At 46.5% G+C, this 57,671-nt stretch carries 58 protein-coding genes (1 of these 58 running past the window's edge); 57 read left to right on the forward strand and 1 reads right to left on the reverse strand.

What is annotated here, in order from left to right; translation table 11 throughout:
• The 21 genes from FYJ39_RS17100 to aguB form a co-directional block, all read left to right on the forward strand.
• On the forward strand, nucleotides 1–1,229 hold a 1,229-nt coding region (locus FYJ39_RS17100), incomplete at its 5' end, for a DUF7601 domain-containing protein (RefSeq protein ID WP_268890685.1).
• A gap of 95 nt (nucleotides 1,230–1,324) precedes the next feature.
• Nucleotides 1,325–1,612 (forward strand): HU family DNA-binding protein, encoded by a 288-nt coding sequence (locus FYJ39_RS17105; protein ID WP_235919875.1) that lies wholly within the window; start codon nucleotides 1,325–1,327, stop codon nucleotides 1,610–1,612.
• A complete protein-coding gene (locus FYJ39_RS17110; RefSeq protein WP_154473636.1) occupies nucleotides 1,596–2,429 on the forward strand; it encodes a class B sortase in 834 nt (277 codons plus the stop codon). Before FYJ39_RS17105 ends, FYJ39_RS17110 begins: the two co-directional genes overlap by 17 nt.
• A gap of 511 nt (nucleotides 2,430–2,940) precedes the next feature.
• Nucleotides 2,941–3,372 (forward strand): sigma-70 family RNA polymerase sigma factor, encoded by a 432-nt coding sequence (locus FYJ39_RS17115; protein ID WP_195840470.1) that lies wholly within the window; start codon nucleotides 2,941–2,943, stop codon nucleotides 3,370–3,372.
• A gap of 5 nt (nucleotides 3,373–3,377) precedes the next feature.
• Nucleotides 3,378–3,611 carry a helix-turn-helix domain-containing protein gene (locus FYJ39_RS17120; protein ID WP_154473638.1) on the forward strand — a complete coding sequence of 78 codons (234 nt, stop codon included), beginning with the start codon at nucleotides 3,378–3,380 and terminating at the stop codon, nucleotides 3,609–3,611.
• Nucleotides 3,612–4,024: 413 nt separating this feature from the next.
• A complete protein-coding gene (locus FYJ39_RS17125; RefSeq protein WP_154473639.1) occupies nucleotides 4,025–4,228 on the forward strand; it encodes an excisionase in 204 nt (67 codons plus the stop codon).
• Between the two features lie 79 nt (nucleotides 4,229–4,307).
• Nucleotides 4,308–5,585, forward strand: coding sequence for a site-specific integrase (locus FYJ39_RS17130; protein ID WP_154473640.1), 1,278 nt, complete (start codon nucleotides 4,308–4,310; stop codon nucleotides 5,583–5,585).
• A gap of 485 nt (nucleotides 5,586–6,070) precedes the next feature.
• Nucleotides 6,071–6,667 carry a hypothetical protein gene (locus FYJ39_RS17135; RefSeq protein WP_154473641.1) on the forward strand — a complete coding sequence of 199 codons (597 nt, stop codon included), beginning with the start codon at nucleotides 6,071–6,073 and terminating at the stop codon, nucleotides 6,665–6,667.
• Nucleotides 6,664–8,073 carry a phage baseplate assembly protein V gene (locus tag FYJ39_RS17140; RefSeq protein ID WP_154473642.1) on the forward strand — a complete coding sequence of 470 codons (1,410 nt, stop codon included), beginning with the start codon at nucleotides 6,664–6,666 and terminating at the stop codon, nucleotides 8,071–8,073. The genes FYJ39_RS17135 and FYJ39_RS17140 overlap by 4 nt, the downstream gene beginning before the upstream one ends.
• A gap of 13 nt (nucleotides 8,074–8,086) precedes the next feature.
• Entirely contained in the window at nucleotides 8,087–9,223 is a 1,137-nt protein-coding gene (locus tag FYJ39_RS17145) for a pentapeptide repeat-containing protein (RefSeq protein ID WP_154473643.1), read from the forward strand.
• A 10-nt stretch (nucleotides 9,224–9,233) separates the two neighbouring features.
• A complete protein-coding gene (locus tag FYJ39_RS17150; RefSeq protein WP_154473644.1) occupies nucleotides 9,234–9,791 on the forward strand; it encodes a hypothetical protein in 558 nt (185 codons plus the stop codon).
• A gap of 110 nt (nucleotides 9,792–9,901) precedes the next feature.
• Nucleotides 9,902–10,762 carry a hypothetical protein gene (locus FYJ39_RS17155; protein WP_154473645.1) on the forward strand — a complete coding sequence of 287 codons (861 nt, stop codon included), beginning with the start codon at nucleotides 9,902–9,904 and terminating at the stop codon, nucleotides 10,760–10,762.
• A gap of 185 nt (nucleotides 10,763–10,947) precedes the next feature.
• Nucleotides 10,948–11,739 carry a hypothetical protein gene (locus FYJ39_RS17160; RefSeq protein WP_154473646.1) on the forward strand — a complete coding sequence of 264 codons (792 nt, stop codon included), beginning with the start codon at nucleotides 10,948–10,950 and terminating at the stop codon, nucleotides 11,737–11,739.
• A gap of 123 nt (nucleotides 11,740–11,862) precedes the next feature.
• The gene (locus FYJ39_RS17165) at nucleotides 11,863–13,575 is read left to right on the forward strand and encodes an Mbeg1-like protein (protein WP_195840468.1); all 1,713 of its coding nucleotides are present in this window, start codon (nucleotides 11,863–11,865) and stop codon (nucleotides 13,573–13,575) included.
• Between the two features lie 57 nt (nucleotides 13,576–13,632).
• On the forward strand, nucleotides 13,633–15,264 hold the full coding sequence (locus FYJ39_RS17170; protein ID WP_195840469.1) for a contractile injection system protein, VgrG/Pvc8 family: 1,632 nt from the start codon (nucleotides 13,633–13,635) through the stop codon (nucleotides 15,262–15,264).
• A gap of 424 nt (nucleotides 15,265–15,688) precedes the next feature.
• Nucleotides 15,689–17,167: an aminotransferase class I/II-fold pyridoxal phosphate-dependent enzyme gene (locus FYJ39_RS17175; RefSeq protein ID WP_154473649.1), complete on the forward strand. Its 1,479-nt coding sequence runs from the start codon at nucleotides 15,689–15,691 to the stop codon at nucleotides 17,165–17,167.
• Nucleotides 17,148–18,008 (forward strand): polyamine aminopropyltransferase, encoded by an 861-nt coding sequence (speE, locus tag FYJ39_RS17180; RefSeq protein ID WP_154473650.1) that lies wholly within the window; start codon nucleotides 17,148–17,150, stop codon nucleotides 18,006–18,008. Before FYJ39_RS17175 ends, speE begins: the two co-directional genes overlap by 20 nt.
• Nucleotides 18,005–19,285, forward strand: coding sequence for a saccharopine dehydrogenase family protein (locus tag FYJ39_RS17185; protein WP_154473651.1), 1,281 nt, complete (start codon nucleotides 18,005–18,007; stop codon nucleotides 19,283–19,285). Before speE ends, FYJ39_RS17185 begins: the two co-directional genes overlap by 4 nt.
• Nucleotides 19,275–20,414, forward strand: a complete 1,140-nt coding sequence (gene nspC, locus FYJ39_RS17190) for a carboxynorspermidine decarboxylase (RefSeq protein ID WP_154473652.1) — start codon at nucleotides 19,275–19,277, stop codon at nucleotides 20,412–20,414. Before FYJ39_RS17185 ends, nspC begins: the two co-directional genes overlap by 11 nt.
• 27 nt (nucleotides 20,415–20,441) lie before the next feature.
• Entirely contained in the window at nucleotides 20,442–21,560 is a 1,119-nt protein-coding gene (gene aguA / locus FYJ39_RS17195; protein WP_154473653.1) for an agmatine deiminase, read from the forward strand.
• Nucleotides 21,557–22,435, forward strand: a complete 879-nt coding sequence (gene aguB, locus FYJ39_RS17200) for an N-carbamoylputrescine amidase (RefSeq protein ID WP_154473654.1) — start codon at nucleotides 21,557–21,559, stop codon at nucleotides 22,433–22,435. Before aguA ends, aguB begins: the two co-directional genes overlap by 4 nt.
• On the opposite strand, the gene FYJ39_RS17205 is transcribed toward aguB, so the two are convergent.
• Nucleotides 22,424–22,660 (reverse strand): hypothetical protein, encoded by a 237-nt coding sequence (locus FYJ39_RS17205; protein WP_154473655.1) that lies wholly within the window; start codon nucleotides 22,658–22,660, stop codon nucleotides 22,424–22,426. The two genes, aguB and FYJ39_RS17205, sit on opposite strands and share 12 nt — an antisense overlap.
• Nucleotides 22,661–22,867: 207 nt before the next feature.
• Between FYJ39_RS17205 and FYJ39_RS17210 the strand changes: the two genes are divergently transcribed.
• The 36 genes from FYJ39_RS17210 to FYJ39_RS17385 all read left to right on the forward strand — a co-directional run.
• Nucleotides 22,868–23,725, forward strand: coding sequence for a DUF368 domain-containing protein (locus FYJ39_RS17210; RefSeq protein WP_154473688.1), 858 nt, complete (start codon nucleotides 22,868–22,870; stop codon nucleotides 23,723–23,725).
• A 102-nt stretch (nucleotides 23,726–23,827) separates the two neighbouring features.
• Complete coding sequence (locus tag FYJ39_RS17215) at nucleotides 23,828–25,297, forward strand: D-alanyl-D-alanine carboxypeptidase family protein (RefSeq protein WP_154473656.1); 1,470 nt, start codon at nucleotides 23,828–23,830, stop codon at nucleotides 25,295–25,297.
• Between the two features lie 67 nt (nucleotides 25,298–25,364).
• Complete coding sequence (locus tag FYJ39_RS17220; RefSeq protein ID WP_154473657.1) at nucleotides 25,365–26,015, forward strand: precorrin-2 dehydrogenase/sirohydrochlorin ferrochelatase family protein; 651 nt, start codon at nucleotides 25,365–25,367, stop codon at nucleotides 26,013–26,015.
• Complete coding sequence (gene hemC / locus FYJ39_RS17225; RefSeq protein ID WP_154473658.1) at nucleotides 26,008–26,997, forward strand: hydroxymethylbilane synthase; 990 nt, start codon at nucleotides 26,008–26,010, stop codon at nucleotides 26,995–26,997. Before FYJ39_RS17220 ends, hemC begins: the two co-directional genes overlap by 8 nt.
• A gap of 45 nt (nucleotides 26,998–27,042) precedes the next feature.
• Nucleotides 27,043–28,605 (forward strand): uroporphyrinogen-III C-methyltransferase, encoded by a 1,563-nt coding sequence (cobA, locus tag FYJ39_RS17230; RefSeq protein ID WP_154473659.1) that lies wholly within the window; start codon nucleotides 27,043–27,045, stop codon nucleotides 28,603–28,605.
• Between the two features lie 21 nt (nucleotides 28,606–28,626).
• Nucleotides 28,627–29,397, forward strand: coding sequence for a GNAT family N-acetyltransferase (locus FYJ39_RS17235; protein WP_154473660.1), 771 nt, complete (start codon nucleotides 28,627–28,629; stop codon nucleotides 29,395–29,397).
• A 129-nt stretch (nucleotides 29,398–29,526) separates the two neighbouring features.
• Nucleotides 29,527–29,871, forward strand: coding sequence for a YlxM family DNA-binding protein (ylxM, locus tag FYJ39_RS17240; protein ID WP_154473661.1), 345 nt, complete (start codon nucleotides 29,527–29,529; stop codon nucleotides 29,869–29,871).
• 30 nt (nucleotides 29,872–29,901) lie between these two features.
• The gene (ffh, locus tag FYJ39_RS17245; protein WP_154473662.1) at nucleotides 29,902–31,278 is read left to right on the forward strand and encodes a signal recognition particle protein; all 1,377 of its coding nucleotides are present in this window, start codon (nucleotides 29,902–29,904) and stop codon (nucleotides 31,276–31,278) included.
• 67 nt (nucleotides 31,279–31,345) lie between these two features.
• Nucleotides 31,346–31,588, forward strand: a complete 243-nt coding sequence (gene rpsP / locus FYJ39_RS17250) for a 30S ribosomal protein S16 (RefSeq protein ID WP_154473663.1) — start codon at nucleotides 31,346–31,348, stop codon at nucleotides 31,586–31,588.
• A 22-nt stretch (nucleotides 31,589–31,610) separates the two neighbouring features.
• On the forward strand, nucleotides 31,611–31,838 hold the full coding sequence (locus tag FYJ39_RS17255; protein ID WP_154473664.1) for a KH domain-containing protein: 228 nt from the start codon (nucleotides 31,611–31,613) through the stop codon (nucleotides 31,836–31,838).
• A 69-nt stretch (nucleotides 31,839–31,907) separates the two neighbouring features.
• Entirely contained in the window at nucleotides 31,908–32,420 is a 513-nt protein-coding gene (gene rimM / locus FYJ39_RS17260) for a ribosome maturation factor RimM (protein ID WP_154473689.1), read from the forward strand.
• A 68-nt stretch (nucleotides 32,421–32,488) separates the two neighbouring features.
• Nucleotides 32,489–34,543 (forward strand): DNA mismatch repair endonuclease MutL, encoded by a 2,055-nt coding sequence (gene mutL, locus FYJ39_RS17265; RefSeq protein WP_154473665.1) that lies wholly within the window; start codon nucleotides 32,489–32,491, stop codon nucleotides 34,541–34,543.
• Nucleotides 34,544–34,583: 40 nt separating this feature from the next.
• Nucleotides 34,584–35,543, forward strand: coding sequence for a tRNA (adenosine(37)-N6)-dimethylallyltransferase MiaA (gene miaA / locus FYJ39_RS17270; protein WP_154473666.1), 960 nt, complete (start codon nucleotides 34,584–34,586; stop codon nucleotides 35,541–35,543).
• 57 nt (nucleotides 35,544–35,600) lie between these two features.
• Nucleotides 35,601–36,911, forward strand: coding sequence for a methionine gamma-lyase family protein (locus FYJ39_RS17275; RefSeq protein WP_235919876.1), 1,311 nt, complete (start codon nucleotides 35,601–35,603; stop codon nucleotides 36,909–36,911).
• Nucleotides 36,912–37,090: 179 nt separating this feature from the next.
• Nucleotides 37,091–37,342 (forward strand): DUF4321 domain-containing protein, encoded by a 252-nt coding sequence (locus tag FYJ39_RS17280; RefSeq protein WP_154473667.1) that lies wholly within the window; start codon nucleotides 37,091–37,093, stop codon nucleotides 37,340–37,342.
• Between the two features lie 57 nt (nucleotides 37,343–37,399).
• Nucleotides 37,400–38,095, forward strand: a complete 696-nt coding sequence (radC, locus tag FYJ39_RS17285) for a RadC family protein (RefSeq protein ID WP_154473668.1) — start codon at nucleotides 37,400–37,402, stop codon at nucleotides 38,093–38,095.
• A gap of 163 nt (nucleotides 38,096–38,258) precedes the next feature.
• Nucleotides 38,259–39,104, forward strand: coding sequence for a rod shape-determining protein MreC (mreC, locus tag FYJ39_RS17290; protein WP_154473669.1), 846 nt, complete (start codon nucleotides 38,259–38,261; stop codon nucleotides 39,102–39,104).
• Nucleotides 39,101–39,634 (forward strand): rod shape-determining protein MreD, encoded by a 534-nt coding sequence (mreD, locus tag FYJ39_RS17295; protein ID WP_154473670.1) that lies wholly within the window; start codon nucleotides 39,101–39,103, stop codon nucleotides 39,632–39,634. The genes mreC and mreD overlap by 4 nt, the downstream gene beginning before the upstream one ends.
• Nucleotides 39,627–42,551, forward strand: coding sequence for a penicillin-binding transpeptidase domain-containing protein (locus FYJ39_RS17300; protein ID WP_154473671.1), 2,925 nt, complete (start codon nucleotides 39,627–39,629; stop codon nucleotides 42,549–42,551). Before mreD ends, FYJ39_RS17300 begins: the two co-directional genes overlap by 8 nt.
• A 21-nt stretch (nucleotides 42,552–42,572) precedes the next feature.
• Nucleotides 42,573–43,241 carry a septum site-determining protein MinC gene (locus tag FYJ39_RS17305; RefSeq protein WP_154473672.1) on the forward strand — a complete coding sequence of 223 codons (669 nt, stop codon included), beginning with the start codon at nucleotides 42,573–42,575 and terminating at the stop codon, nucleotides 43,239–43,241.
• 75 nt (nucleotides 43,242–43,316) lie between these two features.
• Entirely contained in the window at nucleotides 43,317–44,108 is a 792-nt protein-coding gene (gene minD / locus FYJ39_RS17310) for a septum site-determining protein MinD (protein ID WP_154473673.1), read from the forward strand.
• A 16-nt stretch (nucleotides 44,109–44,124) separates the two neighbouring features.
• The gene (minE, locus tag FYJ39_RS17315) at nucleotides 44,125–44,406 is read left to right on the forward strand and encodes a cell division topological specificity factor MinE (protein ID WP_178258739.1); all 282 of its coding nucleotides are present in this window, start codon (nucleotides 44,125–44,127) and stop codon (nucleotides 44,404–44,406) included.
• 1 nt (nucleotide 44,407) lies between these two features.
• On the forward strand, nucleotides 44,408–45,529 hold the full coding sequence (locus FYJ39_RS17320; protein ID WP_154473674.1) for an FtsW/RodA/SpoVE family cell cycle protein: 1,122 nt from the start codon (nucleotides 44,408–44,410) through the stop codon (nucleotides 45,527–45,529).
• A 20-nt stretch (nucleotides 45,530–45,549) separates the two neighbouring features.
• Nucleotides 45,550–45,945, forward strand: a complete 396-nt coding sequence (locus FYJ39_RS17325; RefSeq protein WP_154473675.1) for a methylglyoxal synthase — start codon at nucleotides 45,550–45,552, stop codon at nucleotides 45,943–45,945.
• A complete protein-coding gene (locus FYJ39_RS17330; RefSeq protein WP_235919877.1) occupies nucleotides 45,924–46,940 on the forward strand; it encodes a D-alanyl-D-alanine carboxypeptidase family protein in 1,017 nt (338 codons plus the stop codon). Before FYJ39_RS17325 ends, FYJ39_RS17330 begins: the two co-directional genes overlap by 22 nt.
• Before the next feature lie 89 nt (nucleotides 46,941–47,029).
• The gene (locus FYJ39_RS17335) at nucleotides 47,030–47,449 is read left to right on the forward strand and encodes a twitching motility protein PilT (RefSeq protein ID WP_154473676.1); all 420 of its coding nucleotides are present in this window, start codon (nucleotides 47,030–47,032) and stop codon (nucleotides 47,447–47,449) included.
• Nucleotides 47,450–47,594: 145 nt separating this feature from the next.
• On the forward strand, nucleotides 47,595–48,998 hold the full coding sequence (locus FYJ39_RS17340; RefSeq protein ID WP_154473677.1) for an HlyD family efflux transporter periplasmic adaptor subunit: 1,404 nt from the start codon (nucleotides 47,595–47,597) through the stop codon (nucleotides 48,996–48,998).
• A gap of 21 nt (nucleotides 48,999–49,019) precedes the next feature.
• Nucleotides 49,020–49,700 carry a YggS family pyridoxal phosphate-dependent enzyme gene (locus FYJ39_RS17345; RefSeq protein WP_154473678.1) on the forward strand — a complete coding sequence of 227 codons (681 nt, stop codon included), beginning with the start codon at nucleotides 49,020–49,022 and terminating at the stop codon, nucleotides 49,698–49,700.
• A 44-nt stretch (nucleotides 49,701–49,744) separates the two neighbouring features.
• Nucleotides 49,745–50,254 (forward strand): cell division protein SepF, encoded by a 510-nt coding sequence (locus FYJ39_RS17350; RefSeq protein ID WP_154473679.1) that lies wholly within the window; start codon nucleotides 49,745–49,747, stop codon nucleotides 50,252–50,254.
• A gap of 89 nt (nucleotides 50,255–50,343) precedes the next feature.
• Entirely contained in the window at nucleotides 50,344–51,441 is a 1,098-nt protein-coding gene (gene aroB, locus FYJ39_RS17355) for a 3-dehydroquinate synthase (protein ID WP_154473680.1), read from the forward strand.
• A complete protein-coding gene (lspA, locus tag FYJ39_RS17360) occupies nucleotides 51,438–51,953 on the forward strand; it encodes a signal peptidase II (protein ID WP_154473681.1) in 516 nt (171 codons plus the stop codon). The genes aroB and lspA overlap by 4 nt, the downstream gene beginning before the upstream one ends.
• A 34-nt stretch (nucleotides 51,954–51,987) precedes the next feature.
• A complete protein-coding gene (locus FYJ39_RS17365) occupies nucleotides 51,988–52,869 on the forward strand; it encodes an RluA family pseudouridine synthase (protein WP_353847318.1) in 882 nt (293 codons plus the stop codon).
• Between the two features lie 215 nt (nucleotides 52,870–53,084).
• The gene (locus FYJ39_RS17370; RefSeq protein WP_154473683.1) at nucleotides 53,085–53,723 is read left to right on the forward strand and encodes a cytidylate kinase-like family protein; all 639 of its coding nucleotides are present in this window, start codon (nucleotides 53,085–53,087) and stop codon (nucleotides 53,721–53,723) included.
• A gap of 507 nt (nucleotides 53,724–54,230) precedes the next feature.
• The gene (locus tag FYJ39_RS17375; RefSeq protein ID WP_154473684.1) at nucleotides 54,231–56,027 is read left to right on the forward strand and encodes an LCP family protein; all 1,797 of its coding nucleotides are present in this window, start codon (nucleotides 54,231–54,233) and stop codon (nucleotides 56,025–56,027) included.
• A 385-nt stretch (nucleotides 56,028–56,412) separates the two neighbouring features.
• Nucleotides 56,413–56,670: an HPr family phosphocarrier protein gene (locus FYJ39_RS17380; protein ID WP_154473685.1), complete on the forward strand. Its 258-nt coding sequence runs from the start codon at nucleotides 56,413–56,415 to the stop codon at nucleotides 56,668–56,670.
• A 101-nt stretch (nucleotides 56,671–56,771) separates the two neighbouring features.
• Nucleotides 56,772–57,671 carry the 5' portion of a M14 family zinc carboxypeptidase gene (locus tag FYJ39_RS17385; RefSeq protein WP_154473686.1) on the forward strand. It continues 222 nt past the right edge of the window, so only the first 900 of its 1,122 coding nucleotides appear in the window; it begins with the start codon at nucleotides 56,772–56,774; the stop codon falls past the right edge of the window.

Consider the following 57,671-nt stretch of genomic DNA (forward strand, 5'->3'; position numbering starts at 1 on the left):
AATTCAGTAAGGTGAAGCTTGGCGGCGAAGAACTGCCAGGTGCTAAGATTGAGATTTACAAAGGCACCGACAAGGTGGACGGCTGGGAAAGCACCACCGACAGCCACACGCTGAGCCTGGAAGCAGGAACCTACCGCTTCCATGAAGAAGCCGCACCGGAAGGATTCGTCGCGGTGACAGACTTTGAGTTCACCGTAAAGGCAGACGGCAGTGTCACCCTCGGCACGATTGCCCAGGGAGAAACTGTTGTAGCCGAAAACGGCAAGATCACCGTAACGGACAATGCGAAAACTACTCCGCCCACTCCGGATAAAAAGGTTGGAGATCTGACCGTCACCAAGACGGTAAGTGGCTCCAGAGGTGATCAGAATAAGGAGTTCACCTTTACGGTAACGCTGGATAGAACAGATATCACCGGCCAGTATGGTGATATGACGTTCACAGGCGGCGTTGCCACCTTTACCTTGAAGCACGGACAGAGCAATACAGCCTCCGAGCTTCCCGCCGGAGTGGCCTATACGGTGGAAGAAAGCGACAACAGCGGCTATACCGTTACCAAGACAAACGCCACAGGCACCATCCAAAAGGGTGTCACTGCAACAGCCGCTTTTGAAAACTACAAAGGTGGTTCCGGCGGCGGAAGCAGCCATACCCCACAGGCAGCCCGTGTAACCCTGACGGCAACAAAGACCGTGGACGGTCTGATCCCCACAGGAAGCGGATTCACCTTCTTCCTGGACGATGCCAATGGGCAGCGGATGCAGGTGAAAAACAATCAGGGCAGTCATATTACGTTTGATCCCCTGACCTTTACTAAAACCGGCACCTATGTCTACTACATCACAGAGCAGACAGGCAATGACAAGAATATCAACTACGATACGGCTTCCTACAAGGTAACGGTCACCGTGACCTGCCCCTATGACTATGAGGCAAGCGTGTCCTATGAAAAGAACGGACAGGCGTATCACAGTGTCCCGGCTTTTGCCAATACCACGAAACCCGCTGTACCTGTGCAGCCTCAGACCCCTGTTGTACCCGTACAGCCCCAGACCCCGCCTGTCATCACCCCGTCCCGGCCCCTTGACAATGTGCCAAAGACCGAGGACAACACAAACCTGACCCTGTGGAGTATTCTGGCGGCAGCTTCCCTCCTGAGCCTTACAGCGCTTCTGGCAGGGAATAAGACACGGAAACCCCATTCTCAGGGCAAGCGCAATAAGAGCTGACGCATCGAACCGGCTCAATCGCTTTTTGGCTGGCGTTCATGCTTTGGCGTGAACGCCAGCCATTTTTCATTCAATTTTACGAGTAGGAGGAACAGATGATGAATAAGATAGAACTCATTGTACGAATCGCGCAACAAACTCAAACAAGCCAGGAGGATGCAAAGAAGTTTCTGGCTGCCTTTTGCGAGGTGTTAGGAGACGCGCTGGCGGCTGGAGAGACGGTACAGATTATCGGGACCGGCAGCTTTACCGTACGGGAAACACCGGCCCATAAAGGGTTTAATCCTGTAACACAGCAGCCGATTGAGGTGGCAGCCAAGAAGTCTCCTGTATTCAAGCCGGGCAAAACGCTCAAAGAAAAGGTCAATGGAACGATTGCCTGAGCACAGAGGGGAGGCATACAGACCCAGGCACATGAAGCCGAGGAAAAAGAGGAAGTGGTATATCTCACTGGGAATCCTGTCCAGCTTCACGCTGCTCCTGCTTTCCCTGTTCATGCTGGGTTCTTCGATACTGGGGCTGGCAAAATCTCAGGCAGCCTTTGAAACCTTAGCCGCCCGTGTGGAAACAGAAAAAAATCGCCCGGAGACAGCGAATGAGTCTGCACCCACAATGGAGGGCGCGACCGCTCCATCCCCCTATGCGGAACTGAAAGAGGAAAACGAGGACCTGTTTGGATGGGTAACGATTGCGGGAACCAAAGTAGACTATCCAGTGATGTATACGCCCCAGGAGCCGGAATATTATCTGCGCCGGGCCTTTGACAAAAGCCATTCGGTCAGCGGTGTTCCCTTCCTGGACGGAAACTTCATCGAGGGCGGGAATCACTATCTGGTCTACGGACACAACATGAAAAACGGCACGATGTTCCATGCCCTGCTGGACTACGGAAAACCGGAGTTTTGGAAGGAGCATCCCTCCATCACATTCGACACCCTGCAAGAGAGCGGCACCTATGCCGTGATCGGTGCGTTCTATTCCAGAGTGTACTATCAGGATGAAACAGACGTGTTCCGTTTCTATGCCTACCCAGATCTGAGCGATCCGGCGTTGTTTGCGGAATACGTGGACAATGTGGAGGCAGCCTCCCTGTATGATACCGGAGAAACGGCGGAATACGGAGATGTTCTTCTTACCTTGGTGACGTGCAGCTATCACACGGAAAACGGTCGGTTTGTGGTGGTGGCCCGGAAAGAATAAGCAGGGTTCGTAAAGTAAAATGATAGCTGGTAAAAGAACTGACATAGAAACCGCTGAATAGAGGCTGAGGAATCGGACAGAAACGAGCAGCCGCAGCGGTAAAAAACATTAAGGCCGCTGTTTCTTTGTTCTTTGGAGGAATGGTGCCCTGACTCTGGAAAAATGGCGGCCCACGGAGGGAGCCGTCATGAATGAAAAGGTGTATCGACAAACGGAAACGGGAGTTGCACCGTTAAAAAAAGCCATCCCCCTGGCAGGGGGAAATGCGGCCGGACTTATGAATCATACGAACCAGTAAAATACCATAATGTTTTCACATTCGCTCGGCGGGTTTATGACCTGTCGGGCGAATTTTGTTATTTTCTGCGGTTTTTCCTACTGCCCAACCACTTTTTAAAAAATTTTTTCAAAAGGAGGCGTTTAGCGGGTAGCAGCGGGCGTCCACGGATTGATAGTAGCGGAAAGGGAAAGTACCACCTTACATCCCCACACGGAAAGGGGGTGAGAAATGATGGAAACTAACCTACGCGACTATTACGAACAATGCCGGTTTGACGCTTTCTGTAAAACGGTATTGCGCAACGAAGCCAGGGCCTACCTGCGGAACATGGAGCGTCAGCGCAATCGTGAATTGACGTTCAGCGATCTGTCCCAGGAAGAACTGGACAAGCTCTATTCGGTAGACCGCTACCCCAGCGACAGTTTTATATTCAGCACTCATGGGTACGAGTTACATATCGACAATGAGCTTGTAGCCGAAGCCTTTGCCAAGCTGACAAAGACAGAACAAAGTGTTTTGATTCTGCACTGTGTTCTGGATATGGCGGACGGCGAGATCGGCAGCCTTATGGGAATGTCCCGCAGTGCCGTCCAGCGCCACAGGACAAAGGCCCTGAAAGCATTGCGAGTAACATTGATGGCGCTCATGCCAGAAGGAGGTTGACGCGGATGAACGAGCCAAAACACAACGGAAAGGCACTGTTGCCCCTTTCGGTGAGCAGAGCCGCCTGCGCCGGTGATGCCGGAGCCGTCGAGTGTGTATTGCGGTACTATGATGCCTACATGAACAAGCTGTGTACCAGAACCCTCTACGACACAGCCGGATATCCCCATGTGTGCGTAGACGAGTATATGAAGCGCCGAATGGAAATCAGGCTGATCCAAGCGATGATGAAACCGTGATCCAAGAGGCAGACGGCTTATCCCTTTCCCCATCTGCTGACTGCCAGAAGCCTCATAGTTCCTTGACAAATACGCCCGCATGACAATGGCGGCGCGTCATAGGGCATACGGACACATTCTGTCTGCACCGAGCCGGACGGCGGGTGCGCCATGATGCTGATTTCTACGAAAACAGCGGAGCGACCACCACCCAGCCGTAACGTAAGCGTGGCTGCTTATGGGCGATGACGTGCAGGCAGGACAATGATACTCCCTTACAGCCACAGTCCGAGCGTTAGAAGCGTCGCAGGCAATGGGTAGGGCCGTGTGAGAACCGCATGGGGGTGAAAATCCCGTGGAGCTGGGCCACCAGCCGTCCGTTTCTTGCCCATAGTTACAAGAAACTTTTGTTTTGAATAGAAGGAGACAAGATTATGAGTAATAACGATGTGCCTATTTGGGAAAAGTATACGCTTACTATTGAAGAAGCGTCGAAATATTTTCGTATTGGAGAAAACAAGCTGCGTCGGCTTGCCGAGGAAAACCTATCCGCTGGCTGGGTGATTTTGAACGGCAACCGCATCCAGATCAAACGGCAAAAGTTTGAAAAAATCATTGATTCTCTGGACACAATCTAGTGAAAAAGAGCCTTGACTATGCTATAATACCCTTAGAGCGTGTCAAGGCTCTTTCCGTCATGGAAAGGAGCATGACGAAATGTCAAAAAAAGAACGAGATGAAAAAAGACGGGACAGCAAAGGCCGTCTTTTGAAATCTGGAGAGAGCCAGCGTACAGACGGAAGATACGCCTACAAATATACGGATACCTTTGGAGAACCGAAGTTTGTGTATTCCTGGAAGTTAGTCCCCACGGATAAAATCCCTGCCGGAAAACGCCCGGATATTTCCCTGCGGGAGAAAATCAAGCAGATACAAAAAGACCTTGACGATGGGATTGACACCATCGGCAAGAAAATGACCGTGTGCCAGCTCTATGAAAAGTATATCCGGCAGCGGGGCAATGTGAAGCGGGGAACCCATAAGAGCCGCCAGCAGCTGATGAAGCTGCTGGCCGAGGATAAAATCGGAGGGGCCAGCATCGACAGCGTGAAGCTGTCTGACGCCAAAGAATGGGCCTTGCGTATGCAGGAAAAGGGTGTGGCCTATCACACTATCTGCAACGGCAAGCGTTCCCTGAAAGCTATCTTTTACATGGCCGTACAGGACGATTGCCTCCGCAAGAATCCCTTTGACTTCCAGATCAATGAGGTTATCAACGACGATACCGTACCAAAGGTGCCGCTTACCCCTGCACAGGAAAAGGAGCTTTTGGAGTTCATGCAGAACGACCCTGTTTATGCCAAGTATTATGACGAGGTATTGATTCTGCTGGAAACCGGGCTTCGCGTTTCCGAACTCTGCGGCCTGACGCCTGCCGACCTGAATTTTGAAAAGCGCTTTGTGAATGTAGACCACCAGCTTTTGAGAAGCACCGAGGACGGCTACTACATCGAAGCGCCAAAGACCGACAGCGGCTATCGCCAGGTGCCGATGAGCGCAGTAGCCTATGAAGCGTTTCAGCGCGTGCTGCACAGGCGGAAGGACGGCAAAGGCGTTGTGGTGGATGGATATAAGGATTTCCTGTTCTTAAATCGGGATGGGCTGCCGAAAGTGGCTGTCCATTATGATGCCATGTTTCAGGGCCTTGCCAAGAAGTTCAACAAATGTCATGCAGAACTGCTGCCGGAGGTCATGACGCCGCACACCATGCGGCATACGTTCTGTACCAGAATGGCAAATGCAGGCATGAACCCCAAGGCATTGCAGTACATCATGGGGCATGCCAATATCGTTATGACGTTGAACTATTACGCCCACGCCACGTTCCATTCCGCACAGGAGGAAATGGAACGGCTGCAAGCCCAGGCACAGACCACCGCAGCAGTCCATGCGCAACCTGCGTCAGAAAGCGCCCAGGAAGCTCAAGCCGCATAGGATACGCGGAATGTACTACTGTTTATACTACGTTTGAGAGCGGAAACATGAGGGGTAATAAGAATGTTTGCGAGGTTCTTCCTATAAAAAAAGTGCCGGAAAAGCCCGAAGTTACGGGCTTTTCCGGCATATAAGAAAACCTAAAGAGATAATCTGAAATCTATAAAATGATTATAATAATAATAAAGATTGGACATAATGGGGGATTGTATAAAAAACCATAATTATGAAAAGAATTTCCGAAAGCAGAGCTTTATCGGATCATTACTGGATAAGGGCTGTCTGTTCACTGTCAGACAGCCCTTTGTGGGAATTAAGACGATTAAAAGCGTCTGGAAGTTTTTGTTTATTCTCTGATAGGTTCATAAGCGAAACAGCAGCATTTAGATGAGAGGCAAAAAGGCGTCCTTAATTGCTTACAGCGCCCGGAGGCTTTCAGATAAAGCTTAGAGAGAAGGAAGCCAGAATCGATTGGGGGAGGGGGTATGAAAGATATGCTGAAAGATTTTGATATAAATTTAGCAATGCTAAAGAAACATACATGCCAGCCCTTTACTGCGGATTCGGACAAAGGGCGTGGGGAGCTTTATAAAAAGGAGGTTGAGCAGTTCAAAGCTAGAATTTCACGATTTACCTTTGAGAGAATCGCCTTTTGCAATGGCCTATTTTCCATGCTTATGCCGTCTGAGTTATTTGGACAGCCGATAGTAATGGGGAATCTCCTTCTTTTTCAGGCGTCAAAAGAAAAAATAACGCTATCCATAAAGGTAATTGAGTCGGAACAAATAGTTAAGATTGATCAGCTTCAGCAAGACTATGTGAGCCAGATGAGAAGCTCAAGGCAACAGACAAAGATAGATATATCCGATGCAAGGCAGGCAGCATTTGGAACAATATATTATTTTACCGCTATTCATTCTATGCCGGGTGGAGCATTGTGTGACTTTATCATCCTTTTTCAAGGAGGGAAAAAGATGATATTCATGGATTTCAATTTTGAGCAAAAGGAGTATTACTTTTGGAAAACCATACTTTGCAAATTAAGCTCTACCATTGAGATAGAAGGGGGGCCGCAGCAATGAAAAAAAGAGAATACACAGAGGTTGGCGAATTAAGGGTGGAACCAATCCCTTATATTGAGATTTCTAACATTGACATTACAGCAGAAAAAAATTCCCATACCTTTGTATATGCAGAGGGGAAAATACACTCTGAGGACAGGCGGGCTCTGGACTGTTTACGTCAGTTTGGAACAGAAATAATAATCCGAAAAGGTAAGGATACAGTTTTGTTTCGCGGCCTTATTACAGAGCTTTCCGTAGAGGAATGCGCGGAAGCGGTGACGGTTATTGTACGTGGAGCCACACATACAATTTTATTGGACAGGAAGAAAAAAACAAAGCCTTTTCATGATATAAACGAAACCATAAAAGGAATTATCCAGAGCGTTGCCAAAGGAACCAAAGGAGCTCAGACGATCATTGAGAGCAGGTGCGAAGAGCAGATTGGTCAATTTATTATGCAGTACGAGGAAACAGACTGGGAGTTTATAAAGCGTATGGCGTCCCATTGCGGTCAATCTGTATTTCCTGACAGCGGATGCGATCGTCCGGCTTTTTATATAGGAAAGCCAACTTTGCTTTCAGAAATAGAAATAACAGACGAGATTCCTTATACCCTAAGCTGGCATGCGCAGACCCAGGAGCCTCTAATATCCAATACGTCAGGTATGACATATCTTGTAAGATTAAATGACAAATGCCTAAAGCTTGGTGAATGTATAAAGTTTAAAGGAAGCACATTATATGTTAAAGCATTACATATGCATATGGAACAGGCTGTATTAAATAATGATTATGAATTATGCACAAGAGAGGGGCTGGATACTTCTCGCAGTATGAATACAAAGCTTGTTGGCCGGGAAGTAACAGGGATTGTAGAAGAAGTTAAACGAGATAATGTTAAGGTGCATATTATTGCTGAGGATGGCTGTGGGAATGGAGAAGCATGCTGGTTTCCCTATTCTACTGTATATGCGTCCTCTGATGACAGCGGGTGGTACTGTATGCCTGAACCAGAGGATAAGGTAAGGCTGAGGTTTCCTGGTGGAGATGAAAAAAATGCTTATGCAGTCAGCGCGGTAAGTGAGTATGTCCCGGAAAATGAAAAGAGTGATCGTATGAGGGACTATTCTGTAAGATATATAAGGAACAGACAGGGGATGGAGATTATGTGGAGCCCTAATCGGGTCAGTATTTCCGCCAATGGAGCAAATCTGATTGATATTAATCAGAATGGTACTTTATTTCTATCCTCTAATTCAAAAATTACAATTCATGCAGAAAAAGACGTAGCAGTGGAAGCGGGAAATCAGATACATTTTAATGCCGGAGGCAATATACGCATCAGCTGTGGAGCAAAAGCGGAAATTCATCTGAATGAAAGCGGCGTAATTGAATTAAAAGGCAATGAAGTACATACAAACTAAGGGTTAAGAGCGCATGATAGGAAGAAACGAAGCTTTGGAAGCATTTTTTATGGAACATCTGGATTTGGGTCTCCCAGCGCTTGAGCAAATAAAGAGCTATTCTCAAATCAACAGGAAAGCGCTTGGGGAAGAAATGGAAAAAGCGTTTGTGCAGTTAATCAACAGGATTCATAAGGCTCAGGAGAATGGAACAAAAGAAGCTATCGCCTATATTCATATATGCTTTCTCAGGAGCAATTTTTATGTGGGAAATGGAGCTGTACGCATATATGCTTTTGACCGTCGTTTTGCGCTTGATCCTAGGCCTCTGTGGGAGGACGCGGATTTTACCGGTTTATGTGAGCTCCTTTGGAAGCTGGAGGCAGCGTTAAGCCTGACGCTGGCCCGATATAAAAATAAAGTTTATATGAGTGATGTAAGGACTTTGATTCAGATGGAATATATCCCTCAGCTCATCGGGCGAATAACAGCGATTGCCAAATGGATCGTTCGTGGAGAAAGCATTACCAAATGCATGAAAAAGATTTCCATAACAGATGATTTCTGTGTTCTATCAGGCGAATATCAGGGGGATTTTGAAGAAATTCTGGTAACAGAAGCCGTAGATACTAAGGGACTTAACTTGAAAGAATGCTTGAGCATCCATAAAAAAGAACATAATCGGTTTTGTGGTAAACGGTATTTGGAGCAAACAGTGGATAGCATAGATTTAAGCGGCGTAAATTTTACAAATAGCTGCTTCCTTAAAATGGATTTTTCAGATTGTGACTTTAGCCATAGCAATGCTATGGGAACAGAGTGGCGGCAATGCAGTCTCATAAACACCTGCTGGAGGGATGCTGCGTTGTTTGGCTCCTCCTTTATAAACTCTGATCTGAGTGGAAGCGATTTTAGCGGAATCATTGCTCCAGTTGTTCCAGAAACTATTTATTTCCATTCTTTATCAAACCTGGATGGCCTTTGCTTTCACGGATCTATTTTAAGAGATGTTAATGCTTCAGGGGCCGATCTCAGAGGAGCAGACTTTCGGGGAGCACAGTTTTACCACACCGATTTTTCAGGGGCATGCCTGTCAGGGGCGATGTTTGAAAGGGAAGCCTTGGAACAGGCGGGGCTTTCATCCGATCAAAAGGATCAGATTAGAATGTAGAGGGGCTAGGATGGATTATTTTACCATATCTCAGGATATATCTTTGATACATGCGGTGGAGCTTGACCGCGGTTTTATACCGGAAGCATGGAAAAAAGAAATTGTGAAAGGAAGAAGCGTTGAATTTGAATTTGGCAAGCTTCCAGCTCAAAACCATAATTTCCTTGTAAAAAGTAAAAAAGAGAATATATATCCGGATTTACTGGAGGCGCCGCTTCCTTTGCTTTCAACTGCATTAAAAAATATTTTCTGCAGCTTTGAAATTCAAATACAGTGCAGTTGTGCAATACTAAGCGACCGGGAAGCAAGAAGGCAGGAGGCCTATTGGCTGTTTGCATTAGAACGAGTCAAGTGTCTGGGAAGCAAAGCCCAATTTTATCCTAATGGAGTATTGAAAAAACTGGTTTTAAACAGGGATGCCATAGGAGACCATTCTATCTTTCGAGTTCATGGAATAATAGAAAAACAAATCGTGATTCGATTTGATGTAGCAGAAAGCATATTGAGGAGGCCCATGGTAGGAATTAAATTAGAAGGAATTGAGTGTCAGGAGGAGACTGACATTTGATATAGGAATGAAACCCATAAACCGGCTTTATTGTAAAACCAGCCAGGGGGCTGCTTGATTCTGGAAGCTATCTTGTCTGCCAGTATATACCTGCCATATTTGCAGGAGGCATGGGAACCGGAGGAAAAGGTATGGGTATATCCCTTAGAAAAAAAGAGCATAGAAGGGAAGCAAAAGAAATGTTAAAAAAAGGATTGATTGTTTTTTCTCTGGCAATCGCAGTAATTATTCTGGTTACAGTCATACGTAATACATGGAGGGACATAAGAAATAAAAAATACAAAGCAGGTTATCCGCTGGAAATCGAAAGGTATTTGGAGAAAAAGTATGGCAAGAGGTTCATTATAAACCCGGAGGGGGAGCTTCTTTATTCGGGAAGCCCAATCCTCGCTGCTGATGTATACTCCCCCTATCTGTATGAGGTGAGGGAGCCAGAACGAGATGGCTCGGTATTTAACGTTTGGGTATATCCTAGATCCAGTAAAGACAAAAAAATAGAAAAATTTCGGGATAATTATTGCTGGAAGTTTTTAAGTATCATGACGAAGGAATGGTTTCAGGAGGAAATGGCAGATATCCTTCCAAAAGAATATAAGATGATTTTTGTTGAGTCTTCCAGGTCAGAAATGGATGAAAGAATTACCCCGAATTCTCCGTTGGCATATTATTTTGAAATACGAGAGACTCCAGATTACCTATATTTGTATTTAATTTTACCTCCCGGCAGCAGCTATGAGGAAGATGGACTGACAGAAGAGAATGTAATCCAAGTGATAAGGGAATTCTATCAAAAATATCCCAAGGTAAGAATTAGATTTTTTATAAAACAGATAACATCTATGGAAAATTACGAAAAAATCAGTATACGGAAACAAGAAAACTTAAAATATTACTTATACAGAGATGCTAACCCATTTTGGGATATGGAGATGGATTCAAAGATGGATATTGAATTAGAGTTAGAGTATTAAGATAATCGGAAGTCGTGGTGAGAGGGGCTTTATGTAGAACTACAAACTCATTTTTGGATATGGATGTAGATTTAAAATGGCAATCGGATCAAGAACGGTAAACTACGCTTTATTAAAGATGTGGGAAGGTAGAATGTTGTTAATGGAGCAAGGAAATAAAATTTTATAAAAGGGGAATAAGAGAAATGTTAAAAAAAGGATTGATTGTTTTTTCTCTGGCAATCGCAGTAATTATTCTGGTTACAGTCATACATAATACATGGAGGGACATAAGAAATAAAAAATACAAAGCAGGTTATCCGCTGGAAATCGAAAGGTATTTGGAAAAAAAGTATGGCAAGAGGTTCATTGTAAACCCGGAGGGGAAGCTTCTTTATTCGGGAAGTCCAATCCCCGCTGCTGATGTATACTCTCCTTATCTGTATGAGGTGAGGGAGCCAGAACGAGATGGCTCGGTATTTAACGTTTGGGTATATCCTAAATCCAGTAAAGACAAAAGAATAGAAGAAATTCAGGATAATTATTGCTGGAAGTTTTTAAGTATCATGATGAAGGAATGGTTTCAGGAGGAAATGACAGATATTCTTCCGGAAGAATATAAGCTGATTTTTGTTGAGTCTTCCAGGTCAGAAATGGATGAAAGAATTACCCCGAATTCTCCGCTGGCATATTATTTTGAAATACGAGAAACTCCAGATTACCTGTACCTGTATTTAATTTTACCTCCCGGCAGCAGCTATGAAGAAGATGGACTGACAGAAGAGAATGTAACCCAAGTGATAAAAGATTTTTATCACAGTTTTCCCAAGGTAAGAATCAGATTTTTTATAAAACAGATAACAACTATGGAAGATTACGAAAAAATCAGTGTAAGGAAACAAGAAAACTTAAAATATTACTTATACAGAGATGCTAACCCATTTTGGGATATGGAGATGGATTCAAAAATGGATATTGAATTAGGGTTAGAGGATTAAGATGATTGGCAGCTATGGTGAGAAGGGGAGACAAAACACAAAACAGGTAATTGATACTCTTATATAAAAGGAAAAAGGTAGATAATCAGTTGGTTTATTAATCGTATGAAGGAGGAAAGCAGGATGGGAGAAATCAGCGGAGAGGAGGCTGCCATGCTTGCAGCCTTGATATACAGACCTGAATTACAGCAGGATTGGGATGATATAGAGAATGAAAAGGTTTCGTTGAAGAATTTAATATTTTCTATAGAAAAGAATATGAGAGGAAAGAAAGGAGTAAATGATTTTGGCGCCAAAATGACCAAAGCAGAGTTCCAAGAGGTACTAAACCAAATCAAAGCTTCAAAAACACTTATGTCGTTAGAGGTAGAAAACATTGAAAGCAACGACCGGACGCATTTTCGTGCCATGACTCTGAAGCCTACGGCAAATGGGCAGAACTCCCAGCAAGACATGCGTCCAATCATTGTATTCAGGGGAACAGCAGGAAATTATCAATGGGACGATAATTTGTCAGCAACCATATCGTCTCTTACCCCGTCCCAGAGGGAGGCACAGAAGTATGTGATCCAATCGGGGCATGAGCATGTAACGATTGTTGGTCATTCAAAAGGCGGTAATCTGGCTGCGTCTATGGCATATCTCTTGCCGGAAGGAATGGTTGACAAAGCATATTCTTTGGATGGACAGGGAGCGTCGGAGCTGTTTTTGGCTAATATACCGCTGGAAAAGCAGGAACGGGCAAAAGTGAATGTATTCAATATCAACGAATACAGGGATATCGTCAGTCAGCTATTAAAAAAGATGGGGGATGATAAAAACACCAGCTTGGTTGATTCAGGCATTGATTTTAGTGAAACAGGGTATGGCAGCTTTGATTTTAAGATGAGGTTCTTTCACGCCCATAAGCCCAATTATTTCTTGACGAAGGATGTTCAATATGTAGATAAGGTGTATACGCCGGCTTTGGTTGGTCAAATCTCCAGGTACATAGATGTTAATGGGATGAAAAAACATCAGGCAATTGCGCTTCTTGCGGCTGCTTCATTGGCAGTGCATGGGAAGGAGGAGCAAGAAACTGCGTGGAATTATCGTATGTGGAGCGCTGTATATGACGCCGAGGAGGTATATAACAGAGTCAATTCTGAGAGAAAGAGGGCTATTTTACATAAATTATCAAAGATATATGGTGTTGACTCTGCATCCTATCACCTTGCTCAGGAGGAGGACAGCTTTGTTGTGGAGGGGGCTGTTCTTACATGCCCCTATTGCAGTGGGATCGGTTCCTTGGAGCAGGTAGAAAACCGAACGGTTCTGGAGCAGGGGAAACCCAGAGCAGTAAAAACAGACTGTATACCACGGAAAAATATTTGTATGGAACATATGGAATGTGCGCTTCGAAGCTATGAGGAAGGAGCTGGGGCAGCCAGCTGCACCTTGGAGCTTGGCGACAGCTGGCTCCTTACAGACAGCAGTATAAAGGTAAATATCAATGGAAGCGGAAAAGAAGTAGAGGCCGTGTTAAAAAAATCTATTTTAGGGTGCTTCAAAGGCGGATGGATAGAAGTAGTACAGAATGGACAGTTAGAAGAAGGAGATTATCAGAAGACAAAGGCATTCAACAATATGAAACAAACTACAAGTGATGTAACCGCAAAGTTAAAGGGCATCAAAAAGAAGATTAACAATTTGCCGGGTGAAGTGATAGAGGATATGGGGAAAGAAATCATGCAAGGAGCACAAGCCCTTTATAATGAGACGCTTGAACATTCGGCGGACAAATGGGACAGCTTTGTGGAGGAAATGGTAAACCAGGCAATAGGCCGGCAGCATTGAATTACGTTTGATAGACAATGATCAGCCAATATGACGAATCAGGAGGCAACGCATACAATGTATCAACACCAGGAATTTTCCATAGATATAAACCTGGAAATCGTCACAGTTCACGCACTGCATATTTTTGAAAGAATGAATGAACATGCTGAATTAAACTTAAGCGGAATCTGCAGGGCGGTACAGAATAGGATTCCGGAAAAGCAAGCTGTCACAGTAATGGACAGAAATGGAAGTATAATCTTTTGTGGTAGGATTCATGATATAAAGCTGAAATATGACAAGGAATTTTTGAGCTTTCAGCTAAAAGCATATTCTGCTTCTTGTGAAATGGATGGAATGAAAAGAAGACGGGTATTTCAGGACTTGGATATGACCTATGAGCAGATCCTGTTTGAAGTTTTAAGATCCTATAAAAGCTCCTCTCATCTCGATCAAGTAACGAATGGGGCCAAAATTCCTCATAGTATTGTGCAGTTTGATGAAACCGATTGGGAGTTCCTTAAACGGTTATCCTCACACTTTAACACAGGTATATGGGCAAATTGTAAATCTTCATCTATCCAGCTCTTTTTTGGAGCTTCCAGCAGGGAGAAGGGGATTCTGGAAGGGGAAGAATTAACTAATAACACTAATTTATTGAAAGAACAGGAGCAGTTAACAATTCAAACACATAAGCAGGCTGAGCTTGGCTGCCGGATTTCTTATAAAGGAAGTCTATATTTGATAAAATCCACTGAAAGCTTGATAAAAAGGGGAGAGTTACTCTATCAATCCCTTTTAGAAAGGACAAGGGGTGCTTCTTTCCCGTATTTACCGAATACGAAGCTAGCAGGCCTGCACCTTTGGGCTGTTGTAAAAGAAATTAACCGCAATAAGCTTCGTGTTAAATATCCTATAGAGGATTATGCACAAGGAAATACACCCTGGCTGCCATTTGCTGGTGAAGAAAATAATGAGGCGGGATATTACATGCCAGAGCCTGGAGACGAAGTGGAAGTGACCTTTCCTGATCTGGTAGAGGCTCACGCCTTCATAAGCGCTGCCAGAAGAAGGATGAAGCAAACAAATCCTGAGAAACACAATATGAAATATTTAAGAAATAAGGAGGGGCTTGGGCTGTACATGGACGAGGAAAAGCTTAGTATATCCTCAGGAATGGAGCGTGCTGCGATTGTAATGCATCAGGACGGATGCATTCACATAAAAGCGTCAGAAACCCTTCATATCAGTGCAGAATCAGATCTGGAAATCGGAGGGCGGACAGGAAACGTAACCATTCATGCGGAAGATAGTATAACATTCCAGAGCGGGGAGACGGGAGCCAGCAAAATAACGTTTGATTCTGACAGCCATATAAGCTGCAAGGCGTTGCAACAGGTAGTAGTCAGCGGCAGTGGAATTGTCTCGGACACAGAAGAAACATCCGGGCAGGCAAATACAGGCATAAGCTCCGATAAGGTGCGTAATGCAGTCATGGCATTATCAGGGGTAGAATTTTTATCAAAGAGCGCTGCGGGGACAATGGATGTTCAAGATGCCCGGAAAATAATGAATCATTTATTAGGAAGGGATATGAATGAGATCGGCACAGAGGCTTCAGATGATAATTGGATCAAACAAACGCTGTTTGAAAATAATGAAAGGTTATTTAATTCTTTTTCCTATGGCGAAAGCAAACGAGGGTAATGATATGATTCGGAAGGGGTGACGGAGCTGGCTTTACAAAAGAAATAATTTCTGAATTTAAAAATCCAGTTGACACGCTGCGGATAAATATGGTATTCTTTGTTTCAGTGTGAAGATATGGATATGTTTTCATGCAAATATGACCACTCCCCGGGGAGTTAAGCCCATACGGACAGGCGGGTCAGTTGCCGGGCGTGGGAAACCACATTATTGATTGAGTTAGAAGCTCAAATTTTATAAGTTGATTACTTTATAATCAGTGCGATTGCACATCATCTTGTGAAACGATCAATAAATGCAGGACAACATATTTGCTATGGGAACATGGAAACGGGAATAGTGGTAATAGTTTGTGTAAAATTGCGTGCAGATGATGTAGAATCATCTGCTTTTTTGTTGTATTTTGACCGGAAGGAGATTCACAATGGAAAAGAGAAGCCAGAAGAGAGCTCCCATTTATGAAGCTCTGGAAATGTTTAAGAGACGGCGCGTGGTTCCCTTTGATGTACCGGGTCATAAAAGGGGAAGGGGAAATCCTGAGCTGGCAAGTCTGCTGGGGGAGAATTGCGTGGGGCTGGACGTAAACTCCATGAAGCCTCTGGACAATCTCTGCCATCCTGTATCGGTTATCCGTGAGGCGGAGGAGCTGGCGGCGGAGGCTTTCCACGCGGCCAACGCCTTTTTGATGGTGGGCGGCACCACCTCGGCGGTGCAGGGAATGATCCTGTCCGTCTGCAAGGCAGGAGATAAAATTATCCTGCCCCGGAATGTCCATAAAAGCGTTATCAATGCTCTGATTCTGTGCGGAGCGGTTCCTGTTTATGTTAATCCAGAGGTGAACAGCATACTGGGAATCTCTCTTGGTATGGAGCTTCGTCAGGTAGAGCAGGTTATGAAAGCGAATCCGGACGCGGTGGCGGTATTTGTGAATAATCCTACCTATTATGGTATCTGCTCGGATCTCCCATCCATTGTCAGGCTGGCTCATAGCTGCGGCATGAAGGTGCTGGCAGATGAGGCTCACGGCACCCATCTGTACTTTGGAGAAGGACTTCCGGTATCAGCTATGGCAGCAGGAGCGGATATGGCGGCTGTTTCTATGCATAAATCGGGAGGAAGCCTGACGCAAAGCTCTCTCCTTCTCCTGAATCAGGGTATAAATGCCGATTATGTAAGGCAGATCATTAATCTGACCCAAACCACCAGCGCCTCCTATCTGCTTTTGTCCAGCCTGGATATTTCCAGACGGAACCTGGCCTTAAGAGGGAGGGAATCCTTTGCCAGAGTGGTGGAGATGGCAGAGTATGCCAGGCAGGAAATCAATGACATCGGAGGCTTTTATGCATATGGAAGGGATTTGGTCAACGGTACAAGCATCTTTGACTATGACGTTACAAAGCTCTCTGTCTATACCTTGGACAACGGCTTGGCAGGAATTGAGGTGTACGATCTGCTGAGGGACGAGTATGATATTCAGATAGAGTTTGGAGACATCTGCAATATCCTTGCCTACATTTCCATTGGAGACAGGATTCAGGATATCGAACGGCTGGTGGGGGCTTTGGCGGATATTGAGCGCCTGTATAAAAAAGATCGGGCTGGTATGCTTTCCGGTGAGTATATTGCTCCCAGAGTAGTTGTTTCTCCACAGAAAGCATTTTATTCGGATAAGGAGTCGGTGCCGGTGAAAGAAGCGGCCGGCCGGATCAGCGGGGAATTTGTTATGTGCTATCCTCCTGGAATCCCTATCCTGGCTCCCGGTGAGGAGATTACAGATGAGATTACAGAATATATTCTCTACGCAAAGGAAAAAGGCTGCTCCATGCAGGGGACAGAAGATCCGAAAATAGAGAATCTGATGGTTCTGGAAAGGAGAGAGGTTCATGGAGATATGGTTTTCTGAGCTTCACACGGATAATGTGAAGCTGTCAGTGCGGATAGACAGACAGATTTTCAGCGGTGCAAGCGAGTACCAGAGAATCGATGTGTTTGAGTCGGAGGAATTTGGCAAATTTATCGCCCTGGATGGAGCCATTGTATTTTCGGAAAAGGATGAGTTTATCTATGACGAGATGGTGACTCATGTGCCTATGGCAGTTCATCCAGATGTTAAGGATGTGTTGATTATCGGCGGAGGGGACGGCGGGGTGGCTAAGGAGCTGCTTCGTTATCCAGGTATCCGATCCATCGACCTAGTGGAGACAGACCGGCTTTTTGTGAAGGTCTGCAAAGAAATATTTCCCCGCTTGTCTGCCGGGTTGAAGGATGAGAGAGTGAGGGTGTACTATGACGACGGACTTCGTTTCCTGCGGAGTAAATGTGAAGTCTATGACCTGATCATTAATGATTCTACCGATCCCTTTGGCTATACGGAAGGGCTGTTCACCAAGGAGTTTTACGGAAGCTGCTATAAGGCTTTGAGAAAAGATGGCATTATGGTGTATCAGCACGGAAGTCCGTTTTACAGCGAGGATGAGATGGCCTGCCGCAGCATGCACAGGAAGGCATACCGGTCTTTTCCTATCAGCCGGGTATACCAGGCCCATATACCAACCTGCGCTTCTGGTTACTGGCTGTTTGGCTTTGCCTCTAAGAAATATCATCCTGTAACGGATTTCAAGCCTGAGAAGTGGAACAGGCTGGAGATAGATACGAAGTATTATACTACGAACCTGCATATGGGTGCCTTTATGCTGCCCAGATATGTGGAGGCTTTATTGGAAGAGGAGGAAGAACGGATATGAGCAGATTATTGGTGATTGGATGCGGCGGCGTAGCCTCCGTTGCCATCCGCAAATGCTGCCAGAACAGCGGTATTTTCAGTGAGATTATGATTGCCAGCAGGAGGAAGGAGAAGTGTGATGCGCTGAAGGCAAAGCTTCAGGGGACTACCGGCACGCGGATCGACACGGCACAGGTGGATGGAAATTGCGCTAAGGAGGTCATCAGCCTGATCCGGGCCTATAAGCCTGACGCAGTGCTTAATGTAGCCCTTCCCTATCAGGATTTGACAATTATGGATGCCTGCCTGGCTACAGGAACGGACTATATTGACACAGCCAACTATGAGCCTGAGGATACAAACGATCCCCATTGGAGGAGAATGTATGAAAAACGCTGCAGAGAGCTTGGCTTTACAGCCCTTTTTGACTATTCCTGGCAGTGGGATTACAGGGAGCGGTTTGAAAAGGCTGGTATTACAGCCCTTTTGGGAAGCGGCTTTGATCCTGGAGTCACAGGTGTGTTCTCGGCCTATGCCTTGAAGCATTATTTTGATGAGATACATACCATAGATATTCTGGACTGCAACGGAGGGGATCACGGCTATCCATTTGCCACGAATTTTAATCCAGAAATCAACCTGCGGGAGGTATCTTCTCCCGGCTCCTACTGGGAGGATGGAAGATGGATAGAAACTAAGCCGGTGGAGCTTAAGTCACGGTACGATTTCCCGCAGGTGGGAGTAAAGGACATGTATCTTCTGCACCACGAGGAGATTGAATCTCTGGCTAAGAACATACCTGGCGTAAAGAGAATCCGGTTTTTTATGACCTTTGGCCAGAGCTATCTGACCCATATGAAGTGCTTGGAAAATGTAGGCCTGCTGTCTACCTCTCCTGTCTTATATGAGGGCCGGGAGATTGTTCCAATTCAGTTTCTAAAGGCCCTTTTGCCAGATCCGGCTGCTCTTGGGCCAAGAACAGTAGGAAAGACAAACATTGGCTGCATCTTTACCGGGATCAAGTACGGGAAGGAAAAGAGCATTTATATTTATAACGTGTGCGATCACCAGGCATGCTACCGGGAGGTGGAATCCCAGGCAGTTTCCTATACCACAGGAGTGCCTGCTATGATTGGGGCCATGATGGTGGTAACAGGACAGTGGAAGAAGCCGGGAGTTTTCAATGTAGAGGAATTTGATCCAGATCCATATATGGAGGCCTTAAATCGCTGGGGGCTGCCTTGGTTGGTGTGCGAAAACCCGGCTCCGGTAAAGGTGTGGAGAGCAGATGAGGAGTGAGAGGGTGAGGATGGATGAGCTGCCTACTCCCTGCTATGTGATTGATGAGGGAAAGCTGGAGGACAATCTGAGGATTCTCAGGCAGGTTCAGGAGCGGACTGGCTGCCGGATTCTGCTGGCCCAGAAGGCATTCTCCTGTTTTTATGAATATCCCTTAATAGGAAGATACCTGAAGGGAACCACCGCCAGCGGGCTATATGAGGCAAGGCTGGGATATGAGGAGATGGGATTAGAGAATCATGTATTTTCTCCAGCCTACAAAGAGGAGGACTTCCCGGAGCTGACAGAATGCTGCGATCATATTACTTTCAATTCCCTGACCCAGCTGGAGAAGTTTAAGGATCGGTGCGGCAGGGCGGAACGGGGCTTGCGTATTAATCCACAGCTCTCTACCCAGGAGGGTCATGCCATCTATGATCCCTGTGCGCCAGGCTCCAGGCTGGGAGTAAGGATTCAGGACTTTCGGGAGGAATATCTTCCCTTTATTGACGGCTTTCATTTTCATACTTTGTGCCAGCAGGACGCGGATGCATTAAAAAAGACGCTGGACGCGGTGGAGGCGCAGTTCGGCCCTTACCTTCATCAGGTGTCATGGATCAATATGGGCGGAGGCCACCATATAACCAGGAAGGGATATAATATAGATCTGCTGGAGCAGTGCGTCTGCCGCATGAAGGACATCTACGGCCTTACCGTATACCTGGAGCCTGGGGAGGCGGTAGCGTTGGATGCCGGCTATCTGGTGACGCAGGTTATGGATGTGGTGGAAAATGACGGTATCCGAACTCTGATTCTGGATGCCTCTGCCGCCTGCCATATGCCCGATGTGCTGGAGATGCCCTACCGGCCGCCTCTTAAGAACAGCGGCCTGCCAGGGGAGAGGGCATACACCTATCGTCTTTCCTCCTGTACCTGCCTGGCCGGAGACATTATAGGGGATTACTCCTTTGACAGGGAGGCGGAGCCTGGGGATAAGCTGTACTTTATGGATATGGCGATTTACTCCATGGTGAAGAATAATACCTTTAACGGGATGGCCCTGCCGTCCATTGCAGTGATGGACAAAGAGGGAGCATGCCGGATAATCCGTACCTTTGGCTATGAAGATTTTAAACGCAGGCTGTCATAAATTTCATAAGAATTTCAGGGAGAATATATGAAACATTTGAGAGGAATTCCGGCAGAAGACGGCTTTAGAATGCCGGGGGAATTTGAGCCCCATGAGGGCTGTATTATGATCTGGCCCTGCCGCCCTGGCTCCTGGGGATACGACGCTTCCAGAGCCAGGAGGGCCTTTGCCCAGGTGGCAGAGGCCATTGCTGACAGTGAACAGGTCATAATGCTGACAGAGAAGGAGGGCTTGCCCTCTGCCCAAAGGATGCTTTCATCTCGTATTTTAGTTGTTCCCATGGAGTCAGATGATGCATGGGCCAGAGATACCGGCCCTACCTTTCTTGTAAATGGACAAGGGGATGTGGCAGGTGTTGACTGGCAGTTTAATGCCTGGGGAGGCAGCTATGATGGTCTGTACCAAAGCTGGGTAAAGGATCAGGAGCTGGCCGAGCGCTTTTGCCAGCGGTTTGGGTATCCCCTGTATGACGCACGGCATTTTGTGCTGGAGGGAGGCTCCATCCATTCCGACGGTGACGGAACCCTTCTGGTGACGGAGGCCTGCCTATTGAGTCCGGGACGCAATCCTGAGATGACAAAGGAAGAAATTGAAGGACAGCTAAAGGATTATCTGGGAGCAGAAAAGGTGATTTGGCTTCCCAGTGGCATTTATCAGGATGAAACCAATGAGCATGTAGATAACGTATGCGCCTTTGCGCGGCCCGGAGAAGTGCTTCTGGCCTGGACGGAGGACAGGGAAGATCCTCAGTATGAGATGAGTCAAAGGAATTACGAGATCCTGGCGGCAGAAACCGATCATAAAGGAAGGCGTTTTCTGATTCACAAACTGCCTGTTCCGCGGAAGCCTGTGCGCCTTACAGAGAATGAGGCATCAGCCTTGCTTGCAGAACCTGGTGAGGATAAGAGAGTTCCTGGAGAGAGAATGGCGGCCAGCTATGTAAACTTCTATCTTTCCAATGGAGGAGTTATCCTTCCTCAATTCGGAGATGAGAATGATGGGACGGCAAAAGAGATTCTGGGCAGCTGTTTTCCGGATCGCAGGCTTGTGCCTGTATATGCCAGGGATATTATAATAGGCGGAGGAAACATACACTGCATTACCCAGCAGATACCAGCTGGGAGGATAAGAAGGAGGTTTCTATGAGAAAGGTAAATGTGGCGTCAGTGCAGATGCGCTGTGGTGCACGTGTGGAAGATAATCTGGAACGGGCGGAAGCACTGGTTCGCCAGGCCGCAAAGAACGGAGCCAATGTGATTCTTCTGCCTGAGCTTTTTGAGCGTCCCTATTTCTGTCAGGAACGGCAGTATGGATATTATCATTACGCAAAAACAGTGGATGATAACGAAGCGGTGCTGCACTTCTCCAGGGTTGCAAAGGAGCTGGGGGTAGTAATACCTGTAAGCTTTTATGAGCTGGATGGCATGCAAACCTTTAACTCCGTAGCAGTTTTAGATGGAGAAGGGAAGAATCTGGGAATATACCGCAAAACCCATATACCGGATGACCATTATTATCAGGAGAAATTTTATTTTACGCCGGGAGATACAGGATTTCAGGTTTTCCATACCTGCTTTGGAACGGTAGGAATCGGTATTTGCTGGGATCAGTGGTTCCCTGAAGCCGCCAGATGCCTTGCCCTGATGGGAGCGGAGCTGCTTCTTTATCCTACGGCAATCGGCAGTGAGCCAGTACTGAATTGTGACAGCATGGAGCATTGGCAAAGATGTATGCAGGGCCATTCGGCAGCCAATATTCTGCCTGTGGCAGCTGCTAACCGGGTGGGGACAGAGACTGTAAAGCCCTGCGCTGAGAATGGAAACCAGAAATCCTCCCTGACGTTTTATGGCTCCTCCTTTATCACAGACAGCACAGGAGCCATTGTGGAATCCATGGGGCGCAGGGAGGAGGGCTTTATTGGAAAAGGCTTTGATTTGGATGAAATACGGGATATGCGGATGGAATGGGGGCTGTTCCGGGATCGGAGACCTGAAATGTATGGGATTATTTCAGGAAATTAATGTTTCATCCTCCTGCTCAGAGGGAAGATCTGATACATCTCTTGGAGTTCCATCGCAATTTCGGTTAAATTGGCAGTAGTGAGGACAGCCGCCGCAGGCTTTTCCTCCTACCTTCATTCCGCGTTTTCGTGAATCATTAATGAGCCAATAGGCGGCTCCTATCAAAGAAAACACAAGGATCATAATGATCCATTCAGCCAGGGTGATGTGAGTTGGTAATTGCATAGAAGCCTCCCCTTTTCATAAGAATGATAGTACTTATTATCAATGTAACATACAGCTTTTTATGAGTCAAGAGGCAGGCTGTGGCAGACTGGGCGGACTGTAGCGAAAATCCTGCTTGAAATTCCCCTTAAATCCTGTATAATTGTTGAGAGAAATAAATACAGGAGGACAACACACGTGCTGCTTAATGGAATCAGAGGGTTCTGCATGGCACTGGCGGACAGCGTACCGGGAGTGTCAGGCGGAACCGTTGCATTTTTACTAGGGTTTTATGATGAATTTATTAACTCATTAAATGATCTTATGGGCAGAGACAGAGGTAAGAGAAAAAAGGCTCTTCTGTTTCTGGCTAAGCTGGGCGTTGGCTGGATCGCAGGCTTCTGCCTTTCGGTCTTGATTCTTTCAGGACTTTTTCATACCTATATTTACCAGATAAGCTCTGTGTTTATGGGACTGACCCTTTTTGCCATCCCTATGGTGATTAAGGAGGAACGGGAGGTCTTAAGGGGGCATTATGGAAACCTGCTGTTTACTCTTGCAGGTATGGCGCTTGTATTCTGCATTTCTTATTTTTTCAATCCGGCCGGAGGTACAGGGGGAGGTACAGGGATAAATGTATCTGTGGAGCATCTTTCCTTCGGGCTGGCTGTTTATGTATTTATCACGGCCATGGTAGCCATAACGGCTATGGTGCTGCCTGGGATATCCGGCTCCACCCTGCTGTTGATCTTTGGCGTCTATGTGCCTATTATCGGGGCTGTAAAGGAATTTCTTCATTTTAACTTTAATTATGTGCCGGTTCTGGCAATATTCGGTCTGGGGATTATAACTGGCATTGTGGGAGTGATTAAGCTGATTAAGCTGTGTCTTAAGCGTTACCGTTCCCAAACCATCTATGCCATTCTCGGACTGATGGCAGGTTCCTTATATGCAATTACCATGGGGCCCACCACCTTGGATGTATGGCAGCCGCCTATGAGTCTGCAGACCTTTCATGTGCCTTTTTTCCTGCTTGGAGGATTAATTCTGGGGGCATTAGAATACATGAAGCTGCGAATCCATTGACAGCAGCCCCGGATTCTCATATAATCATCCTTGTACTATTTTTAAATAGATGCTGCCGCCGTAAGCGGCAGATACGAATGCAATACATGAATAGGGGGAACTATGCGCAAGATAGGGTGTATGCTGCTAAGTCTCATACTCATACTGAATTTCTCTCTGGTGACCGCATTAGCCAGGCCGGAGTGGCCCAAGGATACAGGGGTTCAATCTGAGGCCGGAATTGTAATGGACATTGATTCAGGGGCTGTGATTTTTGCCCAGGACATACATAGCCTTAGAGCTCCGGCCAGTATTACAAAGCTGCTGACAGCGCTGGTGGTTATTGAGCATACAAAGGATTTGGAGGCTCAGGTAACGTTTTCCAGGGACGCAGTTTATAATGTAGAATCAGGCAGCGGCAATAAATTCGGATTGGATACGGGAGATTCCATGACCGTCAGGGAATGCCTGAATTTGATGGTTCTCCAGTCCTCCAATCAGGCTGCCAATGCGCTGGCGGAATATGTGGCAGGCAGCCGATCCGCTTTTGTGGACATGATGAATGAGAAGCTGAAGGAAGTAGGCTGCGTAGACGGCAGCCAATTCGCAAATCCTTCTGGATTAAATGATGACAACCAGAGAGTATCCGCCTATGATATGGCCCTCATTGCCAGAGCCGTATTTCAGAATCCTCTGGCACTTGAAATCTGTTCTACCAAGAGAGCTTTCATACCGGCCACGGTCAATAATCCGGAAGGCGTATCCTGCTCCATAGAGCATCAGCTGGTCAAGAATAATGAGAATCCAGACAGTGAATATTATTTTCCTGCCGCTAAGGCGGGGAAAACAGGATGGACCTCCCAGGCAGGTCAGACGCTTGTAACCTATGCGGAGAAGGACGGACGGAGGCTGGTGGCTGTTACGTTAAAAAGCACAGAAAAAACCCATTATTCCGATACCATGACCATTTTGGATTTTGCATTTAAGCGATTTAAAAATGCAAGGGTCAGGGATAATGAAATTGAGTATGTTACAGGAACAGAGCCAGTGCTGATAGACGGAACAGCTTATGAGCCTTCAGAGCTGATGTTTGATGAAGCTGCTGTCATTACCCTGCCGGAGGACGCCCGGTTTACAGATGCGGAGAAGTCCCTTGAGACGAAGCTTCCACAGAAGCATCCAAAAGGAGCGGTAGCCAGACTGAATTATATCTATAATGAGCGTGAAATAGGCTCTGCCTGGCTTTTAAGCACGGGGCAGAATACAGTAGATGCATTGGCAACTCCGGGAGAGCTTACGGGAAATGATGGTTCTGAAGCTGGAAATACCGGCGCTAAGGCGGAAGGAGCTTTGCACAGCTCCCAATTTAAAATCCCCAGGCGTATGATGCTTGCGGCAGGTATCCTTGTATGCTTTGGTCTGCTGTCGGAAGCTGGAATAATCATCCTCAGAAAAAAAAGAAGAAAAGAGCGGGAGCGTCAGAATGAACTGCGGCAAAAGCGGAGAGCGCGCCTTGCAGAAATTGGATTTACAGAGGAGGAATTTGACCGCCTCCTGGAGGAAAGAAGACGGCGGCGGGACGAGGAATCTTAGGATGTGGGAGAGCCTGTGCTTTGGGGTGTGAGACTTCAGATTGTCAAAAGGAAAGAGGGGTGCGTATATGGGGTACTTTCCCTTTTTCGCAGAGATTGAAAATAGCCGGTGGCTGATCGTGGGCGGGGGAGCCGTAGCCTTTCGCAAGGCTGGGGAGCTTCTGCCCTTTGGCGTCCGTATACGTGTGGTTTCTTCTGAAATCAATCCTTCCTTTAACAAGCTGAAGGAAGATGGTCCATGGAAAGAGAGACTTATGCTAGAGGAACGGGATTTTAAGGAGGAGGATCTTGCCAATACCCAGTTTGTAATCGCGGCAACTTCTTGTCCGCAGCTGAACCAGCGGATCGCGCGGCTGTGCAGAAGCAAGGGGATACCTGTCAACGCGGCAGATGGCAAAAAAGAGTGTTCCTTTTTGTTTCCATCCCTTATAAAAGCTGGGGCCGTCACTATAGGTATTTCAACAGAAGGCACAAGCCCTGCTTTGGCTCGCTGCCTGAGAAAGCATTTATCTGCGGCCCTGCCCCAGGGGCTGGAGGATTTGGCTGAACAGCTGGGAGGTATCAGAGAGCAGATAAAGGAAGCCTTCCCCTATTCTCCAAAAGCCAGGTCGGCCCTATTCAGCCAGCTTGCAGAGGCTGGGCTGAACAATGGCTGTGTACTTACGGAGAAAATGATCCGGGAAATGATAGAGAGAAAGCTGGAAGAAGATCATGAGTAAAATCATCCGTATCGGCACCAGAAAAAGCGCCCTTGCCTTGATTCAGACGGAACTGATTGCAGAAGCCCTGGGAAGGGCATGGCCGGATATTGAGATAGAGATAGTGACAAAAGATACGCAGGGAGACAAAATACTGGACAAGCCCCTGCAGGAATTTGGAGGAAAAGGCGTATTTGTATCAGAGCTTGAGCAGGCCATTCTGGATGGAACCATTGACCTGGCTGTCCACAGCGCAAAGGATATGCCTATGGAGCTGGCGCCGGGACTGGCGCTTGTGGCTGTATCAGAGCGGGAGGACCCCAGGGATGTCCTGGTTACTCTGAAAGAAAGAAATAAGATGGGAAGGAAGCATACCGAAGGAGGTTATATCTCAGCAGCAGACAGCCGGCAGCAGACAGCTTTCAGCTGTCAAAAGTTCGTGATTGGCACCTCCAGTCCCAGGCGGCAGCTCCTTGCGTCTCTTTGGACAATCCCGTCCGGCCTTTGGCCTAAAAAGGCTCTTATCAGATGCGAAACCCTCCGCGGAAATGTTCCGACCCGCTTAAGGAAGCTTAAGGAAGGGAAGTATGACGGTATCATCCTTGCGGCCGCAGGGCTGAAACGGCTGGGCCTTCTGGAAGCAAAAGAAGAAAATCCCTATGAGTTCCACTTTCTTCAACCGGAGGTATTCATCCCAGCAGGGGGACAGGGGATAATGGTAGTAGAGGGGCTGGCCGGAAGCGAGGCGGCAGCTCTGTGCGCCTCTGTGGATAGCAGAGAAGGCCGCATATGTCTGACGCTGGAACGCAGGGTTTTGGAGCTTTTGGAGGCAGGCTGCCATGAGCCCATCGGCGTTTATTCCCAAATCTGCCAAGGGAAGGCCAGACTTTGGGGGATCAGCTCCAGAAAGGGCTGTATCAGACGGGTCTGTTTGGAAAGCGGCCTGACTCCACGGGAGCTGGAGCTTTTGGCACAGGAGGCTGCAGGGAAGCTAAGCCTGTAAGAGCCAAAGCCTTTTACAGTCAATCAAGGGGAGGAGCAACATAAAATGAAGAAACAAGGCAGGGTTTATCTGATTGGAGCAGGACCCGGCGATCCGGGGCTGATTACATTAAAGGGGATGGAGCTTTTAAAGACCTGCGACGCCGTTGTTTATGACCATTTGGCCTCGGATGCATTGCTGGAGTGGACACAGCCAGGCTGCAAACGCATATTTGTAGGAAAGCAGATAGGACATCACTCTATGAAGCAGGAGGAAATTAACAGCATCCTTCTGAATCTCGCGCAGGAAGGGCTAACTGTGGCCCGTCTGAAAGGGGGAGATCCCTTCGTCTTTGGACGTGGAGGTGAGGAGGCCCTGGCTTTGGAGCAGGCAGGGATTCCTTACGAATCAGTACCTGGAGTAACCTCTGCTGTGGCAGTTCCCGAATGTGCGGGAATTCCTGTAACTCACAGGGAAGTCAGCAGGAGCTTTCATGTAATTACAGGCCATACTCAAAGCGACAGGGACTGCCTTCCTCCGGATCTTGAGCTGTATGGAACGCTTCCCGGAACTTTGGTATTTCTGATGGGGCTAAAGCAGCTCCCTCTCATTGTGAAAGGCCTGATACAGGGGGGAAAGCCTTGTGAAACTCCGGCTGCAGTTATTGAAAAAGGGACTCTGCCAGATCAGCGTGTGGTACGGGGAAGCCTTATGAACCTGGAAGAAAAGGTAATGGAGGCTGGGCTTAAAACCCCTGCGATTATTGTAGTAGGCGAAGTGGCAGCCTATGAAATGTATTCCAGTCTGGATAAGCCTCTTTCTGGCTTACGGGTAGGAATTACAGGTACGGAGCATTTCGCAGGAAAACTAAAGGCCTCTCTGGAGGCAAAGGGAGCTCTATGTACATGGATTTATGCCATGGAACTAATTTCCAGAGAGAATACTGTGGAAATGAGGGAAATCTACAGAAGGCTGGATACCTATAGCTGGGTGGTCTTTACCAGTGCCAATGGGGTGCGGCTGTTTTTTCGTGGGCTTTTAAAAACAGGCCGTGATTTCAGGGCTCTGGGCGGTCTGAAATTCGCTGTAATTGGCTCCGGCACCGCTGAAAAACTGTATGAATATGGCTTTCGGCCTGATTATATGCCACATGAGTACAGTGCGAAGGCCCTGGGAAGGGGGCTGGCTCCTCTTTTAACCAAAGAGGATCATATCCTGATTCCACGCTCCCGGGGAGGCTCCAAAGAACTGATCAGGGAGCTGGAACGCTCAGAGGCGTCTCTTAAGGATCTGGTGCTGTACGAGGTAAAGGGCCGTAAACAGGCGGATGAGATAGGAAGGGCAGAACTGTATGATTATTTGGTATTTGCCAGTGCATCCGGTGTAACCTCATTTTTTGAAAACACTCAGTCACTGCTGCTCACCCTTCAGTCAGAAGAAAAAGAGGGCAAGACTCCAAAGCTGGCCTGTATCGGCCATATTACAGCCTCTGCCCTGGAGGCCATGGGACTGAAAGCGGATGTCACGGCAAAATCTTATGACATCCGGGGATTGGCAGAAGCCATCGAACGCTGTGCCAAAGGGCAGTCCGTCTCTGGCGCTTTAAAGAGAAGGGCAAAAAAAGGCTAGCAGGTAAAACAGGAGTGCAGTATGGTATATGAGATGAAAGAAACGAAAAAGCTGGCCCCTCTGTTTGAAAACTGGCAGGAAACACTTATTTGGTCCTGTCTGGACGGCTCCATGGGAAAGGCCTTTGTAACGGACTGCGATACTCCGAAATCAGCCCGGATTATCACGGCTGATTTCAGCTTTTTTGCAGGAAGGGCGGAGCGGGAGCTGGTTGCCTTCCGGCCGTCTCAGGTTACAGGAACTGTTAGTATCCTGGTGCCGGAAAACTGGAAGTGGGAGAGAATAATAGAGGAGATTTACGGTTCGGAGGCAGAGAAAATTACCCGGTATGCCACAAAGAAGGAGCCGGATGTTTTTGACCGTGAATATCTGGAAAGTCTGGCAAGAGGATTGACAGATAAACAGTACGAAATAAAGAAGATTGACCGGGCCCTTTATAATAGAATTTTATCCCAGGAATGGTCCAGGGATTTATGCGCACAGTTTCGGGACTATAAGGATTATGAAAGACGGGGCTTGGGGTTTGCTGCTCTTTGGAAAGGACAGACAGTAGCAGGAGCTTCCTCCTATACGGTATACAGGGGAGGGATAGAGATTGAAATTGATACCAGAGAGGATTTCCGGCGCAGGGGCCTGGCTGCTGCCTGCAGCGCAAGGCTGATCACGGAATGTCTGGACAGAGGCATATATCCCAGCTGGGACGCCCATACTCCTGTGTCTTTGGCTCTGGCCCGTAAGCTGGGATATAGCTTTGATAAAGCTTACACAGCTTATCAGATTACAGGAGGCTGAAAAAGCATCCTTTTTGAAGCCCATAGGCTTTGTAACTCTAAAAAGGCAATAAAAGTGAAAACGTAAAAATGTCAAGTTAAAACACTTGACAACTTTGCTCCGATCGTGTATGATAGCACAGGTGGTTGAATGGAAAAGATTGTAGAACAAGGCTTACTATATGATTTTTACGGTGAATTGCTCACAGCGCACCAGAGAAGGATATACGAGGACGTGGTATTAAATGATCTGTCTCCCAGCGAGATTGCTAAGGAACAGGGAATCAGCCGTCAGGGAGTTCATGATCTGATTAAGCGGTGTGACAAGCTGCTGGAGGAATATGAAGCCAAGCTTCAGCTGGTAGCCAAGTTTATGAAAGGCCGTGAGCTGGCAGCCCGGATGGATGAGCTGGCTGAGGAATGGGCCAGGACGAAAGATACATCCCTTATGATTCAAATCCGCCGGTTGTCAGGTGAAATTACCAGCGCTCTGTAAGACAGGCGCAGCCCCTAGGAGGTTTATTCCATGGCGTTTGAAAGCTTATCTGATAAATTACAACATGTGTTTAAGCATCTGCGAGGCAAAGGCCGCCTCACAGAAGCAGACGTAAAGGCTGCTTTAAAGGAAGTGAAGATGGCCCTCCTGGAAGCAGATGTGAGCTTTAAGGTAGTGAAACAGTTTGTAGGCTCAGTTCAGGATCGGGCGGTAGGTGAGGATGTGTTCGGCAGCCTGACTCCCGGTCAGACCGTTATCAAGATTGTGACGGAAGAGCTGGTCAAGCTTATGGGCTCTGAAACCACGGAAATTTCCTTAAAACCCGGCAACGAGATTACCGTTATTATGATGGCGGGCCTTCAGGGAGCAGGTAAGACGACCACTACAGTCAAAATTGCGGGGAAGCTGAAGGCAAAGGGGCGCAGGCCCCTTTTGGCAGCCTGCGACATCTACCGGCCTGCGGCCATCAGGCAGCTTCAGATCAATGGGGAGAAGGCAGGAATCCCGGTATTTTCCATGGGAGATAAGCATAAGCCTGTGGACATTGCCAGGGCTGCCGTGGAGCATGCCTCCAAAAACGGCATGAACGTGGTTATTTTGGATACAGCCGGCCGTCTTCATATCGACGAGGATATGATGGGGGAACTGGCCTCAATTAAGGAACAGCTGGAGGTGCATCAGACAATACTGGTGGTAGACGCTATGACCGGACAGGATGCTGTGAATGTGGCCGGAACCTTTCATGACAAGATCGGTATCGATGGCGTGATTCTTACAAAGCTGGACGGCGATACCAGAGGTGGGGCGGCCCTTTCCATCCGTGCTGTCACAGGACGGCCGATTTTGTATATTGGTATGGGCGAGAAATTGTCTGATCTGGAGCAGTTTTATCCTGATCGTATGGCCTCCAGGATTCTGGGTATGGGAGATATTCAGTCCCTAATCGAAAAGGCGGCGGCCGAGGTAGATGAACAGCAGGCAAAGGAATTGAGCCAGAAGCTGCGGAAAGCCGAATTTGATTATAATGACTTTCTGACCCAGATGCAGCAGATAAAAAAGCTGGGCGGTATGGGCAGCATTCTTTCCATGATGCCAGGTATGGGCAGCCAGCTTTCCGGTGCGGATATGGATGAAGGCGAAAAATCCATGAAGCGGGTGGAGTCGATTATTCTCTCCATGACAAAGGAGGAACGGGCAAATCCAAATCTTATCAATCCATCAAGAAAGCAGCGCATTGCCAAAGGCGCGGGAGTTGAGATAAGCGAGGTGAACCGTCTTGTGAAGCAGTTCGACCAAATGAAGAAGCTGATGAAGCAGATGCCAGGGCTTATGGGCGGCGGCAGGCGAAAGGGAGCTTTCGGAGGCTTGGGCGGGCTTTTAGGCGGAAAAATGAAAATGCCCTTTTAAGATTCAGTAGTCAGACAGGATGAACCTGTATGTCTAATATAAGAAAAATATGAGGAGGTGAAACCGCATGGCAGTAAAGATGAGATTAAGAAGAATGGGACAGAAAAAGGCCCCTTTCTATAGAATCGTAGTTGCAGATTCCAGATCTCCGAGAGATGGAAGATTCATTGAGGAGGTTGGTTATTATGATCCGACCAAGGAGCCAAGTGTAATCAAGTTCAACGAGGAAGCAGCCAAGAAGTGGCTGGCAACAGGTGCGCAGCCCACTGAAACCGTTGGAAAGCTTTTAAAAATCGCAGGCATCCAGTAATTGGTGTAAGTGAGGTGGAAGGATGAAGGAATTAGTAGAAGTGATTGCAAAAGCACTGGTGGAGAACCCTGGGGAGGTAGTTGTTACCGAAACCATGAAGGGTGAGGATACCTTGATTGAGCTTAAGGTATCTCCGGCTGATATGGGCAAGGTCATTGGCAAACAGGGCCGAATTGCAAAAGCAATCCGTTCCGTAGTCAAGGCCGCTGCATCCAAGGAAGACAAGAAAGTGATCGTTGAGATTCAGTAAGCAGGAACCGCCGGCAGACACGCCAGGCGGTTCATTTCTTAACAGGAGATACAGAAAGGTATGCAGAATATGGAAGATATGCTGAGAGTAGGCGTCATTGCCTCCACTCATGGAGTCAAGGGAGAAGTGAAGGTATTCCCCACAACAGACGACGCTGCCCGATTTAAACAGTTGAAGGAAGTATTACTTGACACAGGAAAAGAACGGTTGCCGCTGACTATTGAGCATGTGAAATTTTTTAAAAACATGGTTATCCTGAAATTCAAGGGATATGACAGTATCAACGACATCGAGAAATATAAATCAAAGGATCTGCTGATTTTCAGGGAAAATGCAGTGGAATTAGGCCCTGATGAATATTTTATTACCGATTTGATTGGATTAGAGGTAATGACTGATCAGGGGGAAACGCTGGGAGTCATGAAGGATGTATTAGAAACAGGAGCCAATGACGTCTATGTGGTGGAGCTGGAAAGCGGTAAGGAGCTTTTGGTTCCTGCTATCGGGGAGTGTATTCTGGATGTAAATCTGGAAGAGAGAACTATGAAAATTCATCTGCTGGAGGGGCTGCTGGAGCTGTGATTCCAGGCCTTCCCAGCTTCTGCCAGCGGTGAAGCCCCGGAGCTTCCTTATGTTTTAGGAGATAACCTATGTCAAATATAACCGTATTAGACCAGAATACAATCAATAAAATTGCGGCAGGAGAGGTCATTGAGCGTCCCGCCTCCGTAGTAAAGGAGCTTCTGGAAAATGCTATTGATGCCCAGGCCACGGCTGTAACAGTAGAGATAAAGGAGGGAGGCATCTCCCTGATCCGTGTGACGGACAATGGAAGCGGTATTCCAATGGAGCAGATACCGCTGGCCTTTTTGCGTCACGCTACCAGTAAGATTAAAACGGTTGAGGATTTATTTGTTATTTCCTCTCTGGGATTCAGGGGAGAGGCATTAGCCAGTATCGCTTCTGTATCCCAGGTGGAGCTCATAACCAAGACAAGCGATAGTCTTACAGGCTCCCGGTATCAGCTTGAAGGAGGCCTGAATGAAAAATTAGAGGAAATCGGAGCGCCTGAGGGAACCACTGTGATTGTGAGAAATCTGTTTTACAATACTCCTGCCAGAAGAAAATTTCTCAAGACGCCCATGACGGAGGGAGCACACGTGTCTGCTGTTGTGGAGAAGATTGCCTTATCCCGCCCGGATATCTCAATCCGTCTGATTATCAATAACCAGAATAAGCTTTATACCTCTGGCAATCATAATCAGAAGGATTTGATTTATACTGTTTTTGGACGGGACATAGCGGCAAACCTTCTTTGTGTCAGTGCGCAGGAGGATGAGGTAGGAATTTCCGGTTTCATTGGCAAACCTGTCATTGCCAGATCCAACCGGAATTATGAGAATTACTTCATCAATGGCCGCTATATTAAGAGCAGCATTATTTCTAAAGCAATCGAGGAAGCCTACAAGCCTTTTATGATGCAGCATAAGTATCCCTTCACTATGCTGCACCTGCGTATTGAGCCTGGGACCTTGGATGTAAATGTCCATCCTACTAAAATGGAGCTGCGTTTCTCAGACGGTGAGAAGATCTACCGTTCTGTTTTAAGGACGGTAGGAGCTGCGCTGGCTCACAAGGAGCTGATTCCTGAGGTGAGTCTGGAAGAGAGCAGTAAAAAGGATGGGAAGACTCTGGCAAAACATCTTGCTCCCAGACCGGAGCCCTTTGAGGTTAACCGCAGGGAGATACTGGGGGCAGGACAGAGGACTGAAGCTTATAACGGAGAACGTTCAGCTCCAGGGCAGCCTTTGGGAGTTCAGAGGGTCAGGGAGGACGCCAAAGTTTGTTCCCCATCCGTAGAATACAGCCAGGCTTCTTCCTTAAAGCCGGACTATCTCAATGAGACCACACCTGAATGGCTGAAGGAGCAGAACAACCGTCAGCTGAAAGAAAAATCCTCAATAGAAGCTTCAGACATCGTTCAGAATGCACAGGCAGCTTTCGCGGCAAAGCAGGAAAGTGCAGCTTCTGAGCCCGGGATTCTTCAAAAAGAGCCGAAGGTTCAGGCTCCTCCAAAGCCGGAGCAGCTGGAGCTTTTCGATGGAAAGCTTCTGGATGCAAGGTCACGGTCAAGACACAAGCTAATTGGACAGCTGTTTGCCACCTACTGGCTGATAGAGTTCCAGGATCAGCTATTTATCATTGATCAGCATGCGGCCCATGAAAAGGTGCTGTATGAGAAAACGCTGAATATACTCAAGACCAGGAAGTATGACACCCAGATGGTAGAGCCTCCTATTATCCTCACCCTTAATATGAACGAAGAAGTTCTGCTGAAAAAATATATGAGGTATTTCACGGACATGGGCTTTGAGATCGAGCACTTTGGAGGGAGGGAATACGCAGTGAGAGGAGTCCCGGCAAATCTGTTCTCAATTGCAAAGAAAGAGCTCTTGATCGAGATGCTGGACGGACTTTCAGAGGATATGTCCGTCCGCAATCCAGACATGATCTATGAGAAGGTGGCATCCATGTCCTGCAAAGCAGCCGTAAAAGGTCATATGACCTTGTCTGCGGCAGAGGCCGACAGTCTGATCGACCAGCTTCTGGAGCTGGAAAATCCTTACGCCTGCCCTCATGGACGGCCTACCATTATAGCCATGACAAGGTACGAGCTGGAGAAAAAATTTAAGCGTATTGTTTAGCTGTTATGCTACCGGCCTGCCTGAAAGGAGCGTATGCCATATGAAGCAGCCATTAATTATACTGACCGGACCTACAGCGGTGGGAAAAACGGATCTTTCCATAAAGCTGGCAGGAGCCATTGACGGAGAGATTATAAGCGCTGATTCCATGCAGGTATACCGCCACATGGACATTGGCTCTGCAAAAGTTACCAGGGAAGAAATGGGAGGGATTCCCCATTATCTAATTGATGTGCTGGAGCCGGATCAGGAATTTAATGTAGTTTCCTTCCAGTCCATGGCAAAGAAAGCCCTGAAAGAAATCTATTCCCATGGGCATATACCTATCATTGCCGGAGGCACAGGATTTTATATACAGGCCCTTCTTTATGATATTGATTTCACGGAAAATGACGGGGACAGCTCCATTCGGCGGGAGCTGGAAGCTCTGGCTGTTTCAGAAGGAGAGCAGGCGCCTCTGATTCTTCACAGCATGCTTCAGAAGGCAGATCCCAAAGCAGCCGCAGACATTCATCCTAACAATATCAAGCGAGTGATACGGGCCATTGAGTATTTCCGTCAGACAGGTGAGCGTATCTCCCTCCATAATGAGAGAGCCCACGCAAAGGAATCTCCCTACAATTTTCTCTACTATGTGGTAACGACAGAACGGGATCAGCTCTACCGGCGCATTGAAAACAGGGTGGATCGGATGCTGGAGCAGGGCCTGGTAGAAGAGGTGCAGAGGCTGAAGGCTATGGGCTGCCACAGAGGCCAGACCTCTATGCAGGGCTTGGGCTACAAGGAGATCCTGGATTATCTCAACGGAGAATGCTCCCTGGATGAAGCTATATACCGCTTAAAACGGGATACCCGCCATTTTGCAAAGCGGCAGCTTACCTGGTTTAAAAGAGAGAGAGATGTACACTGGCTTCATCTCCCTGATTTCCAGGGGGATCTGTCTTTGGCGCTGGAACGAATGATAGAGGATTGCATAAACCAGGGGATTGTGATACAATAACAAACCGATTGAGATATTATAGCATCCGGCAGCAGAGCGTAAGAAGGATGCCTTTGGATGGGGAGAGAGGATAATATGAAGCCAGGAAATAAAAATGACATGTATGAAAGCCTGGGCGTCAGTAAAGAGGCGCTGGATTTTGGAAGAACGGTCGAGGCGGAATTATATTCCCGTTTTAAGGACATAGACGAGACCGCCGAGTACAATCAGCTTAAGGTTATCAAGGGAATGCAGGATAACTGCGTCAGCGATATACACTTTGCGGCTACCACCGGCTATGGCTACAATGATTTGGGACGGGATACCCTGGAAAATGTGTATGCCAGCGTATTCCACGGTGAAAGCGCTCTTGTGCGCCCCCAGCTTGTAAGCGGCACCCATGCCCTCCATGTAGCTCTCTCAGGGAACCTTCGTCCTGGAGACGAGCTTCTTTCTCCAGTAGGGAAGCCCTATGACACCCTGGAGGAAGTCATTGGAATCCGTGAGTCAGCCGGTTCCCTGAAAGAATACGGAGTCACCTATCGTCAGGTGGATCTTCTGGAAGATGGAAGCTTTGACTTTGACAATATCGCAAAAGCCATCAATGACAATACAAAGCTGGTAACTATCCAGCGCTCCAAAGGGTATGCTGTCCGTCCCACTCTTTCCGTAGAGCGAATAGGGGAGCTTATTTCCTTTATTAAAAACAGAAAACCTGAGGTCATCTGCATGGTAGACAACTGCTATGGAGAGTTTGTAGAAACCATAGAGCCTATGGATGTAGGAGCCGATCTGATGGTAGGCTCCCTTATTAAGAATCCGGGCGGAGGCCTGGCTCCCATTGGCGGCTATATTGTGGGTACGCAGGAATGTGTGGACCGTGCCTCTTACCGCTTAAGCGCTCCAGGCATTGGAAAGGAGGTAGGAGCCAGTCTGGGTATGAACCAGCCTTTTTACCAGGGGCTGTTTCTGGCTCCTGCCGTAGTTGCAGGCGCACTCAAGGGAGCGATTTTTGCGGCCAATGTCTACGAACGCCTTGGCTTTGACGTAGCGCCAAATGGAAGGGAATCCCGCCATGATATCATACAGTCTATTACCTTCGGAACCCCGGAGGGAGTGATTGCTTTTTGTAAAGGGATTCAGAAGGCTGCTCCAGTCGATAGTTTTGTAACCCCAGAGCCCTGGGATATGCCTGGATATGACAGTCAGGTAATTATGGCAGCGGGAGCATTTATTCAGGGTTCTTCCATTGAGCTTTCAGCAGACGGCCCTATAAAGCCGCCTTATTCCGCATATTTTCAGGGAGGCCTTACCTGGTATCATGCAAAGCTGGGGATTCTGAAATCTTTGCAGCAGCTTCTGGATGATGGCGTTTTAAAGAAATTGTAATAAGATCATTTGTTTTTACAAAAATATTAAGATGACACTCTAACTATAATATGGTATACTGTGAACACTTGGCAGGGCCTTTACGTGCCTGGCAAGAACACATGTCTGAATACGCAGTGGATTTTTTCACAGAGTGTCCATGGCAGGCTTTAGTAATGAGAGGCGCCGGAGGAATACACATGCATTACAAGAATGTTTGGATATTATTAATTATGCTTCTTGCGGGAATTGTTCTGGGTGGATTTATGGGGCAGCTGGCCGAGGGTATTTCCTGGCTGGAATGGCTGAATTTCGGACAATCCTTTGGCCTGGATTCCCCTCTTGTAATCAATTTCGGAATTTTGGTCATTACCTTTGGGCTTACCATCAAAATTACCATGGCAAGCATCATAGGAGTGGCTCTTGCCCTGATTATTTACCGGTATATCTAACCGGTTCCCCATGTTTTCCAAACTTTGTACTTGGAGAGGTGCGTAGTAAGGAGAAAGATGGAAAGAATAAGAATGAAGGATTTACCCGCTGAAAACCGCCCCTATGAAAAGTGCCTTCAAGCAGGTCCTAAGAGCCTGTCCGACGGGGAGCTTCTGGCGGTCATCATACGCACAGGCAGCAGGGAGGATACCTCTCTTGCGCTGGCAGAAAAGCTTTTAGCCCTTGGCAGCCCCGGCGGCGGACTGCTGGGGCTTTTACACCATTCACTGACAGATCTGACGGAAATCAAAGGCATCGGTAAGGTAAAGGCAATTCAGCTTCTTTGTATCGGCGAGCTTTCCCGGCGCATCTGGAAGCGAAAAGCGCAGGAGCGGCCTCAGACCTTTAAACACCCGGAAGACATATCGGCCTATTATATGGAAGATATGCGTCATCTGGAGCAGGAAGAAATTCATGCTATGTTTTTTAACACCAAGCAGGTCATGATCAAGGAGCTTCTCTTAGCCAGAGGGACCGTAAACGCCTCTGTTATGACGCCCAGGGAGCTCTTGATTGAGGCGCTGCGCTGCCGGGCTGTCAGCATGGTTCTGGTCCATAATCATCCCAGCGGTGACACGGCTCCCAGCCGCGCGGATATCCTTCTAACCAGACGTGTGAAAGAAGCGGGAGACGTGATAGGAATTCAGTTGATTGACCATATTATAATCGGAGACAGATGCTACTTAAGCTTTCGCCAGCAGCATCTGCTGTGAGAAGCTGACTGCTTACCTTACAGGTGGATGATAACCGGGTATGGCTGTTCCCGGAAAAGAAAGCGGCCGGACTGCGCTGTTGGCAGCTTATATTCACTGAATTGTGACTGCCAGCGCTTTGGGATAAAGCAGTTATAAAATACATCTAAAAGGAACGATATCCATGGAATCGAAACACAGTAAATATATATTAGCTGTTCTTACTGTACTTTGTGTGCTGCTCATTGGCATCACCTCTTTAAAGGACGGAATTATGGAGCCTTTGCGTACGGGAGTGGGATATTTCCTCATCCCCATCCAGTCAGGCGTCAATGCGGTAGGAACCGGCATTTATAAGGAAATCAGCACCTACGGAACCTTAAAAAGCGCTCTTGATGAAAATGAAAAGCTGAAAAAACAGGTGGATCAGCTGATGGAAGAAAATAACCGCCTTCAGGCGGAACAGTATGAGCTGGAGCGTCTTCGTCAGCTCTATGAGCTGGATCAGGAGTATATGCAGTATGAAACGATCGGAGCGAGGGTCATTGCCAGAGATTCGGAGAAATGGTTTCAGGTATTCCGAATCAATAAAGGCTCAGCTGACGGAGTAGCTGTGGATATGAATGTGGTAGCCGGCGGAGGGCTGGTAGGAATTGTAACTGATGTGGGAGCCAATTATGCCACTGTGCGCTCTATCATTGACGATTCCAGCCGTGTGGGCGCAATGAAGGTAAATTCTTCCTATGGATGTATTGTAGCAGGCGATTTGACTCTATACGAGGAGGGAAGACTGAAGCTAACCGATTTTTCTAAGAACGCAGTTGTACGGGACGGTGACCAAATTGTTACTTCCAACATCAGCTCCAAATTTCTTCCGGGAATTTTAATTGGCTATGCGGCAAATGTTACTATTGATTCAGAGCATTTGACCCAGTCCGGTTATCTGATTCCGGCGGCTGATTTTGATAACCTCCAGGAGGTACTGATTCTCACCGATGTCAAAGATACAGGAGAGGCGGCTTCTAATTGAAAAATGCAAAGATAAAACAGGTACTTATCAATATATTATTTATTGTGCTGGCATTTACAGTACAAAACTGCGTGTTTCCGCTGCTGCCCTTTTTATCGGTTACACCTAACCTTTTGCTGATTCTGACCTTTTCGTTCGGCTTTATTCACGGAAAAAATGCAGGCATGTTCTATGGTGTGCTTTCAGGACTTATGCTGGATTTGTTCTATAGCGGTCCTTTCGGATTTTATACATTGATCTATGTATACATTGGCTATGTGAATGGTATTTTTACAAAATATTACTATGAGGATTACATTATCCTGCCGCTCATCCTCAGTATTGTAAATGAGCTTTGCTACAGCTTTTATATTTACCTGTTTCGTTTCCTGATAAGAGGAAGACTCGATCTTCCCTACTATTTTTGGACGATTATCTTACCAGAGACAATTTTTACTGCTGTAACCACGCTTTTGGTTTACCGGCTGTTTTTATCTGCCAGCCGAAGAGTGAAGGATATAGGAAAAAGGAGAGATAAACACCTTGTTTAATGAATTGCGGGAAATTCTTCAGGATTTCTTTAAAAAACTGTTTGCTTCCAGGCTTTTTGCCCTTTCTGTTATATTTACCCTTATGTTTGCGGGGCTGATCGGGAAGCTGTTTCGTATGCAGATATTGGAGGGAAGCAGTTACCAGGAAGAGTATATGCAGCTGACAGAAAAAAGCACCACGACCCCTGGCACCAGAGGCAATATTTACGATCGCAATGGAAATCTGCTGGCCTACAACCAGCTGGCCTATGTGGTCACCATCCAGGATACAGGAGACTATCCTCGTCCGGCAGATCGAAATGCCATGCTGTACCGGCTGGTAAGTATTCTGGAGCGCAGAGGGGAGACTGTGGAGGGAAAGCTGGAGCTGGCCATGGATCAGAATGGGGAGATGGTATTTACGTATGGGCCTGAGTCTGCCAGAAACCGTTTTCTATTAAATTTTTACGGACTGCCCAGCACCGATAAGCTGGATGACGCCAAGGGCAGATATCCTTCCAATATTACAGCCAGGGAAGCATTTGAGTATAAAAAGAAAGCGTATGAGCTGGACAGGATGAAGGATGAAAAGGGAAATCCACTGATTCTTCCGGATAAAACAGCTCTGGATATTATAAATATTATATATACCATGAAGCTGACGGAATACAAGAAGTATGAGACAACTACAGTAGCCACCGGTATTTCTGAGGAAACGATGATGGAAATCAACGAAAATATTGCTGATTTAAAGGGGGTAGCTGTGGAACAGTCCTCTATCCGCAAATATAATGACAGCCTTTATTTTGCTCCTATTATTGGATATACAGGGAAGGTTCAGGAAGAACAGATTGCAGATCTGAATGAACAGTGGCGTCAATCTGAAGGAGAAAAGGGACTGACTGGGGACACAGCGGAAAAGTACGATTTAAACGATATTGTAGGACGTACAGGTATTGAGAAGTCCCTGGAGCTGGAGCTTCAGGGGGAAAAGGGTTACTCCAGAATGTATGTGGATAATATGGGCCGTCCCCGTGAGATGATCCAACAGACCGACGCGAAAGCAGGAAATGACGTATACCTTACCATAGACAGAGATCTGCAGATTGCCATTTATAATCTGATTGAGAAACAGCTGGCCGGAATTCTGGCCCATCAGCTGGTCAATGAAGACGTAGATCTTACCAAGGTAACAGATTCTTCAAAGATTCCGATTCCTGTGAAGGACGTCTACTATCAGCTGATTAATAATAATGTTCTTTCCCTGCCGGCTATGGCCGAAGAGGACGCAACAGATATTGAAAAGGAAATTTACAGTATATACGACGCTTCCAGAGAGCAGATTTTGAACACCCTTAGCAATGAGCTGAAAAGCCCTCACGCCAGGGCCATGAACGAGCTGCCGGAGGATTTGTCAGCTTATATGAGATATATCTACAGCTTTCTGTCGGACTCATCCATCGGTATTATACAAAAGGACAAAATTGACCAGAATTCACAGGAATATTTGGCCTGGAATCAGGGAACCATCAGTCTCAGAGATTATATATACAGTGGAATATCAGCAAGCTGGGTGGATACAACCCGTCTGGATATTACAACAAGCAAATATTCAAATGCTGAGGATATTTTCAACTCGCTGGTAGATTATGTGACGGAGTCTCTGCGGGATGATAGTAAATTTACAAAGCAGATGTTCCGTTATCTAATTAACAATCAGGTAATTACAGGCCGTCAGCTCTGCCTGGCTCTCTACGCTCAGGGGGTGCTTAAGGACAATCCTCAGGAAATAGCGGCGCTTCAGTCAGGAGATGAGAATTATGCCTTTGTATTTATTCGGGATAAAATATCCAAGATCGAGCTGACGCCTGCACAGCTGGCTCTGGATCCCTGTACTGCCGGCTGCGTAGTAACGGATGTTAATACTGGTGAGGTACGGGCGTTGGTTACTTATCCCAGCTATGATAATAACCGATTGTCAGGCAGCGTAGACGCTGCTTATTACAGTCAGCTAAACGAGGATCTGTCTAAGCCTTTGTACAACAACGCGACCCAGGCCAGGAAGGCTCCCGGCTCCACCTTTAAGCCCATAACGGCAGTGGCTGCTCTGGAGGAGGGAGTTATCGATACGGTGGAATCCATAGAATGTACCGGAGATTATAAGGAGGTAACCCCTGATATCAAATGCTGGATTTATCCCGGACGCCATAATCATCTGAACATTGAGGGGGCTCTGGAAAATTCCTGCAACTATTTCTTCTCGGAGGTTGCGCACAGAATGGGCACGAATGAGTACGGCATTTATTCCACAGATTCAGGGCTGGATATTATCCGCAAATATGCCTCCCTGTTCGGTTTGGATCATACCTCCGGGGTGGAAATACCTGAGAATGATCCACAGCTGACAGACAAGGATCTGGAGCGGTCTGCCATTGGTCAGGGAACCCACTCCTATACAAATGTGCAGCTTTCCCGATATGTAGCTGCTATCGCCAACAGGGGAACCGTTTTTGAATTAAGTCTTTTAGATAAGCTTACGGATTCTGACGGCAATCTGATTCAAGATTATACGCCTGAGGTTCATTCGCAGATAGAGGTAGCCGATACCACCTGGGATGCAGTCCAGGCAGGCATGCGCCGTGTGATTACCGACAGCTCGGCCAAGCGCATTTTCTCTGACCTGCCGGTAGAGGTAGCGGGCAAGACAGGAACGGCACAGGAGACTAAGACCCGTGCCAACCATGCCTTTTTCGTATCCTTCGCCCCCTACAGCCAGCCGGAGATAGCGGTGACCATCAATATCCCCTATGGTTACGCAGGAACCAATGCCGCAACCCTTGGCAAAAAGGTGTACGAGTACTATTATGGATATACGACACTGGAACAGATAGAAGGTTCCGGCGCCTTAGGTGTATCAACTGTAAATATTGGTGATTAAGCCAGCAAAAGAGGTGATTGTATGCACAATGCGGTAGTAATCAAAAGCAGTAAAGCCGGTATGACCGTTATTCTGGACCCGGAGCTTCCCTTTGACGGGCTTTTGGAAGCTCTGGGGAAAAAATTCCGGGAAAGCGCCAAATTTTGGGGCTCTGTACAGATGACTTTGACGCTGGAGGGACGCAGCCTCACAGCTGCTGAGGAATTTAAGATTGTTGATACGATTACGAGAAATTCACAGATAGAAATCCTCTGCCTTCTGGATACGGATGCACAGAGGATTGAACGCTGTGAGAAAGCGCTGAATGACAAACTGATGGAGTTGAACTCACAGACAGGACAGTTCTACCGGGGAGCCTTAAGGAGAGGGGACACTCTGGAATCGGAGGCCAGTATCGTCATTATCGGCGACGTAGATCACGGAGCCAGGGTTACGGCCAAAGGCAATGTCATTGTTCTGGGGCAACTGCGCGGGACCGTGACAGCAGGCGTAGCCGGGAACCAGGACGCAGTGGTCATGGCAACCCTGATGGCCCCTTTGCAGCTGCGGATTGGAGAGTACAGCAGCCGCTTTAACGAGAAAAACAAGCGGTTAGGAAGAGGGCCAATGCTTGCTTTTCTGGAAGCTGGAAGGCTGGTAATCCGGCCGTTAAACAAAACATTTCTAAACAATATGTTAAATTTCACTTAATATCAAAAAAATACTGGAAAATTTTTGAAATTTAATGTAGAATAGGAAGGTAAAGTAATTTTTCAGGAGGTTCCTATGAGTGAAGTCATTGTGATTACTTCTGGAAAAGGCGGGGTAGGCAAGACGACTACTTCTGCCAATGTGGGAACAGGACTGGCCATCTTAGGTAAGCGGGTGGTGCTGATTGATACAGATATCGGCCTTCGCAACCTGGATGTAGTCATGGGACTGGAGAACCGCATAGTCTACAATCTTGTAGACGTGGTGGAAGGCAGCTGCCGTATGAAGCAGGCCCTGATAAGAGACAAAAGATATCCCAACCTTTACCTGTTGCCATCGGCGCAAACCAGGGACAAGACGGCTGTGAATCCGGAGCAGATGATAAAGCTGGTAGCTGACTTAAAAGAGGAATTTGACTACATACTGCTGGATTGTCCTGCGGGCATTGAACAGGGATTCTACAATGCCATAGCCGGAGCGGACAGAGCCCTGGTAGTTACTACACCTGAGGTTTCAGCTATCCGTGATGCAGATCGTATCATTGGACTTCTGGAACATGCGGAGCTGGGAGAGGTTGACTTGATTGTAAACCGAATCCGGGCTGATATGGTGCGTCGGGGGGACATGATGTCCTTAAGCGATGTATCGGATATTCTGGCAGTAAATATCATTGGGGCAGTGCCCGACGATGAGAATATTGTTGTTTCCACCAACCAGGGCGAACCGCTGGTAGGGATGGGTTCCACAGCAGGACAGGCTTATTTGGACATTTGCCGCAGGCTTCTGGGAGAAAGCGTGCCGATGGCAGATCCCGGACAGACAGAGACCTTTTTCACCAGACTGTGCAGCGTGCTAAGGCGCGCATAGAAGGGACGGTGCCAAGGTGAGATGGTTTTCAAATGTTTGTACCAGGCGTTCCGGAGAGACAGCTAAGATGCGGCTGAAGCTTTTGCTGGTATCCGACAAGGCAGGCTGCTCACCGGAGATGATACAGATGATGAGGGATGACATCATACATTCCATTTCAAAATATATGGAGATAGAAAAGGAGAATGTCCGAATACAGGTGGATAGGGAGGCGTTCAGTTCAGAAACAGGACAGGCCCTGCCTGTACTTCATGCCAATATACCAATTCGTTCCATATCGAATAAGGGGCTTTATTAACATGTTTTTGGATTATGATTTCAGATATTTTAATTTTCGGCTGATACTTTATATGATTGCTCTCAATATCATAGGCGTTCTGGTTATACGGAGCGCCACCAATCTTGATGCGGAAGCAGTCAACAAACAGCTGTTAGGCGTATTAGTAGGGCTTGCTATAGCGATTGGATTATCATTCATCGATTACCACAGGATCTTGAATTTCAGCATAATTATCTATGGGCTTTGCATTGCAAGCCTTATCGCTGTGCTGATTTGGGGCAGGGATGTGAATAATGCCAGGCGCTGGATTGAAGTTCCGGTTATCGGTCAGCTTCAGCCTTCAGAATTTGTGAAAATCGGTTTGATTGTTACCTTTTCCTGGTATTTCATGAAATACCAGGAAAAGATCAATCAGGTCAGTACGGTTATTATAGCAGTAGCGCTTTTTGCAGCCCCGGCATTTCTAATTTTTGAACAGCCTAATCTTTCCACCTGTCTGGTGACGATGGTGATGGTTCTGGGAATTGTCTTTGCCAGCGGCATCAGCTACAGGTGGATTATGGGAACTCTGGCTGTAACCGTACCGGTCGTATCGACCTTTATATACCTTCTGCTTAACGGTATGATTCCTTTTATTAAAGAATATCAGGCAGGACGTATTCTGGCCTGGTTTTATCCTGAACAATATGGAGAGGCCAGGTATCAGCAGAATAATTCTATTATAGCCATTGGTTCCGGTCAATTAAGGGGTAAGGGACTGTATAATACCACCATTGCATCTGTAAAAAACGGTAATTTCCTGTCAGAAGAGCAGACGGATTTCATCTTTGCCGTCATAGGAGAGGAACTGGGATTTATTGGCTGCGTTGCGGTAATTATATTGTTTTTGCTGATTGTATATGAATGTCTTATGATGGCAGGGCGGGCCAGAGATTTATCGGGTAAGCTTATCTGCACAGGCATGGCAACCCTGATAGCGTTTCAGGCATTCTCCAATATTGCCGTAGCCACAGGCATTTTCCCCAATACAGGGCTGCCGCTTCCTTTTATCAGTTACGGAAGCAGCTCTCTTATCAGTATATGTTTGGGGATGGGGCTGGTGCTCAACGTAGGACTTCAAAGAGAAACAAGACATTACTAATCCAAGGAGGGTTATAAGATATGACGATTGGTTTGATTGCACATGACGCAAAGAAAAAATTAATGCAGAACTTCTGTATCGCTTACAGGGGGATACTCAGCAAGAATACCTTGTACGCTACCGGAACCACCGGAAGGCTGATAGAGGAGGTAGTTAACTTAAATATTCATAAATATCTTGCAGGTCACCTGGGCGGCATGCAGCAAATGGCTGCTCAGATTGAGCACAATGAGATGGATTTGGTCATTTTCCTAAGGGATCCCCATAATCCCAAATCCCACGAGCCTGATGTAAATGATGTGGTACGCCTTTGCGATACCTATAACATCCCTCTGGCAACCAATCTGGCATCTGCCGAGCTGTTAATCAAGGCTTTGGATCGAGGCGATATGGAATGGCGCGAGGTAATCAGATAATGTTCGGATGCAAAGGCTGTTTCGGCTTTGCAAAGCGCACCAGAGCTCTTGCTCTGGCTCTTGTGACGGCAGGAGTCTTGTCTGCTGCGGGCTGTACTCCCGGCGTGAAGGATGCCTATTCACTAACGGATCGGATTCCGGCTTTGACAGACGCAGATTCCAGTTCCCACTATGCGAAGGGCTTTTCGTCTGATCTCTGTGTCATTTCTGACGAGGCTTCCTTTGACCCGGAATTTGCAACCTCAGAAGCAGCAGTGCTTTTTGATATCAGTGACAAAGAGGTGCTTTACAGTAAAAATGCCTTTGAACAGCTGTATCCGGCCAGTATCACCAAGGTAATGACCGCCTTGGTAGCAATAAAGTATGGGGACTTAAAAGGACGGGTGCTGGTAACGGAGGACGCGGTGGTCACAGAGTCCGGGGCAACGCTCTGCGGAATTCAACCTGGAGATACCCTGACTTTGGAGCAGCTCCTTTATGGATTGATGCTTCCCTCAGGGAATGACGCCGGGGCAGCCATTGCTGTTCATATGGCAGGCAGCATTGACGGATTTGCGGATATGATGAATGAGGAAGCAGCCGCGCTGGGAGCTACCGGGACTCATTTTACGAATCCTCATGGACTTAATGATCCAAACCATTATACCACCGCCTATGATTTATATCTGATTTTCAATGAAGCTTTAAATTATCCAATCTTTCGTCAGATTATTGGAACCAAAGCTTATACGGCGAACTATCATGACAGAAACAGTCAGCCGGTTTCCAAAACATGGAAGGGTGGCAACTGGTTTATGACAGGAGAGCGTAAGACGCCTGAAGGCCTGACTGTATTCGGAGGAAAGACAGGTACGACACAGGCCGCAGGCTATTGCCTGATTATGGGAACCAGGGGGCCTGATGATAAGGAATATATATCGGTTGTGCTAAAGGCGGATAGCCGTCCTCATCTTTATGATAATATGGGAAATATAATTTCTGAAATCGTCAAATAGTGATTGCGCTTTCTATGAATTTGTACTATAATTAGAATATCCTTATTTGTTTTTTTATACAACATATATAACTCGAGGAGGAGATTGGTATGGTTCAGATTATTGCAGGAAGAAAAGGTAAAGGAAAGACCAAGCATCTGTTAGATATGGCTAATGCAGCAATCAAGGGGGCCACTGGCACTGTCGTATATCTCGATAAAAGTTCCCAACACATGTATGAGTTAAACAATAAGATTCGTCTCATTAATGTCAATGAATTTCCAATATTAAGCAGCGAAGGATTTTTAGGATTTATCTGTGGTATTATCTCCCAGGATCACGATTTGGAAACTATGTATCTGGATAGCTTTTTAAAGTTAGCCTGCCTGGAGGGAGAGGATATTTCTGATACATATATGACATTGAAAAATATCTGTGAAAAGTATCATGTCACCTTTGTTTTAAGTATTTCTATGGACAGGGCAGAGCTTCCGGAGTGCGCTCAGGGCGATGTGATCATTTCACTGTAATGATACAATTTCTGTGATAAAATAGGTAACAGAAAAGTGACAAGCTGCCAACCTGCCGGGATGTAACTGCCTGGTGTGGGAGGCAGTTTTTTCACTGCATTGTATCTGTATTCAGAGTTGGAGCATAAAAGGAGAGAGCTTGTTCATGACTAAAAAAAAGAACAAGAAAGTCGTGCGGTACAGGCGGCCGCTGAATATTAATGTGGGTATGATTATTTTTGCTATCATATTTCTCTATCTGGTGTTTAGTGTCTCTACCTATCTAAGACGTGAAAAAATTCAGTTTTATGAGGTGGTGGAGGGCGGTATTGTAAACAATAAAGTCTATACCGGGCTGATACTCAGAGAAGAACAGGTAAAGACAGCAGACCGCACAGGATATATCCATTACTATCTGCGGGAAGGAAAACGGGCTTCCGTAGGAAGCAGAATCTACTCTTTGGATGAAACGGGAAGTCTGGATAGTCTTTTAAAGGAAAACGCGCAAGCCAGCGGCAGCTCCTTGTCACAGGAAAATTTGTCTGACTTAAAAAAGCAGCTGTCCTCTTTTGTTCTGTCCTTTGATTCTGTGAACTTTTCGTCCATATATGACACCAGGATGTCTCTGGAAACCTCTGTGATGGAATATTCCAGCTTCAGCGCCCTGGATCAGTTAGATAAGCTGGCTAAAGAATCAGGGGCGGTCTTTGAGCAGGTCAAATCCGACGTGTCAGGTGTGGTTTCCTATGGCATTGACTCCTACGAGACCTTAACACCTGCTGATGTAAGAGCTGAAAGCTTTGACAGGAGCAATTATAATAAAACTACCAAAAAGTCAGGGGATCTGATTGACAGCGGTACTCCGGCATACAAAATTATAACTTCTGGCAGTTGGTCCATTCTCTTTCCTCTGACTGAGGAGGACAAGCTCCTCTTTGCTGACCGGACAGCTCTCAGGGTGAATTTTAAAGACCAGTCTATGAGCACAGTGGGCGCCTACTCTACCATTACCGGGGCTGACGGAGCTGCCTATGGCCGGCTGGATTTTACTAAGTATATGGAGCAGTTTATCTCCGACCGTTTCGTAAGCTTTGAGATACAGATGGAACAGGCTGAGGGCTTAAAAATTCCCGTCAGCTCAGTTACGGACAAGAGCTTTTATCTGATCCCGGCGGATTATATGACTCAGGGAGGAGATTCCACAGATACAGGCTTTAATAAAGAGGTGTACAATGAAAACGGAACCCCAGTAGTTTTTGTTCCTACTACCATATACTATTCTGATGATGAATACTGCTATGTGGATATGGATGAGGAAGGAGGATTAAAGGCGGGGGATTATGTGGTAAAGCCTGAATCTGATGAACGGTTTCAGATTGGAAGAACAGCTTCTCTAAAGGGCGTTTACAATATTAATAAGGGATACACTATATTCAAACAAATTGATGTGTTGGATTCAAACAGCGAGTTTTATACGGTGCGCAAGAATATGAGCTACGGACTTTCCGTATATGATCATATTGTGCTGGATGCCTCTATGGTAGAGGAAGGGCAGCTTTTGTATCAGTAAAAAGAAAGGCAGGTAAACATTATGATAAAGACGCAGCTGGAAGAAGTGAGAGAACGAATAGAGGCAGCTTGCCTTAGGGCGGGTAGAAGCTCCTCAGAGGTAACTCTAATAGCAGTGAGTAAGACAAAACCGGTTTCTATGCTTAAGGAGGCCTACGACTGCGGAGCCAGAGCTTTTGGAGAAAATAGGGTTCAGGAATTAATCAGCAAGAAGCCTGAATTGCCGGAGGATATTCGCTGGCATATGATTGGTCATCTTCAGCGCAATAAGGTAAGCCAGGTTATCGGCAAGGCAGTTCTCATTCATTCGGTAGATTCTCTGCGCTTGGCTCAGCAGATAGAAACGGAGGCGGCCAGAAAGGGGCTGGAGGCAGATATTCTTCTGGAGGTAAATGTTGCCAGGGAGGAGAGTAAGTATGGGTTTATGATGGAAGAGGTTGAGGAGGCAATTATGCTTATTAAGAATTTTTCTCATGTTCACATCAAAGGTCTTATGACAATTGCGCCTTTTGTAGAGAATCCAGAAGAAAATCGAGAAATTTTTAAAAAATTATTTGATTTTGCTGTTGACATAGGTAGCAAAAACATTGATAATGTTACTATGGATGTGCTTTCAATGGGAATGACCGGGGATTATGAGGTTGCCATTGAGGAGGGCGCAACTATGGTGAGAGTCGGCACCGGCATTTTCGGCGCACGATAAGGTGTACCTCCCAGGGTGCACAAAGAGAGATTGGAGAGTGTAAGATGAGTCTGTTAGGTAAGTTAATGGATACCATGAGATTAAGTCCTGAAGATGATGAGGACGACTACTACCTGGACGATGACTTTGACGAGGAAGCTCCCCGCAAGGGACTGTTCTCGAAGAGAAACTCAGAATATGATGACGAAGAAGAGCAGGACAAGCCTCGATTTTTAGGGAAATCCAGTCCGAAGGTGGTGCCAATGAGACGCAGCATGGAGGTTACTATGATAAAGCCTACTTCCATGGAGGACTCCAGGGATATCAGTGATTACCTGCTGGCCGGTAAAGCTGTAGTTTTAAATATGGAAGGGATTCATACAGAGGTAGCTCAAAGAATCATTGATTTCACATCTGGGGCCACCTATTCTATGAATGGGAATTTACAAAAGATATCGAACTATATTTTTATTGCGACGCCTGATTCTGTAGAATTGTCTGGTGATTTTCAGGATATCCTGGCTGCCGGAGGCGCCATGGGCATGGATGTATCCGGCCTTAATATTCGTTTATAACACATAGGGAGAATGAAATACTATATGGACGTAACGCGGCAGACCCTTAAGGCGTCTGCCAGTTTGTCGTTAAGGAGGTTATTGGTTAGATGGCTGACAGAATTAGCGTACGCAGAGACGGTCTGCGAATTTATGATATTGTGCTGGAACATTCCTTTAGGGGCTTGAAAGCTGAATTAAAAAAGCTTGCTATAGAGGACAGGAAAATTTGTATTGTCACAGATTCCAATGTTGCTGGTCTTTATCTGGATGAGGTAAAGGAAATATTATCCTCCTGCTGCAAGAGCGTATCTGTGTTTGTGTTCCCTGCCGGTGAAGAGAACAAAAATCTGGAAACGGTAAGAAAGCTGTATGAGCATTTAATAGCAGAAAATTTTGACAGAAAAGATATGTTGGCCGCCCTTGGAGGCGGCGTGGTAGGAGATCTCTGTGGATTTGGGGCTGCCACTTACTTAAGAGGTATTGATTTTATCCAGATACCTACCACCTTGCTGGCTCAGGTGGATTCCAGTATTGGCGGTAAGACAGGGGTGGACTTTGACGCCTATAAAAATATGATAGGAGCCTTTCATATGCCCAGGCTGGTATATACGAATCTTGGCGTTCTCAGAACTCTTTCCGAAGAGCAGTTTTCTTCTGGTATGGGAGAGGTGATCAAACATGGCCTTATTAAGGACAAGGAATATTATCAGTGGCTTAAGGATAACCGGAAGGCAATTTTAAACCGGGATTTGGAGTTTTGCCAAAGGGTAGTTTACGTGAGCAATATGATAAAAAAGCAGGTAGTGGAACAGGACCCGAAAGAGCAAGGAGAAAGAGCGCTTTTAAACTTCGGTCATACCCTTGGTCATGCCATTGAGAAATCATTGGAGCTGTCTATGCTTCATGGACACTGTGTTGGTCTTGGAAGTATAGCTGCAGCCTATATTTCCAAAAGCAGAGGAATGATCTCAGAGGAAGAGTGGATCGATATCCGGGATACGTTTAAGGCCTTTCGTCTGCCGGTTCAGGTTACAGGAGCAGACTGGGCGAAGATATCCCAGGCAGTAAAGCGGGATAAAAAGATGGATGCCGGTTCGATTAAATTTATCCTGCTGCGGACTCCGGGGGATGCTTACGTGGACAAGACCGTAAATGAGGAAGAAATGAAGGCCGGATTGATATGCATAGGAGGACACACAGAATGACAAAGCAGAAACGCTCTATGATTTACAGCTTTATAATAGGTGTGGTAATTCTAGTAGGACTGGATCAGTGGACGAAGGGACTTGCTGTCGCTCATTTAAAGAATAAGGAGCCCGCTGTGGTATGGAAGGGAGTCTTTGAATTTTGCTATTCGGAAAACCGAGGAGCTGCCTTTGGAATGATGCAGGAGAAGCAGCTGTTCTTTTTCCTGATTGCTGTCCTGGTCTTGGGCGCTGTAGCGTATCTTATATGGAAAATGCCGGCTGAGAGACGGTATATGCCCTTGGCCGTATGTTTGATGCTGATCTGCGCAGGAGCCACAGGCAATATGATCGATAGGGTCAGTCAGGGATATGTAGTGGATTTTCTGTATTTTAGGCTTATTCATTTTCCAATCTTTAATGTAGCGGATTGCTATGTGACTTCGGCGGCGGCCGGCTTGATGCTGCTTATTATGTTCCATTATAAAGATGAGGACATGATGTGCTTTTCTCTTAAGAAAAAGGAGGAGTGAGAAATAGTTGAAGCAGGAATTTCATCCTACGGACATGGACTGTGACGTGAGAATTGATAAGTATCTTGCCACTCTCTGTCCTGATTTAAGCCGTTCCTATATCCAGAGACTGCTTAAGTCAGGGAAGGTGCTTGTTAACGGAAGGAGTGTGAAAGCCAGCTATGTGGTGTGCGAGGATGATTGCATTGAGCTGGAGGCGCCTCAAGCTGTGGAACCGGAGATAGAAGCGGAGCCTATGGATTTGGATATTCTTTATGAAGATAAGGATATCATACTCATCAACAAGCCTAAGGGAATGGTGGTTCATCCAGCTGCCGGCCACTACAGCCATACACTGGTAAACGGACTGATGTATCACTGCAGGGATCAGCTTTCCGGAATCAATGGAGTAATGCGCCCTGGAATCGTCCATCGGATTGATATGGATACCACTGGAGTTCTGATTGCGTGCAAGAATGATAGAGCCCATAATTCCATTGCCGCTCAGTTGAAGGAACATTCCATTACCAGACGTTATCAGGCTATTGTACACGGCGTCATTAAAGAGGACGGGGGTACAATCAACGCACCCATTGGCCGCCATCCTACTCAACGAAAGAGGATGAGCATTAACTATGATAAGGGGCGGGAGGCAGTAACTCACTATAAGGTTCTGAAGCGCTTTAGCCACTATACCTATGTGGAATGCAGGCTTGAAACAGGACGCACCCACCAGATACGTGTCCATATGGCCAGTATTCATCATCCTCTTTTAGGCGATCAAATATATGGCCCTTCCAGATGCCCCATACCAGGGCTTCAGGGCCAGACCCTCCACGCCGGGATTCTTGGAATTATACATCCTGAAACAGGGGAAAAGATGGAGTTTTGCGCACCTCTTCCTGATTATTTTGAAGGGCTTCTTAAGATACTGTAAACCAGTCGTAACCATAGAAGAGAGGAAAGTCCTGTCAGAACGCAGACTGTAAGAAGCTTCAGAAAACAGACCTTTTAGTTTCTTGAAACAGGATATTAAAATAGATATTGTCAGATTTCTATATACTTTTCTGTTTTTTTGAGTTATAATATCTATACAGATAGTAAATATAACTCACTTAGCTATGATATATGCGGCAGAAAGGGGAATGTTTCATGACAAATAATCTTATAATTACCATAGGCAGACAGTGCGGCAGCGGAGGGAAGCTAATCGGAGAAATGTTGGCAAAGAAAATGGGCGTTAAGTGCTATGATAAAGAGCTGTTGTCCATGGCTGCAAAGCATAGCGGACTTTGCCAGGAGCTTTTTGAAAAGCTGGATGAACGTCCGACCAGCAGCTTTCTCTATTCTCTAGTTATGGATTCCTATTCCATGGGTTATACGACGTCAGGATATTCTGACATGCCTATTAACCATAAGATATTTTTGGCCCAGTTTGACACCATTAAAAGGCTGGCAGACGAGCACTCCTGTGTTATGGTAGGCCGTTGCGCAGACTATGCTTTGGAGGATTATCCCAATGTAGTCAATGTTTTTATCACAGCTGATGACAGAGACAAACTGAACCGTCTGAAGGAGCTATATAAGGTGGATGAATCTAAGGCCAAGGATATTATGATTAAAACAGATAAGCAGCGTTCCAGCTACTATAATTATTACTCCAATAAAAAGTGGAGTGACCCGCGCAGCTATGACCTCTGCATCAACAGCAGCAAGGTTGGTCATGAAGGTGCAGTGGATGTTATTATGAATTTTGCAGATGTTAAGCAGCGGTGGTTAAAACAGAACTAGCATAGCAGGCACTTAAAATACCATCCTTTTCAAAGCCCAGTTTGGTTTCGTGCTGAACCGGGCTTTTGCTATGAGCTTAAACCTGCTTAGAGATCACTTTATTGTATGTATCAGCCGGAAAGGATCTGGCCTAATGAAAGAATGATATTTTAATGATTACGTAAGAGTTTTTTAGTGTTTTTTTCTACCGTTTATGATATACTTCCTTAGGAACATAGGCACATATAAATGATATAGTCTTGCTTGCCTTTACGAAAAAGATAACTAAAAAAGCAAAAGAGGAGTAAGATCGAAAACGTGCTAGGTGTCACACTTATTTGTGCTTGAAAAGGCGGACTACACATATAATCATTCGGTCATCCGGCAAGCCGGACAGGCCACTCACCTCCCCGTGATTTGTAGTATACCAAGTTCCCTGCAAAGAAGAATTATAACAAAGAAATAAGCTCAGGGAAACAGTTTCATTACGTTTTGTACATGAGCGAAGCGAAAGGAATGGATATAATCATGAACGATAGGGCACAGGATGATGAGCTGGAACGGATGAGAGCCAGAAGAAGGGCTTCTGCTCGTTCCGGAAGAACAGCGCCTGCCAGAGGGCGGAAGGCACAGGAATACAATTATGATGATGCTTATTATGAAGAGGAATATTCCTATGATGGGGAGGATCGCCTCCAGGATATTCTTATAGGAGATGAACCCAAGGAATGGGAAGGACAGTCATCAGGACGGTCTCGGCGTTATTCATCTTTGGGAGCAGCAAGAAATGCTGACCGATACAAAACGGCTTCCAGAACCCGAAAAAATACAGCCCTTTTTTCTTCTAAAACGGTATCGGATCGGAAAGGCACAAAAGCCGGACAGAGCTTAAATGGGCGGAACAGACGGAGTAATGCTGCTGGAAGGAAGGGTGCTTCCCAAGCTCAAAAGGGGCGAGTAGTTAAGAGGAAGAAACGGCACGGCTGGAAATCTATAGTTCTTCTTCTACTGACACTGTTCATCGGCTATGGGGCCTGGTTGTTCCTTCACCGGCCTACAGGCTATTGGACGGTCGCCGTATTTGGTGTAGACAGCAGAGATGGAAGCACTGATAAGGCTCTGGCAGATGTCCAGATGATCTGCAATATTGATCGCTCCACTGGTGAAATAAAGCTGGTAAGCGTGTACAGGGATACATACCTTAAGATTAATTCCGATGGAACCTACCACAAGATCAACGAGGCCTACTTCAAGGGCGGACATAAGCAGGCAGTAGATGCCTTGGAGGAAAATCTGGATATAAAGATTGATGATTATGCAGCTTTCAACTGGAAGACTGTTGCGGAAGCTATCAATATTCTGGGCGGCGTAGATATGGAGCTTACGCAGGATGAATTCAAATACATAAATAGTTTTATCACCGAGACAGTGGAATCCACAGGCATTGCCTCTGTTCACCTGACACAGCCAGGTATGAATCATCTGGACGGCGTCCAGGCGGTAGCCTATTGCCGTCTGCGCCTTATGGACTCTGATTTTCAGAGAACAGAACGACAGAGAAAGGTAGTTACGCTGGCGCTGGATAAAGCAAAGCAGGCAGATATGTCTACATTGACAAGCCTAGCAGGTTATCTGATTCAGCAAATTTCCACCAGCGTTGGTCTGGACGATGTGCTTCCTCTTGTTAAGGACATTGATAAATACTACATTGGGGAAACTACAGGATTTCCATTTTCCAGGCAGACTATGCGAGTAGGCCGTATGGATTGTGTTATTGCTACGACTTTGGAAAGTAATGTTGTTCTTCTTCACCAGTTCCTATACGGAGAGGATATAAGTTATAGTCCCTCATCTGCTGTAAGGAAAATCAGCGCCCGGATTTCCGAAGAAACGGGGTTATATGATGCGGGTAAAGCTGCGCCTGGCAAAGGTTCTTCCGGAGGCGAAGCCTCGGGAAATAAGGGCGGAGATAAGGCTCCGGTATCCCCAGCACCTTCCGAGACAGAGCGTTTTGAGACACTGCCTGATGAGTCAGATCCTCTAGAGGAAAGCACAGAGAAAAGCTCAGAAGAGACTGCAGAGGAGAGGGAGAAAGCAACAGAGGAGACCCCAGAGTCAGAGGAGATAGGTCCTGGTGTATCTGATAATCCAGTAAAAGCGCAGGAGCCTACAACGTCGGAAGATGAAGAAAAAGGGCCTGGAGCAGAAGAAACGGAAGCAGTTATCAGGCCTGCCAAGGAGCAGGAAGGAACAGATGCAAGTGAAACTTCGGGAAGCGCAGGCACTAGTTTTGGAGGCCCCGGAGAAATCGGACCGGGAGTATGACGGATAGAGGTATGTATGAAGTATTATTTCTTCCATTTTTATTATATCATAGGAAATTAGCTACATTAAACAAACTTTAAGTGATACACGAAGTTCAGTCAGAGCGCCAGACTGAACCATACGCCTCTACGGAGAAAACCAACGCCAGAGGGCCAGAGGATATAATATGTAATAAGCCTTTCGGCTATTTGCGCTTGTAAAAGCCAACATACGGCGAAGGTTCACTTAAATACTCTAGTCGAGACGGGTTATAATATCTTCAGTCAGTATATGACTCCTGGTTCAGTGACACGCGAAAGCGGGTCAGCATCAGGCCGAACGGTATGCATCCCCAGTTAGTATGCCATGGCGTAATAGAGGGGAGAACAATAAAGGATGATTGATTATGATAAGTTACGAATACGTTATTTCAGACCGACAGGGTCTTCATGCAACGAATGCTATGAGCTTATGCCGGGCAGCCAGTGAATATAAGAGCAGTATCACATTAAAAGGAAGGAAGGGGAAGGCAGACTGCAAAAATGTTCTTGCTCTTATAGGGCTTGGAGCGCTCCAGGGAGAATGCCTGGAACTTGTTATTGAAGGAGAGGACGAGACACAGGCGGCAGGCTTTTTAAAGGGACTACTAAGAACCATACTTTAGAAGATCTATTAGCTAAAGCATTTATTTTCCCCTGAACCTTTTCATACATTATGAGCATATGAAACCAGATCAGAAAGGAAAGAGGAGAGAGAGTATATCATATGAAACGTATAGCATGTGCAGTTTTAAGCGGAGCATTGGTTTTTGTGGGAATTGGAAATATGGAATTAACTGGTTACGGGGCAGAATTTTCATATAAAGAGGCCAATGCCATAGGGCCTGGGATAAATGCTGCTGTAGGGGTTAACAATTTTTTGAATTTGGAAGTAACCAATCCCATTGTCAAGCCAGTAGATAAATATTCTTATGATCAGATGGAACGAGATATCCAGGCATTAGAGCAGTCTTACGGTGACAAAATTACAGTTAATATCATTGGCACCTCACGGGACGGACGAAAGATCTATGATATAATACTTGGAAATCCACAGGCAGAAGCTCATATTTTGATGCAGGGAGCTATTCATGCCAGAGAATATATGACTCCACTGGTAATGATGAGCCAGTTGGAGTATGCTCTGATTAATTATGATACAGGACGTTATAATTTTAAGCCAGTTTCTGATATGCTGAAAAAAACAGCAATTCATTTTATTCCTATGACAAATCCCGATGGAGTAACCTTGAGCCAATTTGGTATAGACGGAATTCGTTCAGATGAGCTGAAGAGGATTATAAGAACTTGCTATGCATCGGATGTGAATCTGGGAAAAACAACCGATACGTTTGAAGTATACCTATCTAAATGGAAGGCTAATGCAGGAGGAGTAGATTTGAATTACAATTTTCCTTATGGCTGGAATGAGCTTTCTACTACCTTAACTTCTCCATCTTATGCCGCCTATAAAGGAACGAGTCCTTTATCGGAGCCGGAGAGTCAGGCTCTTGCCAGTATCGCTGATCAGTATCCATGGGCAATTACTATCAGCTATCATTCCCAGGGAGAGGTAATTTACTGGACGACCAGCAACAATGGTGCCAAAATGGCATCCAATACCTTA

This window comes from Clostridium porci, assembly GCF_009696375.1.
Taxonomy (GTDB): Bacteria; Bacillota; Clostridia; order Lachnospirales; family Lachnospiraceae; genus Enterocloster; species Enterocloster porci.

Excerpts from the sequence above, each read along its gene's own strand:
- FYJ39_RS17345 (WP_154473678.1), top strand. The coding sequence starts at position 49,020 with ATGATAAAGACGCAGCTGGAAGAAGTGAGAGAACGAATAGAGGCAGCT.
- FYJ39_RS17340 (WP_154473677.1), top strand. The coding sequence starts at position 47,595 with ATGACTAAAAAAAAGAACAAGAAAGTCGTGCGGTACAGGCGGCCGCTG.
- FYJ39_RS17325 (WP_154473675.1), top strand. The coding sequence starts at position 45,550 with ATGACGATTGGTTTGATTGCACATGACGCAAAGAAAAAATTAATGCAG.
- aroB (WP_154473680.1), top strand. The coding sequence starts at position 50,344 with ATGGCTGACAGAATTAGCGTACGCAGAGACGGTCTGCGAATTTATGAT.
- FYJ39_RS17120 (WP_154473638.1), top strand. The coding sequence starts at position 3,378 with ATGAACGAGCCAAAACACAACGGAAAGGCACTGTTGCCCCTTTCGGTG.
- FYJ39_RS17275 (WP_235919876.1), top strand. The coding sequence starts at position 35,601 with ATGGGGAGAGAGGATAATATGAAGCCAGGAAATAAAAATGACATGTAT.
- FYJ39_RS17155 (WP_154473645.1), top strand. The coding sequence starts at position 9,902 with ATGGGAACCGGAGGAAAAGGTATGGGTATATCCCTTAGAAAAAAAGAG.
- FYJ39_RS17305 (WP_154473672.1), top strand. The coding sequence starts at position 42,573 with ATGCACAATGCGGTAGTAATCAAAAGCAGTAAAGCCGGTATGACCGTT.
- rimM (WP_154473689.1), top strand. The coding sequence starts at position 31,908 with ATGGAAGATATGCTGAGAGTAGGCGTCATTGCCTCCACTCATGGAGTC.
- rpsP (WP_154473663.1), top strand. The coding sequence starts at position 31,346 with ATGGCAGTAAAGATGAGATTAAGAAGAATGGGACAGAAAAAGGCCCCT.
- FYJ39_RS17170 (WP_195840469.1), top strand. The coding sequence starts at position 13,633 with ATGTATCAACACCAGGAATTTTCCATAGATATAAACCTGGAAATCGTC.
- FYJ39_RS17145 (WP_154473643.1), top strand. The coding sequence starts at position 8,087 with ATGATAGGAAGAAACGAAGCTTTGGAAGCATTTTTTATGGAACATCTG.
- lspA (WP_154473681.1), top strand. The coding sequence starts at position 51,438 with ATGACAAAGCAGAAACGCTCTATGATTTACAGCTTTATAATAGGTGTG.
- mreC (WP_154473669.1), top strand. The coding sequence starts at position 38,259 with ATGGAATCGAAACACAGTAAATATATATTAGCTGTTCTTACTGTACTT.
- FYJ39_RS17125 (WP_154473639.1), top strand. The coding sequence starts at position 4,025 with ATGAGTAATAACGATGTGCCTATTTGGGAAAAGTATACGCTTACTATT.
- aguA (WP_154473653.1), top strand. The coding sequence starts at position 20,442 with ATGAAACATTTGAGAGGAATTCCGGCAGAAGACGGCTTTAGAATGCCG.
- FYJ39_RS17330 (WP_235919877.1), top strand. The coding sequence starts at position 45,924 with ATGGCGCGAGGTAATCAGATAATGTTCGGATGCAAAGGCTGTTTCGGC.
- FYJ39_RS17160 (WP_154473646.1), top strand. The coding sequence starts at position 10,948 with ATGTTAAAAAAAGGATTGATTGTTTTTTCTCTGGCAATCGCAGTAATT.
- ylxM (WP_154473661.1), top strand. The coding sequence starts at position 29,527 with ATGGAAAAGATTGTAGAACAAGGCTTACTATATGATTTTTACGGTGAA.
- FYJ39_RS17165 (WP_195840468.1), top strand. The coding sequence starts at position 11,863 with ATGGGAGAAATCAGCGGAGAGGAGGCTGCCATGCTTGCAGCCTTGATA.
- FYJ39_RS17140 (WP_154473642.1), top strand. The coding sequence starts at position 6,664 with ATGAAAAAAAGAGAATACACAGAGGTTGGCGAATTAAGGGTGGAACCA.
- FYJ39_RS17365 (WP_353847318.1), top strand. The coding sequence starts at position 51,988 with ATGGACTGTGACGTGAGAATTGATAAGTATCTTGCCACTCTCTGTCCT.
- mutL (WP_154473665.1), top strand. The coding sequence starts at position 32,489 with ATGTCAAATATAACCGTATTAGACCAGAATACAATCAATAAAATTGCG.
- FYJ39_RS17335 (WP_154473676.1), top strand. The coding sequence starts at position 47,030 with ATGGTTCAGATTATTGCAGGAAGAAAAGGTAAAGGAAAGACCAAGCAT.
- FYJ39_RS17370 (WP_154473683.1), top strand. The coding sequence starts at position 53,085 with ATGACAAATAATCTTATAATTACCATAGGCAGACAGTGCGGCAGCGGA.
- FYJ39_RS17280 (WP_154473667.1), top strand. The coding sequence starts at position 37,091 with ATGCATTACAAGAATGTTTGGATATTATTAATTATGCTTCTTGCGGGA.
- radC (WP_154473668.1), top strand. The coding sequence starts at position 37,400 with ATGGAAAGAATAAGAATGAAGGATTTACCCGCTGAAAACCGCCCCTAT.
- ffh (WP_154473662.1), top strand. The coding sequence starts at position 29,902 with ATGGCGTTTGAAAGCTTATCTGATAAATTACAACATGTGTTTAAGCAT.
- FYJ39_RS17220 (WP_154473657.1), top strand. The coding sequence starts at position 25,365 with ATGGGGTACTTTCCCTTTTTCGCAGAGATTGAAAATAGCCGGTGGCTG.
- minD (WP_154473673.1), top strand. The coding sequence starts at position 43,317 with ATGAGTGAAGTCATTGTGATTACTTCTGGAAAAGGCGGGGTAGGCAAG.
- FYJ39_RS17110 (WP_154473636.1), top strand. The coding sequence starts at position 1,596 with ATGGAACGATTGCCTGAGCACAGAGGGGAGGCATACAGACCCAGGCAC.
- FYJ39_RS17215 (WP_154473656.1), top strand. The coding sequence starts at position 23,828 with ATGCGCAAGATAGGGTGTATGCTGCTAAGTCTCATACTCATACTGAAT.
- nspC (WP_154473652.1), top strand. The coding sequence starts at position 19,275 with ATGAGGAGTGAGAGGGTGAGGATGGATGAGCTGCCTACTCCCTGCTAT.
- FYJ39_RS17175 (WP_154473649.1), top strand. The coding sequence starts at position 15,689 with ATGGAAAAGAGAAGCCAGAAGAGAGCTCCCATTTATGAAGCTCTGGAA.
- aguB (WP_154473654.1), top strand. The coding sequence starts at position 21,557 with ATGAGAAAGGTAAATGTGGCGTCAGTGCAGATGCGCTGTGGTGCACGT.
- speE (WP_154473650.1), top strand. The coding sequence starts at position 17,148 with ATGGAGATATGGTTTTCTGAGCTTCACACGGATAATGTGAAGCTGTCA.
- miaA (WP_154473666.1), top strand. The coding sequence starts at position 34,584 with ATGAAGCAGCCATTAATTATACTGACCGGACCTACAGCGGTGGGAAAA.
- FYJ39_RS17115 (WP_195840470.1), top strand. The coding sequence starts at position 2,941 with ATGGAAACTAACCTACGCGACTATTACGAACAATGCCGGTTTGACGCT.
- FYJ39_RS17255 (WP_154473664.1), top strand. The coding sequence starts at position 31,611 with ATGAAGGAATTAGTAGAAGTGATTGCAAAAGCACTGGTGGAGAACCCT.
- FYJ39_RS17350 (WP_154473679.1), top strand. The coding sequence starts at position 49,745 with ATGAGTCTGTTAGGTAAGTTAATGGATACCATGAGATTAAGTCCTGAA.
- FYJ39_RS17185 (WP_154473651.1), top strand. The coding sequence starts at position 18,005 with ATGAGCAGATTATTGGTGATTGGATGCGGCGGCGTAGCCTCCGTTGCC.
- FYJ39_RS17130 (WP_154473640.1), top strand. The coding sequence starts at position 4,308 with ATGTCAAAAAAAGAACGAGATGAAAAAAGACGGGACAGCAAAGGCCGT.
- FYJ39_RS17320 (WP_154473674.1), top strand. The coding sequence starts at position 44,408 with ATGTTTTTGGATTATGATTTCAGATATTTTAATTTTCGGCTGATACTT.
- FYJ39_RS17150 (WP_154473644.1), top strand. The coding sequence starts at position 9,234 with ATGGATTATTTTACCATATCTCAGGATATATCTTTGATACATGCGGTG.
- hemC (WP_154473658.1), top strand. The coding sequence starts at position 26,008 with ATGAGTAAAATCATCCGTATCGGCACCAGAAAAAGCGCCCTTGCCTTG.
- FYJ39_RS17380 (WP_154473685.1), top strand. The coding sequence starts at position 56,413 with ATGATAAGTTACGAATACGTTATTTCAGACCGACAGGGTCTTCATGCA.
- FYJ39_RS17135 (WP_154473641.1), top strand. The coding sequence starts at position 6,071 with ATGAAAGATATGCTGAAAGATTTTGATATAAATTTAGCAATGCTAAAG.
- FYJ39_RS17205 (WP_154473655.1), bottom strand. The coding sequence starts at position 22,660 with ATGCAATTACCAACTCACATCACCCTGGCTGAATGGATCATTATGATC.
- FYJ39_RS17235 (WP_154473660.1), top strand. The coding sequence starts at position 28,627 with ATGGTATATGAGATGAAAGAAACGAAAAAGCTGGCCCCTCTGTTTGAA.
- FYJ39_RS17105 (WP_235919875.1), top strand. The coding sequence starts at position 1,325 with ATGATGAATAAGATAGAACTCATTGTACGAATCGCGCAACAAACTCAA.
- cobA (WP_154473659.1), top strand. The coding sequence starts at position 27,043 with ATGAAGAAACAAGGCAGGGTTTATCTGATTGGAGCAGGACCCGGCGAT.
- FYJ39_RS17375 (WP_154473684.1), top strand. The coding sequence starts at position 54,231 with ATGAACGATAGGGCACAGGATGATGAGCTGGAACGGATGAGAGCCAGA.
- FYJ39_RS17210 (WP_154473688.1), top strand. The coding sequence starts at position 22,868 with ATGGCACTGGCGGACAGCGTACCGGGAGTGTCAGGCGGAACCGTTGCA.